Below are 50,729 nucleotides of genomic sequence, written 5' to 3'. Positions count from 1 at the left end.
GGGGGGGATTCCGAAAAAAGCGAATATCAAAAAAAAGACAAAAACCATCAGCGGGACAGAAATAAATCTCTCTGTCCGCGTCATCGCGCGCGGCTTCAGCCACGCGCCGGCGGCTGCCGCCGCCCTGGCTGCTACTGCTCCCATTTCGACACCTCCTCAATATATTTTCAATAATTGCCGCTCAAAAGAGACTGAATGCCCCTCTTGAGTCAATTAAATTCTGCTACAGAAAACACATTTTGTCAAGTAAATAAAAACGCGATCATAACCCCATCATTGTCAACACCCTTTAATAAGCTCGGAAGCTCCGGAAGCAAGAAATTATTTCTTTTACTTTTGCTCTCGAATCCAAAGTATCGTTCACTATACTCCGAAAGCCTTTATTCTCCTCAAACCCAAAACCTCCTCAATATGAATCAAGGATAATGCGGAAAGTGAAAGCATTCGTGGAGGGATTGATATACGATCGAGACTGTTGTGGCTGCGGTCGACAAGTAGTTTTTACTCCCACAGGTGAAGTAGGTGTATGCCATGGGTATACAGGATCAGGCCGATATTTTGTACCTTTCACAGAGACACTGGATCCGGTTCAGCATCCTTACTGGAGAGAGTGGGCTCGGCGCTCACCATTCCTTATGCCTCAGTGCCAAGAATGTGAAGCTCTTGGTTTTTGCGGAGGTGGATGCCCCTACAATGCGGACATAAAACATGGTAGCATCTGGGCTCTCGATGAAGACTTCTGTATCCACGTCATCACCACCCTCCACTGGCTGTTGGAAGACCTCTATCGACAGACCCAAGAAGAGTCTGTGTGAACACGCTCTTCTCTATCCTTGGGCTCACTCAAGAGCCCAAGGTTTTTTGTTTCAGGGTTTTCTTTCTTTAAGAATTTTATGGTTTTTTCCACCACTTTCTTAAAGTCGTTCTTCTTCCGAAATTCTCTCCAAATAAAATCGCGAAGGGGTTGGTGTTGAGGATAACCTTGGTCCTCAACCAGAAGAAGGGAGGAAAACTGGTCAGTATTAAGCAGAACTGTCATTGCCTCTTTAAGATCCTGAAACTGGGTTTCCGACAAGCCTTTTTGCAAACAGCAATCATGGTAGTGGTCATAGAACAAAAAATGAAAAAGCTCGTGAGCGATTACCGAAAAGTTCAAAGCATCTGAGTGATGTAAGCTCAGGAAAAAGTAGCCTTTCTCGTAGTTATAATCACAAATAAAAAGGTGGGTGATATAGGCGGTGAGCTCTTTTTGCTTAAATTGTTTACCCACGAGCCGAGTCAATTTTTTTATCAACTCTTCACCTAATTTTTCCCAAATAGCCCCAAGGCTTTTGATTTTCTGCCGAATAAATAGTTCTTTCAACGGTCTTCGTGGATCCTGACGCAAAAATTGACTCACGTGGGCTATCGACTCCTTGCGATTATGCGATTCGATAAAACGCAAAATTTTCTCCGGCATCGGGGCTACTATCTCTTCATAAGGTATTCCGTAAGTGTCGTTTTTATCCTTGGCGAGATTGACCCAGTTTTCTGCTTCTTTGACAATACTGTACCGAAAGCGCAATTTTGGATTAAGCATTTGCTGTTAGTATACTTTTTTACCAAAAGAGGAGCAAGAAATTCAGATCAAAAACTTCAGAGGCGAGTTTCGCTCACAAAAAAGTGCGCGTGATAACTTTTAACCTCAATTTTGAATTTTCTTTTAAAGCTCCCGCCTACTTTGTTCCCGACTTTGCCTTTAAGCTTGATGCTGGGTATTTCTATTTTGGAATTGTTTAAAAGCCTTTGTGAAAAGTTATGAAATGTAAAAACGGGCAAAGGTTAATTAAAATAAACTTATTTTTAGCTTCAAATGGATATTGGTCCATTTTTCACAAACTTGCCCCCTCAAAGTCTCAACAACCTTAGTCGTCGGGACAAACAAAAGAAAGCAAAATATATCTTAATTACTACTTGTAGATTTAGTAGCCTTCTATAACCTTCTCTACCCCCTGAATCCACTCTTCTGTAGTTTGCGGCAAAGACAACCCTTTCCTTCTCCTTTCTAACACAACTCGAGCAAATAAATTTCTGGCTTTTATAATTATGGTTATAGCAGATTCTATTGAGATCTGAGTTTAAATATCTTAGTATTTACTCAGAGCAAGTTCTTTAAAACTCAGTAAGAGGTGACTGAGAATGATAGAAAAAATAAAAGACGTGGTGCTCCCTTTGCTTGTGGTGCTTATAATCATCGGATGGGGTCTTTTTTTAACATTCAAAGAGATAGACAAAGAAGATCTGATGATTTTCAACAAAGAAAGCGACTGCCGCAGCAATGTGGCCTCCCTAACAGCAGTTATGTCAATGTATGTAGCCGATTATAACGGTTATTGGCCTAATGAGCCCAATGATTATGTTTCTTCGATCTTCCCCTATGTTAAAAATGAGGATATCTTTCGCTGTCCCAGGGACCGTTCTAAATATAAAATAAATTACCTCAACCCTGAAGGCGGCACAGACAACCTTTACTTGAGCTATGCTTTCAATGTTTTCTTAGCAGGCAAACACGAAACAGAAATTTATACTAATCCAGCTATACCTGTGCTGGTAGAAGCTGAAAGAACTCCAGTTGTTTTCCTCAAGCCGACTAACTTCTGGATAAGAAAACTTGAGTTTGAAAATGATTTTTCTCGGCGTGTTATACAAGAGGCCACCTCTCGCCATAAAGACGGAGTCACTGTGGGATGGGCCGATGGGAATGTCACAAAAGAAGAAGAATAAACTTTCGCCCCCCTCTTTTTTTTGGGGGGCTTTTCTACCCCAATATTTTTTCTTAAGATATTAAAATAAAAACTATGAAAACAAAAATTCTTCTCCTACAGTTTTATAAACATCGCCTGCTCCTAAAGTAATGACAATGTCTTTGGGCTTGGTGTTCTTTTTTAGAAATTCAACTACTTTTTGGGTTGAGCCAATATATTTAACACAAGGATGGTGTTTTTGAGCCAGTTTAGCCAGATGGGTAGCGCTGACTTCTCCCGTATCTTTTTCCCGAGCAGAAGCAAAGATATCACAAATAACAACGGAATCCGCATCTCTAAAGGCTTTGGCGAACTCACTAAGCAAGGCTTTGGTGCGGGAAAAGGTATGGGGCTGAAACACCGCCCAGATCTTTCTTTGGGGATAAAACTTTCTGGCAGCCTTAAGGGTAGCTTTAATTTCTGCAGGATGGTGAGCATAGTCGTCAATAACTAAGACACCATTTTTTTCTTCTTTTATTTCAAATCTTCTCTTAGCGCCTTTAAACTCTTTTAGCGGCTTGGCAATTTTATCAGCACTTAAACCTAACTCTTGACAGATAATTATTGCGGCAGTTGAGTTCAAAACATTGTGTTCACCGGGAATGCTGATTTCAAAATTCCCCAAAGAGCAGTTTTGGGTGGAAATCGAAAATCTGGTTTGGTTTTCTTTTTCAGCGACTTTTAAGATTACATAATCATTAGTTTTATTAAACCCGTAAGTTCTAATTTTTAAATCTTTGCGTTTAATTTGTTTAAGTAGGCGTTTAATGTTTTTATCTTCTCCATAAACTAAAAGAAGAGATTTTTTAGGAAGAGAAGTAACAAATTCAGCATAAACTTCAATCATTCTTTTTAGCGAAGGATAACAATCAGGGTGGTCCCAATCTATATTTGTGATTACTGTATATTTAAGTGAGCGGGCATAGTTTAGAAAGGCATAACGGTAGTCGTCAGCTTCAACTACAAAGAGTTTGCTTTTTCCATAACGGCTGTTTGAGCCCAGTTGGGGAATTGGGGCACCGACAATAAAGTTTGGATCCATTCTCGCGCGCACTAAAATATAAGAAATTAAAGCAGAAGTAGTGGTCTTGCCATGAGCTCCAGTAACACCAATCCCGGTATAGTTTTGCATAAACAATCCCAGAGCCTGCGGATAAGTAAAAAGAGGGATTTTTTTCTTTTTTGCGGCCGCGATTTCAGGATTAGTCTCATTGTAAGCAACTGAATGGATTATTAGATCAACCCCTTTTATGTTTTGGGCAGAGAATTTTTCAACTGGTATTTTTGCTTTTTTTAAAGCTTCGTCAGATATAAACGACTCTTCTACATCAGATCCAGTAACCTTAAAACCTCTGTGTTTAGCAATTAGAGCTAAGCCAGAGACACCTACACCTTTAATGCCAACAAAATGGATATGTTTGGCTTTTTTTAGATTAAAATCAGACATTTCTATTATGAGTTTATAATTTAAAAAGGATTTATTCAATAGAGACCAGAAAATACAAAAAGGGACATTGTTTGTCCCTTTTATGGTGAAATACTTATTCCTGCTTGTAAAATACTACATCTGGCCTTCCCGGTGTCCTTATGATAAGGGTATCGTTTTTCAAAACATAATCTCCTTGGATAATTCTATCTGGAAATTTTAGAATTAAAGTGTTACCTTTTGTTTCCCAAGTGAAGCATTCCCGTTCCCCCATTATCTCCAGTGTGCCGCTGTGATCCGGCTTAAGAGTGAGGGTGATGCTCCCACAACCTCCTGCAGTACTTGCCCAGGTTCCTGTCAACTTTTTTTCCTTGAGATACGAACAACCTACAGACATTTTGAAAAACACCAAGGCCAGCAGAAGATACTTAGCTATTTTCATCTTTTTGCCTCCTACTAAAGTATTTTCAAGGTCCTGTCTTTAAAATACACAAAAATAAAGTTTTGTCTAATTCCGACAATTCGTTTTTATTCAGCTTTACTGAGTTTTAGAGAAAAGGATTCAAGATTTGTATGCTTTTCTTTTTAGATGATTTATTTGCTAATTATTATTGTTCTGATAAAATTTAGTTAATGAATACAGAAAAGAGTAAGGTGGCTCAAGGCAGGCACTATGAGATAAAACCCAAAGGACCCTTAAAAGGTGAAATAGAGCTGAGTGGAGCCAAAAACGCTGCCACCAAACAAATTATTGCCTCTTTGTTGACTGACGAGGAGTGTGTTTTGGAGAATATTCCTGATATCTTGGATACAAGATTAACAATGGGAATGTGCCATGATGTTGGCAGCGAGTTCTCTTTTAAAAATGGGGTCTTAAAAATTACTACCAAAAAAATCAAAAAACCAGAGATATCTGCTTCTTATACTGGTCGCAACCGTGTCCCTATTCTTTTCTTTGGTCCTTTGCTGCATCGTTACGGAAAAGCAATCGTTCCTGTAGTAGGAGGAGACAAAATAGGCAAAAGACCAATAGACTTTCATCTTAATGCTCTTAAAAAAATGGGGGCAGATATTAAAAAGAGGGGCAGCAAGTACATTGTTCGAGCAAAAAAACTACATGGTGCTGATATCTTTTTGCCCTTCCCTAGTGTTGGAGCAACTGAAAATGTACTTTTGTGTGCTTCTTTGGCTGAAGGACGGACAATAATTAGAAATGCCGCTATTGAACCTGAAATTATTGATTTAATGTTAGTACTTCAAAAAATGGGAACGATTATAGAAATTAGGAGCGATCGCACTTTTGTTATTAAAGGAGTAAAAAAGCTAAAAGGTTTTAAGCACAGAGTTATCTTAGATAGAACTGAAGCTGTTTCTTTTGCCTGCGCTGTAGTTGCTTCAGGGGGTGACGCCTTCATTAAAGGAGCTTCCCAACTTAACCTTCTCACTTTTCTGAATAAAATCCGTTTAGTGGGCGCGGAATTTGAAGTAAAAGAAGATGGAATTAGATTTTGGTCTAATCCGCGGAAACTAAAAGCTATTAGTATTGAAACCAATGTTCATCCCGGTTTTATGACCGATTGGCAAGCTCCTTTTGTTATTCTTTTGACTCAAGCTAAAGGCGAGTCAGTTGTCCATGAAACAGTGTTTGAAAATCGTTTTGGTTATACGAATGAATTAGTAAAAATGGGGGCGAATATAAAACTTTCTACCCGTTGCTTGAATTTTGACCCTTGCCGTTTTTATCAAAAAAACTTTTTTCATAGCTGTATAATTTTTGGCAAAACCCCGCTTAAAGGCGGCACTATTGTTGTTCCAGATATTAGAGCTGGTTTTTCTTATTTAATTGCTGCTGCTATTGCCAAAGGGACTTCAAAGGTTTATGGAATTGAGCACATTGAACGAGGATATGAAAATATTATTAACAAATTTAAGAGTTTGGGGTTAGAGATAAAAGTTAGGGGAAAGGTATAAAAATAGCAAAAAGAAAGTGGTTTTTATTCTGACATTCTTAAGAACATTGGAATATAATTTTTAGGTAATAAAGTGAGAAGGGTGGTGGTTTAGAGAAGAAGTAGTAAAAAATGGTAAAGAATAAAAGTGGCAAAAAGGAAAAAATGTAATTTGTATATTTAACTAATTTTTGTTGCTTTTTGCAGTTGAATATTTTAATATCTACGTAGCTTACAGATCCTTGATCTTCAGGAGGTTGCGAAATGAAAAAGGAGAAAATAATCAATTTTTTCTCTGCTGTTCTGCTATTTGGAATAGTCGCACTTATGCTCTGGCTGGCACGTTATCTGGAACTGTCCCAATAAAAACTAAACTCCCCTCCTTTGGGGAGCTTTTTTATATATGTAAATTATGTCTTAGTTTAATACTAAAAATCATTAAACAACTCACTACTCAAAAACTCTATTTAGAGACCACATTAATTGCTCTGCCTTTTAAAAAGGCGCGGATATTCTTTATTGTGGTTTTTAAAATCCTCTCCAAAGCTTCACTGCTGTTAAAAGCATTATGAGGGGTAACAATAACTTTAGGATGGCGTAAAAGAATTTGGTCTGCCAAAATATCTCTCATTGCTGAAAGCTCTAAGTTTTTGTGCAAAAGTTCCCTTTCCTCCTTAATAAGAGGCTCTTCTTCTAAAACATCTAAACCAGCGCCAGCTAAAATATTCTCCTCCAAAGCCCAAACCAAAGCTTCTGAATCAATTAAACCTCCTCGTGCAGTGTTAATTAAGTAAGCACCTTTCTTTGTTTCTGCCAAAATCTCTTTATCCACCAAATGATAGGTGTGCTTGTTAAGAGGCAAATGAAGAGTGATAATATCAGAACGGCGGAAAAGCTCTTTTAAAGAGGATGTATAAGAAACCCCGTATTTTTTAACAAGCTCTGAGTTTGGCTGAAGATCATAAGCCAAAATTTTCATTTCAAACCCATAAGCAATCCGCACTATATGGGCGCCAATATTACCTGTACCTAAAACACCAATAGTTTTATCTTTAAGATCAAAACCCCTAAGACCAGAGAGGTTAAAATCTCCCATTCTAGCCCTCTCTACTGAGGGCACAATTTTGCGGGACAAAGCCAGAATCAAAGCAAAAGCGTGTTCAGCCACTGTATTTTCCCCATAAGTGGGGACATTGCTTACTTTAACACCCTTTTTTTGACAAGCCTCAATATCAATATGGTCAAAGCCTGTGGAACGAGTAGCAATAAGTTTTAATTTTGGCAACTTTTCTAATTTTTGAGCATTAACCTTGGAGTAAATAAAAGTGGAAATAACCTCTGCGTTTTGACAATCTTTTAACTTACGGGAGGTCAATTTAGAAGAATAAAATTTTGCTCTAGGAAACTCTTTTTTTAGATAACGTTCTTCCCACGGCTCAACCTCAAAAAAATATACAGCCATTACAAAACTATTTTAGCACAAATTATAACTGTTCCAAAACTTAAAAGATAGAACTATAATCAGCGCTTGCCCTCGATTATCTCCTGAGCAATACTTTTAGGCACTTCAGCATAGTGATCAAACTGCATAACAAAGGCTCCCCGACCAGAAGTAAGAGATCTTAAAGTAGTAGCATAACCAAACATCTCTGCCAAAGGCACTTTGCTTTTAATAACCTGAAGATTACCCCTTGGAGAAATACTCTCAATTTGAGCCCGCCGGCTGTTTAAATCACCGTTAACCTGACCTAAATATTCTTCTGGTACCACTACCTCAAGATCCATTATTGGTTCAAGTAAATAAGGATCAGCCTGTTTTGCCGCTTCTTGAAAGGCTTTGGTGGCAGCAATCTTAAAAGCCAATTCAGAAGAATCAACTTCATGAAAACTTCCATCGTATAAAGCTACAGAAACATCAGCCACCGGATAGCCAGCAACAACTCCTTTTTGCATTGCCTCTTTAACGCCTTTTTCTACTGCCGGGATAAATTCGCTTGGGATTATACCGCCTTTAATTTCATTAAGAAATTTAAACCCTGCTCCTCTTTCTAAAGGCTCGAGACGCAACCAGACATGGCCGTACTGACCTCGCCCACCAGTTTGACGAATAAATTTGCCCTCAGCTTTAGTAGTCTTACGGATAGTTTCTTTATAGGCAACTCTGGGCTTGGAAACATTAGCTTCTACGCCAAACTCCCGCTTCATCCTGTCAACCAAAATCTCTAAATGCAGCTCACCCATTCCAGAAACCAAAGTTTGCCCTGTCTCCTCATCATAAGAAACCTTTAAAGTGGGGTCTTCATCCAAAAACTCTTTTAAAGCCAAACCTAATTTTTCCTGATCCGCTTTAGTTTTGGGCTCAATAGCTACAGAAATAACCGGCTCAGGAAAAGCAATTGTCTCTAAACGCACAGGAAACTTTTCTTCAGAAAGAGTATCTCCAGTTTTGGTATCTTTAAGACCAACCATAGCGGCAATATCACCGGCAAAAACCTTTTTTACTTCTTCTCTGTGATTAGCGTGCATTCTTACAATCCGTCCCACTCGCTCTTTCCTTCCTGTGGTATTATTTAAAACATAAGAACCAGCTTCCAAGGCCCCGGAATATACACGGAAGAAATATAACTTACCCACATAAGGATCGTGTGCCACCTTAAAAACTAAACCCACAAAAGCGTGATCATCTTTAGGAGGACACTCCACTTCTTCTTTAGTTTTATAGTTAGTGCCTTTGGCAGGGGGTAAATCAACTGGTGAAGGCAGATATCTTACTACAGCGTCAAGTAAAGGCTGCACACCTTTATTTTTAAGAGCAGAACCACAAAGTACAGGGTAAATTTTATTTTGAACTGTTGCTTCTCTGATAGCTCTGTATAACTCATTTAAACTTATCTCTTTTCCCTCTAAATACTTCTCTAAAAGCTCGTCATTAGTTTCAGCGATTTTTTCCACCATATCTTTACGCCACTTTTCTGCCTCTTCTTTATAATCCTCAGGTATATCTGATTCCACCACCTCCTTGCCTAACTCATCATCGTGAGTCAAGGCCTTCATCTTTAATAAATCAATAATCCCCTCAAACTTATCTTCCTGACCAATAGGAATCTGTAAAGCCACTGCATTAGCCCCTAACTTCTCCTTAATAGAATTAAAGGACATATAAAAGTCAGCGCCAGCACGATCCATTTTATTTATAAAACAAATACGGGGCACTTTGTATTCATCTGCCTGACGCCACACTGTTTCTGACTGCGCCTGCACTCCGGAAACAGCTTCAAAAACAACTACGGCTCCATCTAAAATCCTTAGGGAGCGTTGAACTTCTACAGTAAAATCTATATGGCCAGGAGTATCAATAATATTAATTCTCGCCTCCTGCTCTTTACCTTCTCCTATTGGTGTCCAAAAGCAAGTGGTAGCAGCTGCAGTGATAGTAATCCCCCTTTCTTTTTCCTGCTCCATCCAATCCATTTCTGCTTCACCTTCATGAACTTCACCAATTTTGTGTTTTTTGCCGGTGTAATATAAAATCCGCTCGGTTACTGTAGTTTTACCGGCATCAATGTGAGCAATAATGCCAATGTTGCGTGTTTTCTCAATGGGATACTCTCTATCCATAGTTTCAAATTAGTATTAGCGTTGAGCGTAGTGAGCAAAAGCTTTATTTGCCTCTGCCATACGGTGCATCTCCTCTTTCTTGCGTACGGCCTCTCCCTTGCCTTGAGCAGCAAAAATCAGCTCTTCTGCCAACTTCTGCTTTGTTGGTTTACCCTGGCGAGAGCGAACAACCTGCAAAATCCAACGCATCGCTAAGGCAGTTCTTCTCTTTTTTGGAACCTCCATAGGCACTTGATAATTAGCCCCTCCCACCCGGCGGGATTTAACCTCTAAATAAGGGCCTACATTTTTTAATGCCTGCTCAAAAACATCTAGCGGCTTCTTCTTTGTTTTCTTTTGGATAATGTCAAAAGCACTATAAACTATACTCTGGGCTTTAGCTTTCTTGCCTTTGCGCATTACATAATTAATAAACTTAGCCACTAATTCTGAGTGATATTTAGGATCAGGCTGAATTGTCTGGGTTTTGAATTTGGCTCGTCCCCGCATAAATAAGTATTATTTTTCCTTTTTAGCACCATAAAAACTGCGACTTTGGCGTCGTCCTTCAACTCCAGTGGTGTCGTATTTGCCACGAACTATGTGGTATCTTACGCCGGGTAAATCTTTTACTCTTCCCCCGCGAATCAAAACAATAGAGTGTTCCTGTAAATTATGGCCCTCGCCGGGGATATAGGCAGTCACCTCCATGCCATTAGTCAAACGAACTCTAGCGATCTTTCTTAAGGCTGAATTTGGTTTCTTGGGCGTCATTGTTGTCACCTTAACGCAAATCCCCCGCTTTAAAGGCGCTCCCTTAGGCAACATCTTGGCTTTATTTTGCAAAGCATTAACAACCCGTTTGAGAGCCGGGGTTCTCTGGCGTCGTTTTTTCTTTTTGCGCCCCTTTTTGACTAATTGAGCGAATGTAGACATAATCTGTATTTTATCAGTTTAATCCACAGAGTCAATAACCACTTTAGCTTTTCCCCTTAGATTTACCTCTACCTGCTGGCTGCAGATACTGACGAGGCTTAAAACCTGTACCTGAAGGTATAAGCTTGCCGATGATAACATTTTCCTTAATTCCTCTCAAGAGGTCGACTTTGCCCACTAAAGCAGCATCTCTAAGAACCGCGCTAGTTTCCTGAAATGAAGCTGCAGATAAAAAGCTATCAGTACTTAAAGAAACTCTGGTAATACCTAACACGAGAGGCAAGGCTCTAATTTCTTTTTTCTTCTTCTTTTTGAGCTCTCCATTAATAAAATCTACTTTGGCACGATCTACAATTTGCCCCTCCACAAAAGTAGAATCACCCGGATTGACAATTTGGCACTTAGAGAACATACGCCTGACTGTTACCTCAAAATGCTTAGGATGAATATCCTGACCTTGAGAAGCATAAACATCACTAATCTCATTAATAATATGCTTTTGAGCCGCTTTTTCGCCCTTGAGACGCGCCAGCATCTTAATATCAACATTACCCTCAGTCAGCTGTTGCCCTTTTTCCACTTCTTCACCATCCTCAACCAAAATCTCAAAATAAGGAGAAACTTCCCACTCATAACGAGCCGGCTCTGAAGCCTCAATAACAATTTTTGTTTTATCTATCTTCACAATACGACCAGAAAAAGGCGCTTTTATGCGCACCTTGCCTTCTGTTAAGACTTCTTTCTCTTTAACCAACTCTCCCTCTTTCACTTTTAGAGTAGTGTTTTTGGGCAAATGCAGAGTACGCTTCTTTTTACGAGCAGCCTCTAAAACTATTTCTGTCTTGTCTTCCTTTTCTATAATTCTTACTTTACCCGCTTCCTCAGCCAAAAGAGCGGGATTCTTGGGAGTGCGAGCCTCAAAAAGCTGTTCCACCCGGGGCAAACCTTGAGTAATATCTTCTCCGGCTACGCCACCAACATGGAACGTTCTCATAGTCAGCTGGGTACCGGGCTCACCAATTGCCTGAGCTGCCATAATACCCACAGCAGTTCCTAATTCTGCCATCTCTCCTCGAGCCAAATCCTCACCATAACACTTCTGGCAGATACCATATGGAGAAGCACAGGTTAAAGGCGAACGAACCTCTACCTCTTCCACTTCTTCAGCTATTTTTTGTGCTAATTCCTGAGTAATTAACTCTCCTTTTTTAATTAATATCTTTCCTTTTTTGTTCTTCACATCTTTAAGAACTACGCGACCACGTAAAGAGAGGACAAAATCAGCTTCCTCTTCCCGCCGCAAAGTAATCCCCTCTTTTGTCCCACAATCTTCCTCTTCTACAATAATATCTTGGGCAACATCAACCAAACGCCGAGTCAGATAACCTGCTTCTGAAGTTCTTAAAGCAGTATCGGTCCGTCCTTTTCTAGCACCATGAGAAGAAATAAAGTATTCAAGCACACCAAGCCCTTCTTTATAGTTGGCCTTAACAGGAAGATCAATAATTCTCCCTGAAGGACTGACCACCAACCCTTTCATACCAGAGAGCTGGCTAAGCTGAGCTACACTACCCCGACTTCCAGAAAGAACCATAGAGTAAACAGGGTTCAAAGGAGAGTAAGCAGTAAGCATCTTTTTCTCCAGTTCTCCCCGAGCTTTAGACCAAACATCTACAATCATCAAATGACGTTCCTCATTGGTAATCATACCTTGTTCAAACTGCTTCCGTATATTTTTAACTTCTTTTTCCGCTTTCGCTAAAATCTGCTTTTTCTCCTTGGGAATAACAATATCCGCCATTGAAATAGTAGTACCAAAAACAGTGGCAAAGTATACACCTAAAGTCTTTAAGTCGTCTATTAACTCAACAGTTTTTTCTTTACCCAAAAATTCAAAACTCTTAGCAATTAAACGAGACATTGCTTTTTTGTCTACCAAGTCATTAAAGAAACGTAGATTAGGAGGTAAAACTTGATTAAGAATCACTCTGCCGCAAGAAGTTTCAATAACATCTCCTTCCTTGATTTTTATCTTTACCTTTTCTTGCAGATCCAAATGTCCTGTCCAATAAGCAACTAAAATTTCCTCTTCAGAACCAAAATATTTTTTGGCTTTTTGCTTGTCATCCAAATAAGTAAGGTAGTACAAACCCCATACCATATCCTGCTTGGGTGTCACAATTGGTCTGCCTGAAGCAGGTTTAAGCAAATTAACACTAGAAGCCATTAACGCTTTTGCTTCTTCCTGTGCTTTCTTACTAAGAGGCAAAAATACAGCCATTTGATCTCCATCAAAATCAGCGTTATAAGCCTCACAAATCAAAGGATGAATCCTGATAGCTTTGCCCTCTACCAAAACGGGTTCAAATGCTTGAATACCTAAACGGTGAAGAGTAGGCGCTCGGTTTAAAAGCACTACATAATTTTTGATAATCTCACCTAAAACTTCCCAAACTTCAGGTATCTCTTGTTCTACCAACTGATTAGCATGCTTGATATTGTTAGCAGTTTCTTTTTCTAAAAGTTTGGCAATAACAAAAGGCCGAAAAATTTCCAATGCCATATGTTTAGGAATACCGCATTGGTGAAACTTTAATTCAGGCCCAACCACAATAACGCTGCGACCAGAATAATCAACCCGCTTACCTAAAAGATTTTGACGAAATCTCCCTTGCTTGCCGCGTAACATATCTGAAAGAGACTTAAGTGCTCTTCTACCCGAAGTAGTCATCGCTGCTTTTTGCCCACGAGCGCTGTTGTCAATTAAAGCATCAACTGCTTCCTGGAGCATTCTTTTTTCATTACGCAAAATAACTTCTGGAGCCCCTTCTTGCATTAATCTTTTCAGGCGATTATTTCGGCTAATAACCCGGCGATAAAGATCATTTAAATCTGAAGCAGCAAAACGACCGCCATCAAGCTGGACCATTGGCCTTAAGTCAGGAGGGATAACAGGTAGGACTTTTATAATCATCCATTCGGGCCTGATATTGGCCTTCTTCATTTGGTAGAACAACTTGAGTCTGTAAACTATTCTTTTAGGCCTTTGCTTCTCAGTATATTTGCTAAGTTTTTTCTCCATCTCTTTAATTTCCTTTTCCAAATCCATAGCTTCTAAAAGCTCGGCAATGGCTTCAGCACCAATACCAACTTTAACAATTTGACCATACTTAGTAATTAAATCATAGTATTCGTCTTCAGAAATAACTTTTTTAACGCGCAAATTCTGCAACTCTTCTTTACCTTTGACAAAAGCTCTTTCAACCTGAGATTTTTTCTCCAAAAGTTTTGTTTTCTCTTTCTTATCAGCCTGTTTAATTTTTTGGGTAATCTCTTTTTGATACTCCCCATATTCTTTTTTCAGCTGTTCCGATGTCTTCTTCTTAAGTTCTTCATCTACTTCTTTAATAATAAAACCACCAAAATAAATAACTTTTTCAAGATCATTAGAACTAATATCCAAGACTAAAGCCAAACGGGAAGGAACTCCATGAACATACCATATATGAGCACAAGGAACAGCTAATTCAATATGTCCCATACGTCTTCGTCTAACTGAAGCGTGGGTGACTTCAACACCACAACGATCACAAATCATTCCTTTGTAACGAGCGGATTTATACTTGCCACAACTACACTCATAGTTTTTTACTGGCCCAAAAATTTTCTCACAAAACAAACCATCGCGTTCAGGACGCTGAGTGCGGTAATTAATTGTTTCCGGCTTTGTCACTTCACCATTAGACCAACTAAGAATTTCCTCCGGTGAAGCAATACCTAAACGGAGAAAGTCAAAAGACTCAATGCTTTCAGGTAGAATCTCTATACCTTGAGCTTTTCCTTTAGTTGCCTTAGCCATACCTTAAAATTAGTTTAATTATTTCTTTTGGGGCAAATCTTTATTTTTAAGAAAATCCAACTTCAAGCCTAAACCCTGCAATTCTTTTACCAAGACATTAAAAGACTCAGGAACAGCTGGCTCTACAATATTTTCGCCCTTGATAATGGCTTCATAGGTTTTTGAACGACCAGCCACGTCATCTGATTTAATAGTAAGCATTTCCTGTAAAGTATGAGCGGCCCCATAAGCTTCCAAAGCCCAAACCTCCATTTCTCCAAATCTCTGACCTCCGAATTGAGCTTTACCACCAAGAGGCTGTTGAGTAATCATTGAATAAGGACCAATAGAGCGAGCATGAATCTTGTCCTCAACCATATGAATGAGCTTCATAATATACAGATAACCCACAGTTGTTCTTTCTTTAAAAGGTTCACCAGTACGCCCGTCTATAAGCTGCACTTTCCCATCCTCAGGCAAACCAGCTTTTTTAAGCTCCTTCTGAATCATTTCTAAAGTAGGACCTCTAAATACTGGGGCAGCAACCATTTTATTCAGTTTTTTGGCTGCCCAGCTCAAATGAATTTCCATTAACTGACCTAAATTCATTCTGGAGACAACTCCCAAAGGATTCAAAATCACATCTACAGGAGTTCCATCAGCAAGCACCGGCATATCCTCAACAGGCAGAATTTTGGCAATCACCCCCTTATTACCATACCTTCCTGCTAATTTATCCCCTTCTGTTATCTTTCTCAGCTGAGCCACTACCACATGAATTTTCATTAAAACACCGGGTGGAAGTTCGTCTCCTTTTTCGCGGGAGAAAATTTTAACTCCAATCACTTTACCTCTTACGCCATGGGGAAGACGCAAAGAGCTATCTTTTACATCTTTAGCTTCTTCGCCAAAAATAGCACGCAAAAGCCTCTCTTCACCTGATAATTCAGTTTCACCTTTAGGAGTAATCTTACCTACCAAAATATCCCTTGAGTTTACTTCAGCACCAATCCTGACAATTCCATTTTCATCTAAATTTCTTAATGCCTCTTCACTTACGTTGGGAATATCACGGGTTACCAACTCTGGACCCAACTTGGTCTCTCTTACTTCTGTTTCGTATTCGTCAATATAGATTGAACTATAAACATCATCAGAGACTAAACGTTCAGAAACAATAATCGCGTCCTCATAATTAAGACCCTGCCAACTCATAAAAGCGACTAAAACATTTTTCCCTAAAGCAATCTCGCCTTTATCCGTAGAAAGACAATCAGTCAAAACTTGACCTTTTCTTACCCGATCACCTTCATTAACAATTGGCCGCTGGTGCAAAGAAGTAGACTGGTTGGAACGAATAAAGTTAAATAATTTATAAGTCTTCCGCTGTTTTTTAGCATTTTCAACCACAATCTTTCTTGCATCTACCTCTACAACCTTGCCTGCCTTTTCAGCTAAAATAACCATACCTGAAGCCTTACCTACTGCTTCTTCTATCCCTGTACCAACAATAGGCGCTTCAGGCTTGACTAAAGGTAAAGCCTGCCTCTGCATATTTGAACCCATTAAAGCTCGAGCTGCGTCTGTATTCTCTAAAAAAGGAATTAGGGAAGTGCTAATGGAAACAATCTGGTTGGGAGCGGCATCAATATAATCCAACTTTTTCACTGGGAAGAAGTCAGGATGACCCTGATGGCGAGCCATTACCTGATCAACTAAAATTCTTCCTTTTTCGTTTAAAGGTATATCAGCAGGAGCAATCACATAGTTCTCTTCCTCTGAAGCAGAAAGATATTCTATTTCGTTGGTAATATAAGAACCTCTTTTTGTATGCTTAATTTTTCGGTAAGGAGTCTCTAAGAAACCATACTCATTAATTCGGGCATAAGAAGCTAAATAGGTTACCAAACCGATATTAGGCCCTTCTGGAGTTTCCACAGGACAAATACGACCATAGTGGGAAACATGAACATCTCTTACCTCAAAACCAGCCCTTTCTCTGGAAAGACCCCCCGGACCTGTAGCCGCAACAGTACGTTTATGCTCTAACTCTGCCAAAGGATTGGTTTGGTTCATAAACTGAGAAAGCTGAGAAGAGGCAAAAAACTCTTGCAAAACAGCCGTAATAGGGCGAGCATTGATCAAGCTTGCCGGCGTAACAACTAAAGGATCAGCCACACTCATGCGGTCTTTAATAATTCTCTCCATTCTCAGAAGACCAATCCGAACTCTGTCTTGTACCAACTCCCCCACACTCCGTACTCTTCTGCTGGCAAGATGATCAATATCATCAGGATTAGCGTGAAGATCAGAGTTTAATCTGATAATTTCTCGTACTGTTTCTACCACATCTTCTTTTTGCAAAATCCTATATTTAAGCTTAATAGGAAAATCAAGTTTCAACCTCTCGTTGATCTTATAACGACCAACTGAACCAAAATCATAACGACGTAGATTAAAAAAGGTGGCTTCCAAAAAGCTGCGAGCATTTTTAGCTGTAGTCAAATCACCAGGACGCATCTGCCGATAGATAAAGACACAAGCATCATCAGAGTTTTTGGAAATATCTTTCTTTAAAGTATTCTCAATGTAGTCAACTGGAGCATCTTTTAATTCTTTCTTAAAAAGAGATTTTATTTCAGCATCACTCTCGTATCCTAAAAACCGCAAGAAAGCAGTAATAGGAATGCGTCTGCGTCTATCAATTTTGACATAGATTTCTCCTCGCGGAGAGGTCTCAAACTCCAACCAAGCTCCCCGAGCAGGAATCAATTTAGCACCAAACAACTTCTCTCCTCCTGATAAATCAGCCACAAAAAGCACCCCATAAGAGCGAAGAATCTGATTAACAATCACCCTCTCTATACCATTAATAATAAAAGTCCCTCTATCAGTCATCATTGGAAAATCGCCAAGATATATTTCCTGCTCTTTTATCTCTTTGGTCTTTTTGTTTTCCAAAATAACCCGACAGCGAAGAGAGGCTTTGTAGGTCAAATTATTTTCTCTGCATTCCAAAGGATCTGATTTTGGTTTTTCAAAAAAATAATCCCCAAAACGCAAAGAAAATAGCTCGCCTCCAAAGTCTTCAATGGGAGAAACCTCATCAAACAATTCTCTTAACCCCTTCTCAAGAAAATGACGGTAAGAATCAATTTGGATTTGGATAAGGTTGTCTAAAGGATGAGCTGGGGCTTCAAAAAAGAATTTTCTTTTAGGCATCTTTAAATTTTAATTAGAAAAAAGCAGAGACAAAAAATAACTTCCCGCCCTGAGCGGGGTAATTTTTTAAAAAATTTCTAATACTACTTCTCTAGGAAAAATTTATCCACAACGAAAATTACAACCTCACTTATGTTAAAGCAATAAACAAAATCTGTCAAGAATAAAATAAAATTATGGCTTTTTTGTTTCCTGACAAATAGCTAAAATTAACTTTTTTAAACCCTGATGAGTAGCTGCAGAAATAGGGATAATTAAATCTTTTACCTCCCTCTGCAAAACCTTCATTTTTTCCCGCCAATCAGAAGCAATATCAATTTTCGTTAACACCAAAATCTTTTGTTTTCCTAAAAGACCCGGTTTATAAGAAGAAAGCTCTTTTTTTAAAATCCGATAATCCTCTACTGGAGAACTGCTACTAGAATCAATAAGCCAAACTAAAATTTTTGTCCTTTCAATATGCTTCAAAAACCTATCCCCCAAACCTCTACCTTTATGAGCACCTTGAATTAGCCCCGGGATATCAGCAATAACTACCTTGCCAGTAGGACATTTTAAAACACCCAAATGAGGAATCAGGGTAGTAAAAGGATAGGCAGCAATCTTGGGACGGGCTGAAGAAAGAACACTCAAAAGAGTAGATTTACCGGCGTTAGGCAAACCAATCAAGCCGACCTCAGCAATAAGTTTGAGAACAAGTTTTATCTTTTTTCTCTCCCCCTTTTCTCCTGGCAAAGCTACTCGTGGAGAACGACGCACAGCGCTAACAAAATGAGCATTGCCCCACCCTCCTTTTCCTCCTTTAGCTACCCTAAACTCCAAATTGGGTTTATTAAAATCAAAAACCCTTTGCCAAGCAAATTTCTCATTCCATTCATAAACCACAGTTCCCACAGGAACACCAACTCTTAAATCCGCTCCCCTTTTGCCTTGCCGCCTGTTTTTACCTCCATTTTTACCATTCTGCGCCCGTAAAAATCTTTGGTGAGAAAAATAAGAAAGATCGCTTAAGCTAGGATCAGAAAAAATAACAACATCTCCTCCATCTCCTCCATCACCACCATCTGGACCTCCTCTGGCATTTATGCGTTCGCGAAAAAAACTTACTAAACCATCCCCTCCTTTACCAGCCACAACCTTAACAACCACTTCATCCCAAAACTTCATTTTTAAAAATTAATAAATAAAACCTATAATTGCCGAATAATTATTAGGAATAACCCTACGACCTACCCTACCCCACCCAGCAACTCCGTTCATTTCTGAGATCAAGAAACTTGAACCATAGACTGCTTCCACAATAGCCACATGCCCCCACCAACTTTCTCGCATCACCACAATTGCTCCCGGCCGCGGGGTCGAACCAACAGCATAACCATATGATTTTGCTTGCCAATACCAAGTTCGTGCATGCCCGCTCCAAGGTATATAACGGCGGCTGGCAACATACCAAGTGCACCAACCATAAGGAAAACGATTGGGGTAGCTCCCTCTGGGCACATACCTCGCAGTAGTGTTAGAACTTCTTGATGTAGATGTAGTGGAACGTGAGTTAGAAGCAGTATAAGAGCGGCTAACAGTGATTTTACCACCAGCAATTAAAATTTTCTGCCCTTCATAAATCTTGGAAGCATCTTCAAGTCCATTTACAGCAAGAGTCTTTTGTAAATCCCCTTTATACTTTTGCACAATTGCCAATAAAGTATCCCCCCGCCTAACTGTGTAAAGTACTCCATCTGTAGGTGGAATCTTTAAAACTTGCCCTGGCTTAATCTGATCAACATTAGAAATATTATTAGCCCATTTAAGCGTGTCAATTTTTAAACCGAACTTCTGGGCTATTGCAGAAAGAGTATCTCCTGACTGAACCCTATACTCAATTACCTCTTTTCTTTCTTCCTTCTCAGCAGGCGTTTCTACTTTAATAGAGGTTGTTTGAGGACCAATATAGATTCCTCCTTCAGTAAGAGCCAACTGAGGTTTCTCTACCTCTTTTTTTAAAGTAGCTAAAAACACAGTCTTTTTTTCTTCAACTAAAGGAGTATAAGGATCTATGCCCTCAATAGCTGACGCCACTACTGCTTCATCCCAAACTACAAAATCAGTGGTCGCTAAACTTAATGATCCTCCACTTATAAGATAGCCAATTACTACAAACCCTACTATAGAAACTACAGGAGTATAAGGAATAAAAGAGGAGACATCAAACTTCCTTTTGAAAACAATAATATATTTGCCTTCACGCCTAAAAGAAATAAAAAAGAGTCTTATAGCATTAAGCCAAAAACTAAAAGAAAAAACTTTCTTTAGTGTAGAGAGAAGAGAATGTTTTATTTTAAGAATTGTATCTAAGGACAATAAAGGGGGCAATTAAGCCTCCTTTTTATTTTTACCAGAAGGAAAAAGAATCTCGTCCACCACTCCATACTGCTTTGCTTCCTTAGCTCCCATAAAAAAGTCCCTGTCTGTGTCTTTCTCTATTTTTTCTAAAGTTTTCCCTGTTCTTTCAGCCAGAATTTTGTTAATCAAGCGTTTTAATCTTAAAATTTCTTGAGCGCGTATTTTAATATCAGTAGCTTGACCTTCGGTCCCACCAGCCACTTGATGAAGCATTACGCGGGCATTAGGCAAGATATAACGCTTTCCTTTAGCTCCTCCAGCAAGTAAAAATGCTCCCATTGAAGCCGCTATACCTACACACACAGTAGCCACATCTGGCTTAATATACTGCATAGTATCATAAATAGCTAAACCGGCATTTACCTCCCCTCCGGGGCTATTTATATATAGATAGATATCTTTGGACTCATCTTCAGCTTCTAAAAATAAAAGCTGGGCAATAACAAGATTAGCCACTTCATCATTAATAGGACCACCAATAAAAACTATTCGTTCCTTAAGCAAGCGGCTGAATATATCATAAGCCCTTTCGCCAAAAGGCCCTTTTTCTACCACCATAGGAACTACGCCTTGGAGTTTAGTCTTAACCCTTTTCTTCATAAGACACAATTATTAACCTCTGACAATGTAGCACATTTAGCCCTTTTTGTGAAGAGATTTCAAAAAATTAAGAGTTTTGGCTAATTTTAGCTGGGTTTTTACTTGAGCCTTTATTTCGGGATTTTTAAGCTGACTTTCAGTCTCACTTTCAGGATAACCTTGTAAACGCAAACGAGTTCTCTCTTGCTCTAAGGACTCATCAACCTCCTTATCTTCAATCCTTATCTTTTCTTTGTCAGCAATAGCATGCAAAACAAAAGAAGATTTTAAGTTATTCTCTGCTTGCTTTTTCAATTGATCAGCCAAATCATCTTTAGAGATTTTGCCGCTTTCTAAAAAACGATCTAAAGTAGCACCCTGTAAAGCTAAATCCTGAGATAGTTGTTGTAGCAAACGATCTCTTTCCTGATCAACCAAATAAGGAGAAAGTTGAATTTTTGTTTTCTTTACAATTTCAGAAACAATTTCTGCTTCCCATTTTTTCTCTGCTTCACTTTCCTTTTGTTGTTTTATAAACCCTTTTATTTTCTGCTTCATCTCTTTCTCATCTTTGTGACCTAATTTTTTTACTAATTCTTGGCTTGAAGGTAAAACTATTTTTTCAACTTTTTTAATTAAAACATTAAAAGTTATCTTTTGACCAGCTAAACCTTTTTGGACAAAATCCTTAGGCAAATTAAGAGTAAATTTGACTGTCTCTCCCTTCTTTTTGCCAACTATCTTTTCCCCAAAACCCGGCAAAATAACTGTTTCTCCCACAATTAACCACACATCTTTTTTGTTAAGTTCAGGGAGACTTTTCCCTTTTATTGATCCCTGATAATCCACTAAAACTCTATCTCCTTTTTTAATAACGCCTTTTTTCGGACGAACAGAAGCCAATCTCTTGCGCAAAAGTTTGATCTCTCTCTCAACCTCTTTATCTTCAACCTCTACTTTGGGTTTTTTAACTTTAATTTTTCGGTAATCAGGCAAATTAAACTTTGGCCAAAGAGCACACTCAGCAGTGTAAATAAAATCTTTGCCCTTCTCAAATTGAGTAATTTTTATTTTAGGCGGGCCAACAGGTCTTATTTTTGTCTTTTTTACTGCTTCAGCATAGCTCAAAGGTAAAATCTCCTCTAAAACTTCCTGGGCGATTTTCTCTTCTTCCAACTGGTTTTTGACTAAATTCAACGGCGCTTTACCGGGCCTGAAACCGGGGATTTTTAAACCCTGCGCCAAACGCGAAGTAATCCTTAATTCAAATCTCCGCCACTCATCAAAAGGAACTTTGATTTCCAGCTGAACAGTAGAAGCAGGTAAATCTTTTTTGTTGACTTCAATTTTGATTAAAGACATAGCCCTGAGCTTAACACAGCAAACAAAAAGAGGCAAGCTATTAAGCTTGCCTCTAATCTATTAATGGGAGTTTTTTATCATAAGCCCCCTAAAATCAAGTTCAAAAGGCAGAACTTGGTAGGGGTTCTGGATAGATTTCTCTGCCTCTTCTTTTGAGGCAGGATTAGCGAATACAACTACTACAACAGCACCCTCGCCTCCAGCACCACAAGCCTTGGCACCACAAGCTTTTTTTGTAGTCTCAATTAAGCTATCTATTTGAGGAGTTGTTGCCCCCCATTAGTAAAGTTTTTAATAGCTTCCCACGTCTCTCCTACTGCCTTTCCCAAAGCAGTATAATCCATCTCCTCAACAGCCCTATAAGCCCTAAGAGCATGCTGAACCATATCCTTAAGGAGAGAAATGTCATCACGACTTTGGTGTTGAATTTCAGAAGAGCTACGGAAATTATCTTGCTTGGGGGTTTGGACCAGCAGAAGGCGACGCTGGAGAGCCTTAGCTTTAGGGAAAAAATTAATATGCTTCTCCCTTTCTGGTTTTTGAGGATTAGATCTGGCTGTCCAGAGACCAACTCCTTCTGTTTTATTTTCCAAACTATTTTACTAAATCTTAATATCCCATTTTTTTACTGCCTCTTCATAACGCTCAACCGTTCCTGTATCAAACCAAGCACCAGGAAAAGGATAACCAGCTAATTTCTTTGCTTTAACTAAACGCGGATAAACCTCTTTTTCAATGGAAATTGGCTTCGGCTTTTTGGGAAGATAGTTAAAAATCTGCGCCTCAAACAAAGCCACACCAGCATTAATTAGTCTAGATGAGCTCTCCCCTTTTTTAGGTTTTTCCAAAAATCTTCTAACCCAACCTCCTTCAAGCTCCACTACACCCAAATCTTTTACATTTTCTACTGTGGCCAGAGCCATTGTGGCTACTGATTTCATTTGACGGTGAAATTGAGCCATATCTTCAAGATCTATATCAGCCAAAATATCAGCCCAAAAAAGAAAAAAAGGACCTTTAATATATTTTTTAGCTAAAACCAAAGGCCCAGCAGTGTTAAGAGGCTTTTTTTCCTCAATATATTTCAACTCAAGACCGAATCTTTCCCCATTGCCTAAAACTGCTTTTATTTTTTCACCTAAATAACCTACTGAAATTATTATTTCTTCCACCCCATAGCGCCTTAAGAGTAAAATAGAATGTTCTATAATAGGTTTACCCTTAATAGGCAAAAGAGGTTTTGGTACTTCGTAAGTAAAAGGTCTAAGTCTTGTACCTTTACCCCCAGCTAAAATAATGGCCTGTTTAATCCGACCTATACCCAAAGCTTTTTTAAAAAGGTATTCTGCTGTCCGTGATAAAGAGGAAAAATTTTTTTCTTTGGCAAAATTTTCTACTTCTTTTAAAATCCCTTTATCTAAAGAAAAACTGATACGTCTGTAAAGTCGGCTACTTTTCTTTTTCATAATAATTCATAAATGTTCTTTTTATTCATAACAATTCACAAAAGAAAAAGCAAACAAAAAACTGTGGAAAATAAAGAAAATTAAAAATTGCCGAAAAAGAAAGGCATCCAGCAAAAGAAAAAACTTCAAGCTAAATTTATTGGGAAACTTTTTCTTTTTTGACTTTTATTTCAGCGTTCGCAATCTTTTTACTTATTTCTTTATCTGTAAGTTGCCCGGCAACTGTTCCTCTTTCAGAAACCACTGAAGCAGAATTAATAGTACCAGCCAAAACAGCTTGTTCTATTTTACCTGTTTTAATAAACCAAGCTAAAAAAGCACTAGTAAAAGCATCACCACAACCTAAAGAATCAACTACTGCAGCTGGATAAACTGGCGTACGATAAAAGTAGCCGCCGTCATAGACAATAGAGCCCTGTCTACCTAAGGTAGCAACCACAATTTTGGGTCCCCACCCTACAGCTTTAACCAATGTTTCTGACAAAGATTTTCCCCTGCCTACTAAAGAAAAAAGCTCTTGTTTATTAACAATCAAAATATCAGTAACAGCCAATAGGGATTTAAGTTTCTCGGGATACTGCAGCTGGATTTTGCCGGGATTGAAAACCAAATGTTTACCTAATTTTTCTTTTTTATTAACTATTTCTTTAATTATCTCCTCATTAACATTTCCCCAAGAAAGAATAAGCCACCAGCGCGCTTCTTTGAGAACAGCAGTATCAATATCATCAGCTTCTAACTCTTTATTGGCTCCGGGATAAATCAGGGCGGTATGCAAACCTTTTTTGCCCAAGACAATTACTGAAGTGCCAGTATGTTTATGGGTAGAACCTATAAATTTAGTTGTTATTCCCTCTTCTTTTAATCTTTCCCTGATTTCCTCTCCCAAAAAATCCTTGCCAACAACAGCAAGAGGTATTGGTTCAAAACCTAATTTTTTAAAAGCTAAACTGGTATTTAATGCTCCTCCTCCCGGCTCTTGAACAAGACTCTTAGCTAAGGTTTTTTCTTTAAAAGGAAAACAAAAAAAATTCTCCTTGAGCTCTACTTCGGTTTCCAAAATTACATCCCACAAAGCTTTGCCTAAAACAAAAATTTTCTCCATTATTTAAGTTAAAAATACAAGGCTTCAATTTTATCTTTAACTATTTTTTCAGTAGCAAGCCGCGCCTCTTCTAAATAGACCCTTAAATCATCTTCTTGGGGTTTAGCTTTTAAAAACTTGCCTAAAGCGTAGGTAAAAATCTTACGCAAAGCAGTATCAAAATTAACCTTAGCCACCCCATATCTTCTTGCCTGTCTTAATTCCTGCTTGCCTACCCCAGAAGCACCATGAAGAACCAAGGGAACTTTTATGCTTTTTGAAATCTTTTTTAAATAATTAATATTAATATGCTCTTTCCCTCCCGGTGCCGGCATTCCGTGTTTTGTGCCTAAAGGCAAAGCCAAAAAATCTACTCTTGTTTTTTTTATAAACCTCTCTATTGTATCTAAACCCAAAAGATTACTTTTTTGGAAACGATCACCAGTCTTTGGCATCTCTCCTATTTCTGCTTCAACTGCTACTCTAAAGCGCTGAGCCATAGTTTTTACTTGGCAGGTAAGCTTGATATTTTTTTCCATAGAGAGCCGGCTGCCGTCAAACATAACTGAACTAAAACCTAACTCCAACGCTTCCTGCACTATTTCTAAACTATCACCATGATCCAAATGCAGAGCAAAATCCACTTCTGGATAAAGCTTATCTGCTGCCTCAGCCATCTTTTTGAAATAACGCAAAGGAAGATGTTTAGCTGTCTTGGGGGTTATCTGGATTATAACCGGCGCCTTTTTGCTTTTAGCAGCTGAAATTACAGCCTCAAACACCTCTAAATTATGAGCATTAAAAGCTCCTATAGCCTTTTTTGTTTTGTAAGCCTTTAAAACTAAATCTTTAGAATTAGTTATATACATCTATCTTAGTGTAGCATTTTTAAGCCCTCTCTCCAAGTTGACCTGTTTATCAAATCAAGTTAAAACATCACCAAATTCTAAAGATTTTCGGCTTAGAAAAGAAAGAGAAGCGCCACCACCTACAGAAACATAGGAAAATTTTTCTCTCAGACAAAATTTTAAAGCCGCATAAGAAGAATCACCACCTAAAAGAAAAGTAAATTTTTTTGTGCCTAAAGCCCTTTGATACAGAATTTTAGTTCCTAAAGAAAAGCTCTTTTTTTCAAATTGTCCTACTGGTCCAGCAAAAATAATGTTTTTCCCTTTTTTGTCCAAAAACTCACTAAAAAGTTTAATTGTTTTGGGTCCTAGATCACGAACAGAAAGAACTTCTTTTTTAGACATATCAACGTAATCCTTAACTTTCCCGGAAGGCAATACGCCATCAATTGGTAAAACCACATTTTTAGGTAAACTTTCCTTATTTAGGTAAAGTTCATTAGCGGTTTTGCCTCCTAAAAGAATGTTTTGGGCCGCAAACTTATGAACCAAATCTGCCTTATCCTTAGCCTTCCCGCCGCCAATAACAGCCAAAGTTTGTGAAGATTCCCTCTTCAAACGTGAAAGTATCTCTATTTCCTTTTCTGCCCGAAAACCTAAATATGAAGGTAAAATCTTTGGCAACCAATAAACTGAAGCATGCTTTCTATGGGAAACAGCAAAGGCTTCAAAAACAAAAACATCAGCCAAGCCAGCATATTTCTGAGCAAACTTTTTTTCATTATGCTCCTCGCCAATAAAAAAACGTAGATTCTCTAAAATCTCAATTTTGTCCCCCAAAAGATATCGTCGGTAAAAAAAGGGGGAAGCAGCTTCTCTAAGAGATAAACCTAATTTTTGAGCTAAATAATCTGCCTGAGGTCTTAAAGATAAATCTTCTGTAACCTTCCCCTCTGGTCTGCCCGAATGACCAACCAAAAAAATTTTTTCTGCGGGCTGAAGATATTTGAGAGTAGGCAACGAAGCATCTAGACGAAAAGTGTCTATAATTTTTCCTTTTTCTATTGGCACATCGAAATCTAAACGGACTAAAACCTTTTTATTATCAGGTTCAAGTTTGCCTAATGATTTCATATTAACACCCAGTTTTTATATTCCAATGTTCTTGAGAACATTGGAATGTGTAAAACACTTTTAAAGAATTTTATCACCTATATACTGCACTAATTTAGCTAAACGAGCGGCATAACCCATTTCATTATCATAATAAGCAACAACGCGAACAAGATTGCCTTCAATCACTTGAATCAATTCCAAATCAACAATCGAAGCAGCCTCATCGCCACGAAAATCAACTGACACTACAGGCTCTTCTACCACTTTCAAAGCCCCCAAAAAGCTATCTTCTTGAACATATTTCTTAAAAAGCTTGCGCAACTCTTTTTCCGATGTTTCTTTTTTCACCAGAGCAACAAAATCAATAATAGAAACTGTTGGCGTGGGCACTCGAAAAGCATAACCATTCATCTTCCCTTCTAAGCTAGGAAGAACTTTGGCTGTAGCCTCAGTAGCTCCAGTAGTAGTAGGAACGATTGATTGAAGTGCGCTGCGGCCGCGACGAAAATCTTTATGAGGCGCATCTTGAAGCTTTTGATCCATAGTAAAAGAATGGATCGTGTTTAGGGTAGCTTTCTCAAGTCCCAACTCATCATCCAGAATTTTAGCTACTGGCACTAAACAGTTAGTAGTGCAGGAAGCCATTGAAAATACTTTATCCTCTGAAAAAAGATCTAAGTGATTTATACCAAAAATAATCGTTTTCATTGGTTTGTCGCCTTTAAAAGGAGCAGAAATAACCACTTGTTTAGCTCCAGCCTGAATATGCTGGTAAGCTTGAGCGTATTCTCTAAATACACCTGTAGATTCAATTACCAAATCAACCCCCAAATTCTTCCAAGGCAAGCGGGAAGGATCTTTTTCAGATAAAATTTTTATTTTCTTGCCATCCACTACTAAGCTATCTCCTTCTACTTTTATCTTGCCTTCAAATTTCCCATAAGTGGAATCATATTTCAAAAGATAAGCCAAACTGTCTATCTGACCTAAATCATTAATGGCTGCAGGTAATAAACCTAATTTATAAGCTGAGCGGAAAAAAGTGCGGCCAATCCGCCCAAAACCATTAATAGCAAACTTCATAAAGCCTCCTCATTTATTTTTAGTTTTATAAAGCTCTTTAGCCTGTTGACAGATCGCTGAAAACTCTCCTGGATCCAAGCTGGCTCCACCTACCAAAAAACCATTAATCCCTTGGCGACTGATAAAATCTTTGACATTTTGAGCTTTGACACTTCCTCCATAAAGAACCGGGACTTTAGCTCCGGTTTCCCGCGTATAAAGACTAGAAATAAACTGCCTGATTAAAAACACATTCTTTTCCACATAAGAGGCATCAGCCGGAATGCCTGTGCCAATAGCCCACACTGGCTCATAAGCAATAATTAAATCTTCGGAAACTTTTTTTAAGTTTACCCCTTCAAGTCCTGATCTTAGTTGCTCAATAATCTTTTCGCTATCTTTCTTAAGATAATCTTCTTTTGACTCTCCTATACAAAGAATAGCCCTTAACCCTGCATCTAAAACTCGGTGCAATTTACGATTAACTATTTTATTAGTTTCCCCCATTGCTCTTCGCTCAGAATGACCAATAATAACAAAATCAACCCACTCTTCAATCATTGGCAAAGAGACTTCTCCAGTAAAAGCACCTTCATTTTCAAAATGAATATTTTGAGCTCCAAGCTTTATGGAAGTAAGCCGAACTAAAGGGTAAAGAGACTTAACAAAGGGAAAAGGAGGGGCCACATAAGCTTCAAATCCTACAATCGGTACTAAAAGGTCTCTAATTTGCTTGAGGATTTTTTTTGCTTCACGCAAAGAACGGGGATTCATTTTCCAGTTTGCTGCAATAATGGGCCGCATACAATCTTATTTTAACACCCTAGTCAATAAAAACAACTAAAGATTATTGGATCAACTCTATAATTTTTCGCGCTAATTTCTTTGGCTGATGATAAAGAGGATTTTGAAGATCTATTAAATCAGCACGACAGATATCTATGTTTTTATATTTTTTCTTTGTAGTCGAAATATTCCGCACTCCGCCCAAACGAACAATATCTTCATCCTTTTTTAAAATTCGGGAATTAACTAAAGCCAAATCAATCTCTATCCCCATCTCCAAAAGCCAATCCAAATGGTCCTCCACAGAAAAACCCATTGTTTCTCCGCGCTCTTGAGAGACATTAACCACATAAATTTTCTTTACCTTAGCTTTATTGAACGCTTCTTTTAGGCCAGCAACCAAAAAATTAGGCAAAATACTGGTAAACAAACTTCCGGGACCAATAACTATTAAATCACTCTCTTTAATTGCTCTGACAGCTTTGGGATTTATTTTTTGCGGAGGCTCAAGCCAAATTTTTTTAATTGGGCTTTTAAACCTTACTACTGCCTTAGGAATCTCTGCTTCTCCTTTTACTTTTTCTCCATTCTTTAACTCTGCCCAAAGATGAGCATTACCTAAGGAAGAAGGTATTACTTTGCCTTTTACTTTTAAAAGAGCTGAAGCAATTTGAGTAGCCTGATCTAAATCCCGAGCCATCTCCAAAAGCATTGCTAAAAAAAGATTGCCAAATGAATACCCATTGAGATACCTGCCCCTTTGGAAACGAAAATCAAAAAACTCCCGCATCAAATCTTCTTCTTCAGAAAGAGCTACTAAGCAATTACGCAAATCCCCAACAGCAGGCACCTTAAGATCTTTACGCAATTTACCTGTATGCCCACCAGAATCAAAAACAGTTACAATCGCCGAAAGGTTATAGGTGTACTGCTTCAAGCCTTGTAAAAGTCTGGCTAGACCACTGCCTCCTCCGATAAGCGTTATTTTGGGAGCGTGATACAACATCTCCTCCGGAGAGTAAGCCAACCATTTAAACCAACTTTGCCAAAAATCACCCCACCTCATCAACAAAATTATATCTTAAACCCAATAAAAAGTATAAAAAATTCTATTTTCCTCTTTTCTTTTTTATCTTTTGTGAGCGAAGCAGGTGAAAATAACTTTGGCTGAAACGATGAGCCTTATCATCAATCTCTATTAAAACAAACCAGTTTTTGCGCACAAAGTCAGCCAAATAAGGCCACTTAAATCTATCAAAAGGTAAAACAGGCCTTTTTACCTTATGGCGTCTGTCTTTTGTTAAAGCAACAACAGGAATATTTAGGTCAAACTCCCTTAAAATTCTCCTGGCGAGACGAAGATGATTCTCACCTCCATCTACCAAAACCAAATCAGGGAACTCCCATTCTTGATGTTTAAAACGACGTCTGAGCATCTCTCCAAGAAGGTTCAAATCATCTTTTTTTTGCGAAAGTTTAAAACGGCGGAACTCAGATTTTAAAAATTGCCCCTTTAAAATATTTTCTTTATCTAAACTGCCTTTATACACCACCTCTCCCCCCACTTTAGATTCACCAAAAATCTGAGCAATATCAAAAGCCTCTATCCTAAAACTCTTTTTTCTTTCTGGCAAATCTTCAGCAATAAACTTCAGCCTTGACAATCTTTCCAAAGCCCTTAATCTATCTCTTAAAATTTTGGCTTTCTCAAACTGCTGCCTTAAAGCTGCTCCTTTCATTTCTCTCTGCCATTTTTTTACTAATAGATCTTTTTTAATTTTTAAAAAAGATATCAACTCCTGAATCATATTCTGATAGCGCCTTTTGCTTACTTTGCCTAAACAGGGCGCCAAACACTTATCTAAATGGTAATAAAGACAGGGGTGCTTGTTTTTTCGAGCCTTTAGAAACTGAGAAGGTTTACAATCCCGAAAAGGAAAAATCTGGCGTAAAGCCTTAAGAGCTTCTTTAAGAGAAACGCTATCAACAAAAGGACCAAAAACCTTATCCTTATTTTTTAAGTTTAGGTTTTTTTCTCTAACTACCTCAAGATAAGGAAAATCATCATAACGGATTACTAAGTACAAAAAACTGCGATCGTCTTTTTGGCGAACATTAAATTTTGGTTGAAAGACTTTTATTAGGTCGGCCTCCAAAAGAAGAGCTTCTATTTCCGAATCAGTAGGGTTAATTTTTAAAAAATGAGAACTCTTTAAAATCTGATTAGCTTTTCCCCCAGCTTTTAAGTAGTGGGCTATACGCCGACGCAAATTTTTAGCTTTGCCAATATAAAGGGGTTGTTTTTGCTGATTATAAAAAACATAAACCCCGGGTTTTTCACTAATCTCACCTATTCTTGCCGCTAATTTTGAGGTCAGAATCATTTATCTTGAAAATAATCTTTTAGAGTCTTTAAATCAACTAACTCTTTTTTTGTGGCTGACCTTTCTTTTACTTCCACTTTACCCTGAGATAAAGTTTTAGAACTAATAATAACTCTATAGGGAATACCTATTAAATCTGCGTCCGCAAATTTTTCTCCCGGTGAATTTTCACGATCGTCTAAAAGAACATCTTTACCCAAAGAAGAAAGTTCACTATAAATCACTTTTGCTGTTTTTTTCTCCTTGTCTCCTCCCAAATAAATTAAATAAATATCAAAGGGAGCCGTCTCTTTTGGCCAAATAATCCCCTGCTTATCGTGATACTTTTCTACAATAGTAGCCATTAAACGTTCCAACCCAATCCCATAACAGCCTTCTAAAGGAAAGTGCTGTTTTCCTTTTTCATCTGTAAACTGAACCATAAAAGAACGACAATACTTATCCCCTAACTGAAAAATGTTGCCTACCTCAATACCACGCTTAACTTTCAAAGAACCGCCACATTGACATCTATCACCTTCCTTAACCTCAGCAATATCAGCTATTTTTACTTTTTTGTGTTTTATATCCCGTGCAGGATTAAAATTTAGTAAATGGAAATCCCTTTCATTATCTCCGGTAACCAAATTATTGCTCTTCCAAACTTCTGTATCTATCACTATTACTGCTTTTGTATGAGGTATAGGAGAAGCAAAACCAGGCTCATAACCAAATTCTCTGATTTTATTTTCATCCGCAGAAAGAAGCGATTCAGAGTCAGTAACCAAACCTAATTTTCTCTCATTAATCTCTCTATCACCCAAAACGCAGGCGACAATCAAATCGCCTCTTTCGTTTTTAAAAAAGACAATTTTTGCCAAACGATGAGGATCTACCTTTAAAAACCCGCTCAACTCTTCGATAGTAGAAGCTTTGGGGGTAGAAACTCTCTTTAATTTTTTGGGTTTTTCTTTTATTAGCCTGTCTTTAAAACGAGCTACTTCTAAATTAGCTGCGTATTTACATTTTTTACAAACAGCAATCCTGTCCTCTCCCACTTCACTCTCAACAATAAACTCTTCTGCTTTAGTGCCGCCCATAGCTCCACTAGCTGAAGAGACAACTCTTACTTTTAAACCTACACGCTCAAAAATCCTTAAATAAGCTTTTTTCACTTCTTCATAAAAAGTATCCAAGTCTTTTTTATCTCGGTGAAAACTATAACCGTCTTGCATTGTGAACTCACGCAGCCGAATCAAGCCGCCTCTTGCTCGAGGTTCATCTCTAAATTTGGGCTGGATTTGATTAAGCGCTAAAGGCAGATCTCTAAAAGATTTGATCAGCTGCCTGGCAACTAAGCTAACGTTTTCTTCGTGAGTAGGAGCCAAAACAAACTCTTCCTGAGAACGATTCTTAAAACGTAAAAGCTCTGCCCCAAAATCTTCCCAGCGTCCACTCTTTTTCCATATAGAGGAAGGTTGCACCATGGGAGCCAAAAACGGCAAAAAACCTATTTTACTTAACTCCTCTTCAATAATGCGATAAATTTTCTTATATACTAAAAAACCCAAAGGCAAAAACTGGTAAATCCCTGCTCCTAATTTTTGTACAAATCCCCCTTGGAGCAACAAAGTTTCGTGAACAGTAGAAGCCTTGGGCGATGTTTTTGAAGTTTTAATGATTTTTGAAGCCAACATAAATTAAAATAATTTTACGATATCCCTGATAGTTAAAGCAACCATTAAAACCAAGATAACAATAAAACCAACTAAATGCACCCAACTCTCTACTTCTGGTTTTAATCTTTTGCCTTTGATTTTTTCCAAACCTAAAAGTATAGCCCTGCCTCCATCAAGCGCTGGCAAAGGAAGAAAGTTTACTAAAGCCAAATTTACTGTCAAAAAAGTAGCTAAACGCAAAACATAGCTAAAACCCAACTCAACCGCTTTTTTAGTTAAGATATAAATACCAACCGGCCCTACCACAGTGCCAATTGGTTGAGCTCGACCAAAAAGAGAAAGCACAAGATTCCCAAAAAAGTAAAAAATTGTAACTATCAAATTAAAAAGATCTATTCCCGCCATTAAAGGCACTGCCCACCATTTAAACCTTACTTTGTCAAAATAATCAGCTACCGTCACCCCTATCTCCCCTCTTGACTCATTTGAATCAATTTTGCCTTTTAAAGTAAGGATCTCTCTGTCACGCTGAACACTCATCTCGATCTCTTGATTCGGATTTTGGGCAGTAAAACGAGAAAAAGACTCTGCTCTTTCAAACTCTCTACCATTAACCTGTAAAATGATATCCCCTACCTTAAGTCCCATTTTTTCTGCCGCACTATCAGAATCAATTTGCAGAATAATTGGGTAAATACGGTAACTATTAACCCAAGAAGAGTAATCAGAAGGGTTGCTAGCTAAAGGACCATTACCTAAACCAAGATAAATGAGCAAAAACAAATAACCTAAAAGCAGATTCATTATCACTCCGGCAGAGATAATTTTGAAACGACTCCAAACAGACTTTGAAACAAAACTTCCTTTTCCCCGAGGCTCATCTTCACCATAAAGACGAACATAACCACCAAGAGGAATTAAATTCAAAGAGTAAACCGTTCCTTTTATTTTTTTAGACCAAAGCCGAGGAGGAAAACCAAAAGCAAACTCCTCAACCTTAACCCCCTCTTTTTTAGCCATTAAAAAATGCCCTAACTCATGCACTAAAATTAAAACCGCTAAAAGAGCAATAAAAACTAAAATCGCCATCTACTCATTTATTTCTTTCTCCTTGCCCTCTGCTAACTCCTCTAACTGCTGGTTAAACTCACTGATCAAATCATTAAGCTCCTTTTCAGCCCGAAATTTATCATCTTCAGGAAGCTCTTTATCTTTGACCTTATTTTGAATCTCCTCCCAAACTCCTTCCCGCAAACGGCGTAAAACCACTTTTGCCTCCTCTTTCTTCTGTCCCAAAAGCTTAATCAACTCCTTTTTTCTCTCCTCTGAAATAGGAGGAAATGAAAGACGAATACGATCCCCCTCCTCAATAATATTGGCTCCTAAATCTACTTTTTTAAAACCTTGGATAATATCAGCTTTGGTGCCGGGATCATAAGGCTCAACCGATAGGTTCAAAACATCAATCACCGAAACATTAGCTAAAGAATTAAGAGGAATTTCTTGGCCATAATAAGGGATCTTAAGATTCTCCACTAAAGCAGCAGAAGCCTTGCCTAAACGAAAACCTTTTATCTCCTCTTTAAAATTTTCTAAGACCTCTTCCATTTTTTTACGCAAAGCACTAACTTCTACCTGTACAAAATCCATAACTTTTTTATTTTTTTAATTATAGCACTAATTTGACCCTATCTGAAGACGAACAAAATTCTTAATCTGGATATTCTCACCTGTCTTATGAATAAGCTCCTTGAGCATGTTCTCCACAGATGATCCTGATTCAAAAATCCAATCTTGGCTCAATAATTCCTTAATATCTTTAGGATCCATAGAGGCAATCTGCATCGCCAATTTATGGGCAAAATCTTGAAAATCTTTGTTGCGAGCAACAAAATCAGTTTCGCAGGCTAATTCAACCAAAACACCAATTTTTTTGTTGGAATGGACATAAGCTCCAATAATTCCCTCCTTTGCTGCCCTATCTTTGCGTTTATCGGCTGCTAAAAGACCTTTCTTTTTAAGTATTTTTTTGGCTTTAGATAAGTCTCCCTCACTTTCCTCCAACGCCTCTTTGCATTCAGAAAGAGGAGCTTGGGTTTCACGCCGAAGACGAACTAAATCTTTGATGTTCATCTTATTTTTTAGTTTCTGTCTTTAAAGAAAAATTGGGGTCAAAACAACGCCCTAAACTTTCCAGCACTATCCTAAGCGCTGAACGTGATTCATCATTTAGGGGTATAGGAAAATCAACTTGGTCGAGATTAGCACTTACATCACAGATAGCTACCACCTTAAGACCCTTTTTGCGCGCCTCCTTAACAGCGATCTCTTCGTGCGCAGGATCCACCACTACTATTATCTCAGGCATTTCTTTTAAGTTAACCAATCCGGATAAAACTCTCTCCATTCGCTCTCTTTTTTGCTGAAGCAACTGACGCTCTTTTTTTGTCATCGCCTTAAACTTTTGGCCTTCTTCCTTATTTTTTAACTCCTCAAGACGCTGTAAATTCTTTTTCAAAGTCTCAAAGTTAGTAAGCATTCCTCCTAACCACTTTTCAGCCACATAGGGGTGGCCCAAACCTTTGCCAATCTCTTTAATAAACTCTTTGGCTGTAACCTTGCTTCCCACCCATAAAACTTTTTCTTTCTTGTGTTTTTTGAGAAAATCTAAAGCCTCTTTAAGCTTGACTACTGTTTTTTTAGTATCAATAAAAACAACCCTGTTTTTGATATCAGCCACATAAGGCTTAAAAGAGGGATGCAAAATACTGCGCAGATGACCTAAGTGGCCTCCTAGTTCTTCAATTTTTTTAGCACTGACCAAATCAGCCATTTAAACTAATTAATTTTACTTAAATAAAAATATTTCTTTTATTGACAGAAAGAATGCTAACATATAGAATCAACTATTGCAAGAGCCAAAAACTATGGACAAAAGCAAAAAACAAAAAACAAAACTCAACTGGATAAAAATCCGCTGTGACTGCGGAGCTGTTTTTGAAACCTTATCTACTAGAGATAAAGATCTAAAAGTTGAAATTTGTTCTCACTGCCATCCTCTTTACACTGGCAACCAAAAACTGGTTGATACAACCGGCCAAGTAGAAAAATTCAAAGAACGACTCAAAAAAGCCAAACTCTTAAAAAAGAAAAAAGCTTAAGCTAAACTAAAACTATGAATTTAAAAAGCTTACTTAAAAAGCTAAATCTTCGTATTGAAAAACTTGAAAAGCTTCTTTTGGATAACAACAATCCCAAAACAGCCAAAGAGTTGTCAGTAGTGCAAAACCAAAGGGATTACTTGAAAAAATACCTCTCCTTAAAAAAGAAGTTAGCCGAAACAAAAGCTATCAAAGATCCAGAGCTCAAAGAGTTGGCCAGCGAAGAAGTAAAAAAGCTAAAACAAGAACTCAAAACAGTTAAAAAAGAACTTTTTCGCCTTTTGGTCGAGGATCCAACTGACAGGCGAAACGCTATTTTAGAAATACACGCTGGCACAGGAGGAGATGAGGCTGAGCTTTTTGCCAGCGACCTTTTGAGAATGTATTTGCGCTTTGCGGAAAGAAAAGGCTTCAAAAGCCAAATTCTGGACTGGCAAAAAACACCTCTGGGAGGCATAAAAGAAGCAAAAATTTTAATCAAAGGTGAAAAAGCTTACGGCCTTTTAAAATTTGAAGGCGGTGTGCACCGAGTACAGAGAGTTCCTCAGACAGAAAAAAAAGGCAGAGTTCATACTTCAGCAGCAGCGGTCGTTGTCCTTCCCGAGGCAGAAACAATAGATATAGAAATCAAGCCAGAAGAGCTGCGTATTGACACCTTCCGCTCCTCAGGACCCGGCGGCCAGTCTGTAAACACTACTGATTCTGCTGTCCGCATCACCCATCTGCCCACAAGCACAGTTGTTTCCTGCCAAGACGAAAAAAGCCAACACAAAAACAAAGAAAAAGCTCTTAAAATTCTACGTTCCAAACTTTTGGCTCTACGTTTAGAAAAAGAACAAAACAAGGAAAAAGAAAAAAGAAAAACAATGGTCGGCAAACTTGACAGAAGCGACAAAATTAGAACTTACAACTTCCCCCAAAACCGCATAACTGACCATCGCATCAACCTTACTATTTACGCTCTGGAAAAAGTGCTGGAAGGCGACCTAGACCCTATTATTAAAAAACTGCAAGATGCTGAAGTTAGAGAAAAAATCAAAAGCCTCTAAATTAAAAAAGTGGCTTTTTTGGGGTGAAAAAAAACTTAAAAACAAATCTAAAACCCCAAGCTTAGACACTCTCCTGCTTTTAGCTTTTGTGCTCAAAAAACCCAAAGAATTCATTTTAGCCCATTCAGATTTATCTCTTAAACCACATTTTGAAATCAAGTTTAAAAACTTAATCCGCAAACGCCAAAAACACATACCTTTAGCTTATCTTATCAAGAGAAAAGAGTTTTTTGGCTATAGTTTTTATGTTGACAAAAAAGTGCTAATTCCTAGGCCAGAAACTGAAAAAATAGTAGAAAAAACTCTTAATTTTATTATCCAGCGATCGCGAAAACAATGGAAAATTTTAGATTTAGGCACTGGCTCAGGGTGTATTGCCATTGCTTTGGCTAAGGAACTGGAAAAAAGAAGAATAAAATTTCAAATTATTGCTTCTGATATCTCTACAAAAGCTATTAAAGTAGCAAAAATTAATGCTCAAAAAAATCAAACTGAAATAAGATTTATTAAAAGCAATCTTTTTGAAGCCATAAACGACAAATTTGATCTAATTCTTGCCAATCTTCCTTATTTAAAAAAAGTAGAAATAAAAAACGAGCTTAAATTTGAACCAAAACTGGCTCTTCAAGACAAAGGGCAAATTGAAAAACTTCTAAAAGACGCTAAAAAATACCTAAACCCAAAAGGAGCGGTTTTTTACGAAACAGTTCAGGGAATAATAAAAATTTACAGGCCTTGAAATCACCCTGAACAAATACCCGCACCTTAAAAACAAGGAAGGAGTGAAAAAGATGACAAAAAGAGAACTGAAGAAAAGAGTGCAAAAAGCCCTTGAAAGAAAATTTTTTTACCTTCCAGCCTATTGCCCGGTTTGCGGGCAGTATCAACTCGACCCAATGATCAAAATGGAAGGACCAAACATCTTTTCAACCAGATGCCTCAATCCTTTGTGTCGTTGTAAAATGACTATTGACTACAACCAGGGAAAAATAATACGCATCACCTCTCCACTCCTTAAAAAACAAAAAAACTCTTCTCGAACCTCACCAAAGCAAAAATGCTGAAGTCAATGCCCGCAAAGAAGGGAGGGGAAAATATGAACTCTACCAACCCAAACCCGCTCTTAACATAGCAAAAGAGCGGGTTTATGTTTATTGTTTCATTTCATCCAAAACAAGCTTTGCTTTATGCTCTTTTCCTTCTCTGATATAGGTAATCTCTACTTCTTGGCCGGGATCATATTTTTGCAATAAGCGCCTTAATGAATGTGAAGCATCTATCTTTTCTCCTCCCAAAGCAATAATAATATCTCCTTCTTTTAAACCAGCTTTAGCTGCCGGCGAATTGGGCATCACTGCAAACAACCTTGGATCACGGCTATAAATCAAAGCTCCATAATCCGCTGAAAGATTATTGGCCTTTGCCAACTGAGGCGTAATAGGCACATAACGAATACCAATCATTGGTCTTTTGATGTAGCCGTATTTTTTTACACTCTCAATTGCTTTTTTGGCTACATTAATCGGAATAGCAAAACCAATATTTTCTGCCTGTGAAGCCACAGCAGTATTAATACCCACAACCTGACCAGCCAAATTAACCAAAGGACCGCCGGAATTGCCGGGATTAATAGCAGCATCTGTCTGCAACATCCCTTCTAACTTCTCCCCCCCACCTGAAGATCCATAAGCCTCAACCGTTCTCTCTTTTCCAGAAATAATTCCCAAAGTAACTGAATTTTCAAACTCAGCCAAAGCATAACCCACAGCTATTACTCTTTGACCTATTTCTAAATCATCTGAATCGCCAAGCTCTACTGCCTTTAATCCTGAAGCATTAATTTTCAAAATAGCCAAATCATTAAAAGGATCTATGCTTTTCACCTTAGCCGTATAGCTTTTACCTGAAGAAAGAAATACTGTATAGCGCGCATTAAGGTTAGAAACAACGTGCTTGTTAGTAAGAATCAAACCATCACTAGTGACAATAAACCCTGTCCCCCCTCCCCGGGAAACTATTTCCTCGCCAAAAAAATTAGTAACCTCCTGCAAAGCAACTATACTTACTACTGAAGGAGCAATTTTTTTATAAGCCTCTATAACCGCTGACTCCTCCTCAAGTTTAATCTTTCTGGTTTCTTGAACCAAGGGAGAAGAAACATTTTGGGAGAGATACCTAGCTAAAGGAGAATTAGGAACAAACAAAAGCAAAACAGCAACCACCCCTCCTAGCAAACCAGATAAAAAAGCAAGAACTAAAAAGTGAAAAACTCGCTTTTTTTTGGCTCGAGTAAAGAAATCTATTTTTGGCATAGTCTTTATTATATCATCTTTTTCAACAACGCCTCAATCTCAACCGGATCAGCCTGTCCCCGTGTCTCACGCATAACTTGACCAATCAAAAACTGAAGAGCTTGAGTTTTACCTTTTTTATAGTTCGCCACCGCATCCTGATTAGAAGCTATTATCTTTTTCACTAAGGCCTTTGAGTCAAAAGAACTGGGCGCCTCTTTGAGAATCTTGTTTAACTTTTTTCCTTTGCGCAGAGCCGGTATTACTGTCTGTTTAACAAAAGGACGGCTGATTTTGCCTTTTTGAAGCTGACTGATAAGCAAGATAAAATCGTTAACTTCTAAAGTTGTACCTAAATTTTCATTAACCATCCAGTCAGCAGCTAAACGACCATCTACTTTGGCGGCAACTGACATAAAGTAGTCAAACCACCTTTGTTTATTAACCAAAACTTCTACCTCTTTATCAGCCAAACTGTACTTTTCCTTTAATACTTTCCGCCTCTGTTCAGGCAAAAGAGGTAGAGCAGTCTTTAATTCTTGCAAATCAAAAACTTTAGCTGGACGCATTAAGGGTATGTCAGGCTCAGGAAAATAACGGTAGTCTGAAGCCTCTTCTTTTAATCTCATTTCCTCTGTACGTTGAAACTCCTCCAACCAAGTCAAGGTGCGTTTCCCTTTTATTTTGCTTAAATCATTAAAGTTATCTTTGAGACGTTTTTCTTCGTACTTAAGAGCGCTTTCCACCGCACGGAAAGAATTCATATTTTTTATCTCAAAAATAGGCGTCATTTTTGTGCCAGAATTAACTGATATATTGGCATCACAGCGCAACTGCCCTTTTTCCATATCAGCTTCAGAAATTTGTAAATACCTAACAAGCAACTGCAAATCTTTAAGAAAGATTTTGGCTTCCTCTGGTGAAGAAATATCAGGAGCAGTTACCACCTCTACCAAAGGTACCCCTGAACGATTAAAATCAACCAAAGAATAATCTGCTCCTGTAGGATGGATAAGTTTGCCAGCGTCCTCCTCTAAATGCACTCTGTCAATTCTTATCTTTTTACTCTTAATTTTTAGGTAGCCGTTTTTAGCTAAAGGCATATCATATTGAGATATCTGATAATTTTTAGGTAAATCAGGATAAAAATAGTGCTTGCGGTCAAACTTTGATTCTTTTGGAATTGTACAGCCAAGAGCCAAGCCAAGTTTTAATGTATAAAGAACAGCTTTCTGGTTTGGTACTGGCAAAACCCCCGGGTATCCTAAACATATAGGGCAGGTAAATTGATTCGGGTTGCCGCCGCTTTTATTGGGGCAACGACAAAACATCTTAGTCTTTGTGTTTAGTTCAATGTGGATCTCTAAACCAATTTTTGTTTGTAATTTTTGTGGCATAGCCATAATAGATACTTAAACTAGTGTAGAAATTTTAATTTCTCTAAAGCCTTTTTGAAAACTTTAACTGCTTTTTCTATCTGAAAAGAGAGAATCTCATCGTCCTCATGAACCAAACGATTTCTTAACTTGTGCGCCTCCCATAACTCTTGGTAAAAATTTGGCTCAAATAATGCTTTAGCCTCTTTAAGACGCTCTCCCAGTGTCTCTCCCTTTAATCTCTTTTCTCTTAAGGCCAACCCTAAAAGTTTATCTGCTTCCATAAGCGCTTGTTTTAAGGCAGAATCCCTTTTAACCTTTAACAGTTCTTCTACTTTCTGCCAACGCGACTGAAAATCCAAACTTTTTTTATTGCGGCGAAGAACAAAAAACATAACTATATTTTAGGTTTCTTAAAATCATCAGGCGAAATACGCTCATAGGCTCCTGCTACCTGAAAGATTAAATCTTCTCTAAACCAAGGAGCAATAAGCTGAAAAGATACAGGCAGTTCTTTATTATCCTCTTTAACAAAACCGCAAGGAACAGAAGCAGCTGGTAAGCCAGCCGGGTTAATGGGCACTGTATAGATATCAGCTAAATACATCTGTAGCGGATCGGTCATCTTCTCCCCCACTTTGAAAGCAGGGGTAGGGGAGACCGGACCCAAAAGTAAATCTGCCTTTTTAAAGGCCTTTTTAAACTCATCTTTTAGAGCTGTTCTGGCTTTTTGCGCCAAAATATAATAAGCCTCTCTGTAGCCGGCAGAAAGGACAAAAGTCCCCAGCATAATCCTCCTTTTTACTTCATCACCAAAACCTTTCCCTCTTGTCAATTCATAAGTTTGACGCAGAGATCTTGCTTTTTTACTTAAACCATAACGCAAACCATCGTATCGAGCCAAATTAGAACTTACTTCTGCCGGCATCAAAATATAATAAATAGGCAAAGCAAACTTGGCTTTAGGAACAGATACAGAAACAAATTTTACTCCTTCTTTCTGCAGTTTTATCTTCGCCTCTTCAATTTTTTCTCTCACTTTCTGATCCAATCCTTTCTGGAAAAACTCTTTGACAATACCAATCCTCAATCCTTTCAGCGGTTTGCCAATACTTTTTTCAAAATCAGGCACTTCCTTACGGGAAGAAGTAGCATCTTTTTTATCAAAACCAGAAATAATTTTTAGAACCAAAGCTGAATCTTTAACCGAAAAACTAAACGGACCTGCCTGATCCAAAGAAGAAGCCATAGCAATAATGCCATAACGGGAAACGCGACCATAAGTAGGTTTGAGACCAAAAACTCCACACAAAGAAGCCGGCTGCCTGATGCTGCCTCCGGTATCTGTACCAATACTAAAAGGATGCATCCGGGCCGCTACCGCTGCTGCCGGTCCGCCGCTTGATCCGCCTGGAACCCTATCTAAATCCCAAGGGTTGCGAGTAACTTGGAAAGCTGAACGCTCTGTAGAAGAACCCATAGCAAACTCGTCTAGGTTTGTTTTACCTAAAAGTAAAGCCCCAGCCTTAGCTAAACGCTCTGTTACCGTTGATTCATAAGGAGCTATAAAGTTTTCCAATATCTTTGAAGCCGCAGTAGTCGGCAGCCCCTTAGTTAGAAAAAGATCTTTAGCAGAATAAGGGATACCACCAAGAGGCAAATCTTTAATCTCTGAGGGTTTTATTTTTTTGACTTCCTCAAGCACTCTTTCATTAAGAGAAATAAAAGCTTTAATTTTCTTATCTAAGGTTTCTATTCTGCGCAAATAAGATTTAATTACTTCAAAAGGAGTAAAGCGCTTCTTTAAATACCCATCTTTTAGTTCAGAAATCGATAAAGAGGTTATATTCATAACTTTACCTTAAAATACGAGGCACTTTAAAAAACCGTCTTTTTCTTTGAGGAGCATTAGTTAAATAGCTTTCAGTGTCGCTTCTTTTTGGTTTTTCATCTTTACGAAAAACATTAATTTGATCCTCAAACAAAAACGGCTCTTTGTCCTCTGATTTTAATTTTCTCAATTCACTGACAAAATCAATAATCTCCGATAAATCCCGAGCCATCTTTGCTTTTTCTTTTTCTTTAAGAGAGAATCGCGCCAAAAAGGCAAGGTGGTCAACTTCTTTGCGAGTGAATTTTTTTCCCATTATGAGTTAATCAATTGCAAAAACTTTTTTTCAGATATAATCTTTATGCCATATTTTTTTGCTCGTTGCAACTTGGAACCTGGATTTTCCCCCTTCACCAAATAATCTAAATCATGCGTGACATCACTGTGGGACATACCTCCTAATTCTCTCACTTTTTCCTTGGCTTCATCACGAGACAAAGAGTTAAGAGCCCCGGTAAAACAAAAGGATTTGCCAAAAATTTTACTTTTTTTGCTACCTTTTTCCTTAAGCTCCACACGTTTTAAAAGCTCCTTAAGAAGGGATTGATTTTTTTTGTTATGGAAAAAAGTATAAATGCTTTTAGCTACTACCGTGCCTATATTAGGCACTTTTTCAATCTCTTCCAAAGAAGCTTTTTTTATTTTTTCTAAAGTTTTAAAATAACGAGCTAGATCATAAGCGGTTTGTTCTCCCACATGTCTGATACCTAAAGCATAGATAAATCGCCCCAAACCCATCTTTCTTCTGGCGCGAATACTCTTAACTAAATTTTGGGCTGATTTTTCAGCAAACCGCTCTAAAGGCTCCAGATCTCCCTCTGTTAAATCAAACAAATCTGCCGGTGTCTTAATTAATCCCTGCTCTATTAACTGACTGAGAATCTTCGGGCCCAAACCTTCAATATCAAAAGCCCCTTTAGAAACAAAATGTTGAAGCCTGCGTCTTTGCACAGAAAAACACTCTGGATTAGGACAGCGCCAAAAAGCTCCTTCTTTAACCAATTTAGTGCCGCAGCGGGGGCAATATTTAGGCATCTTAAACTTTTTGGCACCTTTGGGACGGAGCTCTTTAATAACCCGTAAAACTTCGGGAATAATATCACCAGCCTTGTAAACAACCACTGTATCGCCAATACGAACATCTTTTTCTTTTATATAATCCTCATTGTGCAAAGTGGCACGAGTCACTGTAGTACCTCTCACCTGTACTGGTTCAAGCACTGCTACCGGCGTTAAAGCTCCTGTCCGCCCCACCTGAAGAATGATGTCTTTTATTTTAGTAGTTGATTCCTCCGGCGAAAATTTATAAGCAATCATTCCTCTTGGTGCTTTACCAACCACCCCTAATTGCTCAAAAATTCGGTTATTATTAACAATAACCACCACGCCGTCAATCCAGTAAGGCAGTTTTGCTTTTGCTTTCTCCCAATGTTTCTTAAACTTCTCGACTTCCTCCAAGTTTCGACAAAGACGATTATGGGGAATTATTTTAAAACCTAAATCTTTGGCGATCTCGTGTTCTTGAGAGTGTTCTTTTTGCCCTATTTCCGTGACAATATCATAAACTACAAAATCTAAATCTCTTTCAGCTGTAATTTTAGAATCCAGTTGTCGCACACTTCCAGCAGCAGCATTTCGGGGATTAGCAAAAAGAGGAAGCCCCTTTTTCTTTCTTTGTTTGTTAAGCTTAAGAAACGATCGGGCAGACATAAACACTTCACCCCGAACCTCAAATCTACCTTTAGCCGCTCTTTGGTAGTACTTTGATTTTTTGCGTAAATGAAGGGGGATTGATTCAATTGTCTTCAAGTTTTGAGTAACATCTTCTCCAGTATGCCCGTCTCCACGTGTAGCTCCTAAAACCAAAGTTCCATTTTCATAAACCAAGCTAACAGCCAAACCATCCATTTTAAGCTCTGCAAAGTATTCAAAACGCTTCTTGTTTTTTAAAAGACGCTGATTTCTCTGCTCCCACTCTTTTAGCTCTTCTAAGCTAAAAGCATCCTCCAAAGAAAGCATCGGTACCTGGTGGGGAACTTTTTTAAACTTATCCAAAGGCTTGCCACCTACTCTTTGGGTAGGAGAATCAGCAGTTATAAGCTGGGGATACTTTTGTTCTATTTGATAAAGTTTGTGCTTTAAAGAGTCTAAAACATCATCTTCCATTATTGGCTTATCAAGAACATGGTAAGCATAACGAGCTTTTTCAATTAGACGACGCAACTTTTTTACCTCTCTTTTAGCTTCCTCAAAAGTAATATTAAGACTGGCCATATCTTAATAATTCTACTCCAACATCTGATAGTTGACAATAAGGAAATATAGTGGGTACAAACTTAAAAACCAAAACTCTTAAGAGCTTCTATTCTTTCTTCTATTGGCGGATGGGTTAAAAACAAACTCTCAAACCAATTGCTTTTGTTTTTATTTTCACGAAAAGGAGAAGCAAAATAAAGATGAGCAGTAGCTAAAGAAGCAGAACGAACACCTTGGGGATAGGAAGATATTTTTTCCAAAGCGCTAATTAATCCTTGAGGATAACGAGTCAGCTCTGCCGCTGAAGCATCAGCCAAAAACTCTCTTTTACGGGAAATAGCCAGCTGGATTAAACGGGCTGCTAATGGCGCCACCACCAGAAGAAACAACATCACTAATAACCCAATAAATCCCTCCTCACGTCTCTCCCTGTTAGAAAACCAAAACCACCTCCTTAAATAATCAGCTAAAATAACTATTGCCCCCACTAGAACTGCAATTATAGTCTGCAAACGGATATCGTAATTTTTGATATGGCTCATTTCATGAGCTAAAACAGCTCTCAGTTCTTCACGATCCAATAAATTTATCAATCCTCTTGTTACTGCCACAGCTGAATGCTGCGGATCTCTTCCGGTAGCAAAAGCATTAGGTGAATTATCCTCAATCACATAAATTTTGGGCATTGGCAAGCCGCTCCGGATAGAAAGATTTTCTACTAAACGATAGAGCTCCGCTTCCTCCTTCTTGTCCACTAAATGAGCCTTTGCCAGAGAAAGAACTATTTTGTCAGAGTAAAAATAAGCTATTAGATTATAAATCAAAGCAAAAACTACTGCCTGAACCAAAAGACTATAATCTCCGTAATACCAGGCAAAAGCATAGCCTATACCAACAACCAAAACAAAAACTAAAAAAATATAAAAGTAAGTCTTTCTGATATTAGAAGATATAAAACGATACATCTATTTTAGAAAAATACCTTATAGACGGAAATACTTAGCCAACCCACCAACTAATGGCAACTCTTTTTTTTGACCGCTTAAAACATTAACAATACCAATAATCCAAATTACAAAAAGCACAATACCGCCCAATACATCCAAAGTTAAACCAATCACAGGGATAAAGGCTAAAACCCACCAAACAAAAGTCCAGACAATACCCACTACTAAAAGAGCCAAGCCTTGTTGAATGTGGAATTTGACAAACTCAGAATCTTTTTTGAGCAAGATGGGAACCAAAACTAAAATACCTAAATAACAAAGCAGTCCCATCACCTTGTCTTCATTCACCTCAGCTGAAGAAGTTTGGGGAGTGATTTTGTTTTTCTCCATAGTTTTTCTTTAATTTATTTTTTATCTTTTGTATCTTCAAAATCTACCTCAGGAACTTTTCTGGCCTCTTCTGCTTCTGATCCTTCCAATTCAAAAAGTTTTGCCGGTTTAAAACCAAACATATTAGCTATAATGCTTGCAGGAAAAGTCTGGCAGCGAATATTATAATCCCTCACATTGGCATTATAAAATCTTCGCGCTGCTTGTATTTTGTCCTCAGTGTCCCTTAATTCTTCTTGCAACTTCTGAAAATTACCCGAAGCTTTTAGTTGGGGGTAGTTTTCTGCTACTGCAAATAAAGTCTTAAGAGTTTTATTTAATTGTCCTTCGGCCTCTGCCACCTCTTCAGGACTACCTGCTCCTAAAGCTTTAGTTCTAGCCTCTGTTACTTGCCGAAAAACATCTTTTTCGTGAGTAGCATATCCTTTTACAGTTTTAACTAAATTAGGGATGAGATTATAACGACGTTTAAGCTGCACCTCAATATCGCTCCACGCCTCTTTCATCCGTGTTTTCAAAACTACTAAACCATTGTAAGTGGCTACTAACCAAAATAAGGATAAAAGAAATAATCCAATTAATACCCAAATAAAAATCATTTTTAAGTTTTATTTTTCCTGCTCTAAACCTAACATAGAAAAATCAAAAAGACAAATTAAAAACCTGCCAAAGAAGGATTATATGATTCATTAGAAACAATAAAATAGAGAACTATATCTCCTATAGCTATCCCCTCTTTATCTTCTTTATTTTCCAACCTGGCGCTAAGCTCATAGTTTTCGCCGTCTGAAATGTATCCGTAGTAAAAATCAGGGTATTTAGGATCAGCAAAACTCCACTCTTCTCCTTCGGGCAAATATGGTTCTAAAACACTCCACAAGTTATCTGCTTCTTCAATTTTGATTTTTTCTTCAGCAACAGGATAACTGCTTTTTTCTTGGTAGTAGTTTCGCAAAGCCTGGCTAATTAATTGAAGATCGTCTTTGCGCTGCTTATCCCGTAGAGTAACAAATGAGCCATTATCTGAAGCGGTATTCTCTTTTTTCTGCTTTTGCCAAAGATTAGTAAAAGAAACAACTTTAGCAAACTCTTCATTGCCATCTTTGGCTTTATCTATATCTTCAGCTTTAAAGTTCAAGGAAAAATCAGAGGGCCGAAAAAGAAAATCAGCTTGCAAACCATAGGTACTTTCTGTCAGAAGTTTTAAACGAGACAAAGTGAAATCTTGATCTGACAAAGCTACTTCTACTTCGGGATAAATACTCCATCCAGAAAGCAAAGCATAACTAAAAACACCTTTATACCAATAAAAACCCTCATCTGCTTTAAGACGCTGGAAATTGGAATAGTTATTCAAAAACTCCAAAAAAGGATCTATACCTTGAAAACTAAAACCCAAATCAACTTTAGACCAACTTTCCTCTTTATTTCTTTTAAGATAAAGGGACTGGTCTTTTAAATAAAAAACAAAAGGAGACTCATCCAACCATTGCCAAACACCAGAAACTTCTTTGTTGTCAACAATAATCTGTCCAGAAAAAGATATCTCTTGTTGATTCAGTCCTTGATCTTTTAACCACTTTTTCAAATCATCACTGGGATTGTTAAAAACAACCTTACCTGTAAAAGAAAGGGGGGACCTGAAAACTACAGCCTTAGACCATATCATTTGAGCTGGAGGAGGACCAACTACCCTTGAGGCACCTATAGAAATAAGACCTTGCCACTCAGCCCAAACCAAACCAGTTGCTGACAAAATCAGCAAAAAGAAAACAAGAATAGCAACCAAACCCGCCTTTTTCCACCCTGAAAGTTTTGGCTTTACAGGCTTAACAGACTTAATAGGAGGCTTAGCAACTGGGGGAGAAGATGGCTTTGGTGGTAAAGGTTTAGACTGTGTCCTCCCCCAAAAAGCTTTTTTAGGCTTTGGCGAGGAGAAAAAAGGTTTAGAAAAAGCCTTTTTAGGGTAAACATTGGGAGAGATTCCTGACTGCAAAGAGCCAGCCGAAGATTGAGCCAAAGGCGGGCTAACAGGAACTTGCGCATCAGGTTTCTTGCTTGCCGCTTCTTTGCTAACAACTTTTTTTTGCTCAAAACCTTTCCCTCTACTGGACTGCTGAGGAGTTTGACTTATCTTTTCCAACATCTCTTTTGGAGGAACACGAAAAACATCTAAATCAATATCGTTGTTATTTTTTCTTTGTTCTTCAGCCATTTGCCCCTCTTTTTAACCTATTATAACAAAATAAAATTAAAACTACGATTTTGAACCTTCTACCTTTATAGTTATTTTACCTTTTTTATTGTCAATAAACAAAACCCGAGCTTTAAATTCCCCTTTTTTGTCAATTTTTGGCAAAAGAATCTTTTTGATTAAGCCCTCTGCTTTTAATCTCTCAACTACTTCTTCAGGTTTAATTGACTGGTATAATTTCCCTTTTTCATTAAGACGACGCCTAAAAGTTAAAGACGCGGGAAAACGCTCTTGAAGTTTTTTGAGCTGAGATAACTTTTTCTTTTCTGCCTCTTTTTTAGCAGTTTTCTTAGCTGCCATATCTTGCCTGATTTTCTCACTCAATCTACAAGCTAAGTCCTGCGGCAAAAGAAAATTAAAGAAATAGCCTGCTTTAACTTTTTTAATCTCACCTTTTTCGCCTAACCCCAACACTTTTTGCTTAAGCAAAACTTTAATTGTCTTAGCAGTTCTTTTGGCACTCATAACTATTATTTAGTTAATAACTCTATAGCTTTCTGGCAAACCTTATCTTTGTCAGAACAACTTTTATCTTCTGATTTAATTATTACATCAGGAGTTATACCCTTGCCGTCAATTTGATGTTTCTTGGGAGTCAACCAATAGGCTGTAGTTAAAACCAAAGAAGAACCATCATTAAATCTCTCCCAGCTCTGCATCACTCCTTTACCAAACGTCTTCTCTCCAATAACTATAGCTTTATTATAATCTTTTAGCGCACCAGCTAAAATCTCTGAGGCTGAAGCTGACCCACTATCTACCAAAATCACAACTGAATAATCTTTAAAAATAGGCTTTTTGGTAGCTTGATAATCCTTTAAATTGCCTGCTTTATCTTTTTCAAAAACAATTGGTCCTTTTTCAATAAACAAAGAGGCAATATCTACCGCTGCCTGAAAATAACCTCCCGGATTCTGTCTTAAATCAATAATAACACCTGAAAGATCTTTATTTGCTGACTGAGAAAGTGCCTGATAAAATAACGGGTATGTTTTTTCTGAAAACTGGACAACTTTTATGTAAAGAATATCACCCAAAAGACGAGTTTTTACACTTTCGTTTTCGATTTTTGCTCTTTTAATTTTAAAATCCTTCGGCTCTTTCCAGCCTTTGCGCTTAATACTCAAAATTACTTCTGTTCCCTTCTTGCCCCTGATCCAAGATACTACTTCCATCAGCGACTGGTTCTTAGTGAGCTTCCCATCTACAGCTACTATTTCGTCCCCGGAAAGCAAACCAACTTTTTCTGCCGGGGTATTAGCTAAAGGCGAAATAATAATAATTTTTCCCTCCCGTACCCCAATTTCTATTCCCACTCCATAAAACTCTTCTTCCATATTTTCAGTAAACATCTCTGTCTCTTTAGGAGTCAAAAAAGCTGAATAAGGATCATTAGTTCCGGCTATCAACCCCTTGATTGAGCTATAAAAAAGATTTTTATCATCAGCCGCATGTAAAAAGTTATAGTGAATTTTATCCCACGCCTCCCAAAAAAGAGAAAAATCAATCTTTTTAACTTTAGGTTCTTTATTAATCAACTCATAACGTAAAGGAATATTTCTCTGTACCCCCACAAAAAAGCCAAGCACAAAAGAGAACAAAAATAAAACAACACCTGAAAGAGAAAGAACTCTCTTGGGATACTTTTTAAAACCTTTTAAAAATGTTTTTATTTTTCTTGATTTCATAATAGAAACATTCCTAATTTTAACAGAATTTTAACACAAGTATACCAAAAACAGAGTTTTTTAATAGTTTTTATTTACTAAATTCAATCACCAAAAACCATCAAATAAAAATTTTGCCAGCAAAACGATTATTTATATTTTGCGCGGCCGCTAAAAATATAAAACAATATCTTTTATAAAAATAGGGATTTTCAGAGTATTTGTTGCCTATTTTATATTTTTAAGCAAAAAAGCTTTCCGATCTGAACCCATATCGACAAAAAGATCTGCTTTTTTTATTAATTTGGCAGAAGCTGTTTCAGAAAAAGCAAAGATAACCACATATATACCCCTATTTTGCAAAAACTCAACTAAATCAAGGTAGTCGCCATCACCAGAAGCTAAAACTACTACATCCAACTTGTCTACTAAGCGGATAATATCCACCACAATCCCTACATCCCAATCACCTTTTTTCATCCCACCCGGAAATACTTGAAGGTTTTTAAGTTTAACTTCAAAACCTGCCTCTTTTAAAGCTCCAAAAAATCTTTCTTCTTTGGGGATATATGCTTTTACTCCATAAGCAATAGCTCTCACCAATTGCCCTTTTCCGGCTCCAGATCTAATTATTTGTTGAAAATTTACATAAGCATTAAATAGATGTTTAGCAGAATAATACAGATTTTGTATGTCTACAAAAACTCCTATCCGTTGTCCTCTATACTCCATAAAAAAACATTATTTTCCCAACATCAACAGCTTAACACAAAATAAAAAATTTTACACTTTTAAAAACTTCGCTACTTCCTAAACCTCCCCAGCATCCACCCAAAGTATTTATTCAGGACTTTAAGGATAAGGTCATAGACTGATTCTTTGGGTTTAGCAGTAATAAAGACTAGGCTGTCAGAAAGGGATCTGTTGTTAGCTTTGTCTTTGGAGATAACT

The 50,729-nt window shown here is 37.9% G+C and carries 47 protein-coding genes; 7 read left to right on the top strand and 40 right to left on the bottom strand.

The features are described 5' to 3' along the window. Positions 1–208 (top strand): hypothetical protein (locus J7K05_01455; protein MCD6194854.1); only part of this gene is annotated, 208 nt, incomplete at its 5' end. 217 nt (positions 209–425) lie between these two features. Further along, positions 426–815, top strand: coding sequence for an SPASM domain-containing protein (locus J7K05_01450; protein ID MCD6194853.1), 390 nt, complete (start codon positions 426–428; stop codon positions 813–815). Here the strand turns inward: J7K05_01450 and J7K05_01445 are convergent. Beyond that, positions 785–1,579: a hypothetical protein gene (locus tag J7K05_01445; protein ID MCD6194852.1), complete on the bottom strand. Its 795-nt coding sequence runs from the start codon at positions 1,577–1,579 to the stop codon at positions 785–787. The two genes, J7K05_01450 and J7K05_01445, sit on opposite strands and share 31 nt — an antisense overlap. Before the next feature lie 599 nt (positions 1,580–2,178). Between J7K05_01445 and J7K05_01440 the strand changes: the two genes are divergently transcribed. Further along, positions 2,179–2,763: a hypothetical protein gene (locus J7K05_01440; protein ID MCD6194851.1), complete on the top strand. Its 585-nt coding sequence runs from the start codon at positions 2,179–2,181 to the stop codon at positions 2,761–2,763. A gap of 72 nt (positions 2,764–2,835) precedes the next feature. Here the strand turns inward: J7K05_01440 and murC are convergent, their stop codons facing one another. Both murC and J7K05_01430 read right to left on the bottom strand, forming a co-directional pair. Continuing rightward, positions 2,836–4,230, bottom strand: a complete 1,395-nt coding sequence (murC, locus tag J7K05_01435) for a UDP-N-acetylmuramate--L-alanine ligase (protein MCD6194850.1) — start codon at positions 4,228–4,230, stop codon at positions 2,836–2,838. Between the two features lie 94 nt (positions 4,231–4,324). Then, on the bottom strand, positions 4,325–4,651 hold the full coding sequence (locus J7K05_01430) for a hypothetical protein (protein MCD6194849.1): 327 nt from the start codon (positions 4,649–4,651) through the stop codon (positions 4,325–4,327). Between the two features lie 191 nt (positions 4,652–4,842). Between J7K05_01430 and murA the strand changes: the two genes are divergently transcribed. Then, complete coding sequence (gene murA, locus J7K05_01425; protein MCD6194848.1) at positions 4,843–6,180, top strand: UDP-N-acetylglucosamine 1-carboxyvinyltransferase; 1,338 nt, start codon at positions 4,843–4,845, stop codon at positions 6,178–6,180. Positions 6,181–6,621: 441 nt separating this feature from the next. On the opposite strand, the gene J7K05_01420 is transcribed toward murA, so the two are convergent. The 24 genes from J7K05_01420 to rpsB all read right to left on the bottom strand — a co-directional run bounded on the left by J7K05_01420 (position 6,622) and on the right by rpsB (position 35,329). Then, a complete protein-coding gene (locus J7K05_01420; protein ID MCD6194847.1) occupies positions 6,622–7,620 on the bottom strand; it encodes a hydroxyacid dehydrogenase in 999 nt (332 codons plus the stop codon). A 59-nt stretch (positions 7,621–7,679) separates the two neighbouring features. Continuing rightward, complete coding sequence (gene fusA / locus J7K05_01415; GenBank protein MCD6194846.1) at positions 7,680–9,776, bottom strand: elongation factor G; 2,097 nt, start codon at positions 9,774–9,776, stop codon at positions 7,680–7,682. Positions 9,777–9,791: 15 nt separating this feature from the next. Then, positions 9,792–10,265, bottom strand: coding sequence for a 30S ribosomal protein S7 (rpsG, locus tag J7K05_01410; protein ID MCD6194845.1), 474 nt, complete (start codon positions 10,263–10,265; stop codon positions 9,792–9,794). 9 nt (positions 10,266–10,274) lie between these two features. Beyond that, positions 10,275–10,691: a 30S ribosomal protein S12 gene (rpsL, locus tag J7K05_01405; protein ID MCD6194844.1), complete on the bottom strand. Its 417-nt coding sequence runs from the start codon at positions 10,689–10,691 to the stop codon at positions 10,275–10,277. A 43-nt stretch (positions 10,692–10,734) separates the two neighbouring features. Beyond that, positions 10,735–14,550 (bottom strand): DNA-directed RNA polymerase subunit beta', encoded by a 3,816-nt coding sequence (rpoC, locus tag J7K05_01400; protein ID MCD6194843.1) that lies wholly within the window; start codon positions 14,548–14,550, stop codon positions 10,735–10,737. Between the two features lie 18 nt (positions 14,551–14,568). Beyond that, positions 14,569–17,751 carry a DNA-directed RNA polymerase subunit beta gene (gene rpoB / locus J7K05_01395; protein MCD6194842.1) on the bottom strand — a complete coding sequence of 1,061 codons (3,183 nt, stop codon included), beginning with the start codon at positions 17,749–17,751 and terminating at the stop codon, positions 14,569–14,571. A gap of 174 nt (positions 17,752–17,925) precedes the next feature. Then, positions 17,926–18,918, bottom strand: coding sequence for a GTPase ObgE (gene obgE / locus J7K05_01390; GenBank protein MCD6194841.1), 993 nt, complete (start codon positions 18,916–18,918; stop codon positions 17,926–17,928). 9 nt (positions 18,919–18,927) lie between these two features. Then, positions 18,928–20,121: a LysM peptidoglycan-binding domain-containing protein gene (locus J7K05_01385; GenBank protein ID MCD6194840.1), complete on the bottom strand. Its 1,194-nt coding sequence runs from the start codon at positions 20,119–20,121 to the stop codon at positions 18,928–18,930. Next, positions 20,122–20,751 carry an ATP-dependent Clp endopeptidase proteolytic subunit ClpP gene (clpP, locus tag J7K05_01380; protein MCD6194839.1) on the bottom strand — a complete coding sequence of 210 codons (630 nt, stop codon included), beginning with the start codon at positions 20,749–20,751 and terminating at the stop codon, positions 20,122–20,124. 36 nt (positions 20,752–20,787) lie between these two features. Continuing rightward, complete coding sequence (gene tig / locus J7K05_01375; protein MCD6194838.1) at positions 20,788–22,092, bottom strand: trigger factor; 1,305 nt, start codon at positions 22,090–22,092, stop codon at positions 20,788–20,790. Positions 22,093–22,346: 254 nt separating this feature from the next. Continuing rightward, on the bottom strand, positions 22,347–22,685 hold the full coding sequence (locus tag J7K05_01370) for a hypothetical protein (GenBank protein ID MCD6194837.1): 339 nt from the start codon (positions 22,683–22,685) through the stop codon (positions 22,347–22,349). Between the two features lie 9 nt (positions 22,686–22,694). Beyond that, positions 22,695–23,558: a nucleotidyltransferase family protein gene (locus J7K05_01365; GenBank protein ID MCD6194836.1), complete on the bottom strand. Its 864-nt coding sequence runs from the start codon at positions 23,556–23,558 to the stop codon at positions 22,695–22,697. Between the two features lie 136 nt (positions 23,559–23,694). Further along, positions 23,695–24,663: a carbohydrate kinase family protein gene (locus tag J7K05_01360; GenBank protein MCD6194835.1), complete on the bottom strand. Its 969-nt coding sequence runs from the start codon at positions 24,661–24,663 to the stop codon at positions 23,695–23,697. Between the two features lie 8 nt (positions 24,664–24,671). Beyond that, the gene (locus J7K05_01355; GenBank protein ID MCD6194834.1) at positions 24,672–25,511 is read right to left on the bottom strand and encodes a class II fructose-bisphosphate aldolase family protein; all 840 of its coding nucleotides are present in this window, start codon (positions 25,509–25,511) and stop codon (positions 24,672–24,674) included. 54 nt (positions 25,512–25,565) lie between these two features. After that, the gene (locus J7K05_01350) at positions 25,566–26,624 is read right to left on the bottom strand and encodes a phosphoglycerate kinase (GenBank protein ID MCD6194833.1); all 1,059 of its coding nucleotides are present in this window, start codon (positions 26,622–26,624) and stop codon (positions 25,566–25,568) included. 60 nt (positions 26,625–26,684) lie between these two features. Then, entirely contained in the window at positions 26,685–27,689 is a 1,005-nt protein-coding gene (locus tag J7K05_01345) for an aldehyde dehydrogenase (protein MCD6194832.1), read from the bottom strand. A 9-nt stretch (positions 27,690–27,698) separates the two neighbouring features. Next, positions 27,699–28,472: a triose-phosphate isomerase gene (locus J7K05_01340; protein ID MCD6194831.1), complete on the bottom strand. Its 774-nt coding sequence runs from the start codon at positions 28,470–28,472 to the stop codon at positions 27,699–27,701. A 43-nt stretch (positions 28,473–28,515) separates the two neighbouring features. After that, positions 28,516–29,520 (bottom strand): YvcK family protein, encoded by a 1,005-nt coding sequence (locus J7K05_01335; protein ID MCD6194830.1) that lies wholly within the window; start codon positions 29,518–29,520, stop codon positions 28,516–28,518. A gap of 43 nt (positions 29,521–29,563) precedes the next feature. Then, positions 29,564–30,838, bottom strand: coding sequence for a GIY-YIG nuclease family protein (locus tag J7K05_01330; GenBank protein ID MCD6194829.1), 1,275 nt, complete (start codon positions 30,836–30,838; stop codon positions 29,564–29,566). Then, entirely contained in the window at positions 30,835–32,514 is a 1,680-nt protein-coding gene (locus J7K05_01325) for a proline--tRNA ligase (protein MCD6194828.1), read from the bottom strand. The genes J7K05_01330 and J7K05_01325 overlap by 4 nt, the downstream gene beginning before the upstream one ends. A 3-nt stretch (positions 32,515–32,517) precedes the next feature. Next, positions 32,518–33,585: a site-2 protease family protein gene (locus J7K05_01320; protein ID MCD6194827.1), complete on the bottom strand. Its 1,068-nt coding sequence runs from the start codon at positions 33,583–33,585 to the stop codon at positions 32,518–32,520. Further along, positions 33,586–34,146, bottom strand: coding sequence for a ribosome recycling factor (frr, locus tag J7K05_01315; protein MCD6194826.1), 561 nt, complete (start codon positions 34,144–34,146; stop codon positions 33,586–33,588). A gap of 27 nt (positions 34,147–34,173) precedes the next feature. Then, positions 34,174–34,629 carry a translation elongation factor Ts gene (gene tsf, locus J7K05_01310; protein MCD6194825.1) on the bottom strand — a complete coding sequence of 152 codons (456 nt, stop codon included), beginning with the start codon at positions 34,627–34,629 and terminating at the stop codon, positions 34,174–34,176. A 1-nt stretch (position 34,630) separates the two neighbouring features. Further along, positions 34,631–35,329: a 30S ribosomal protein S2 gene (gene rpsB / locus J7K05_01305; GenBank protein ID MCD6194824.1), complete on the bottom strand. Its 699-nt coding sequence runs from the start codon at positions 35,327–35,329 to the stop codon at positions 34,631–34,633. Positions 35,330–35,423: 94 nt separating this feature from the next. On the opposite strand from rpsB, the gene rpmE reads away from it, so the two are divergent. Genes rpmE through prmC form a run of 3 tightly spaced genes read left to right on the top strand, consistent with a single transcriptional unit; the run spans position 35,424 to position 37,445 of the window. After that, positions 35,424–35,657 carry a 50S ribosomal protein L31 gene (gene rpmE / locus J7K05_01300; GenBank protein ID MCD6194823.1) on the top strand — a complete coding sequence of 78 codons (234 nt, stop codon included), beginning with the start codon at positions 35,424–35,426 and terminating at the stop codon, positions 35,655–35,657. Positions 35,658–35,671: 14 nt separating this feature from the next. Next, the gene (gene prfA / locus J7K05_01295) at positions 35,672–36,706 is read left to right on the top strand and encodes a peptide chain release factor 1 (GenBank protein MCD6194822.1); all 1,035 of its coding nucleotides are present in this window, start codon (positions 35,672–35,674) and stop codon (positions 36,704–36,706) included. Further along, positions 36,672–37,445 carry a peptide chain release factor N(5)-glutamine methyltransferase gene (gene prmC, locus J7K05_01290; GenBank protein MCD6194821.1) on the top strand — a complete coding sequence of 258 codons (774 nt, stop codon included), beginning with the start codon at positions 36,672–36,674 and terminating at the stop codon, positions 37,443–37,445. The genes prfA and prmC overlap by 35 nt, the downstream gene beginning before the upstream one ends. Positions 37,446–37,857: 412 nt before the next feature. Here the strand turns inward: prmC and J7K05_01285 are convergent, their stop codons facing one another. The 13 genes from J7K05_01285 to J7K05_01225 all read right to left on the bottom strand — a co-directional run bounded on the left by J7K05_01285 (position 37,858) and on the right by J7K05_01225 (position 50,510). Beyond that, positions 37,858–39,018: a trypsin-like peptidase domain-containing protein gene (locus J7K05_01285; protein ID MCD6194820.1), complete on the bottom strand. Its 1,161-nt coding sequence runs from the start codon at positions 39,016–39,018 to the stop codon at positions 37,858–37,860. A gap of 8 nt (positions 39,019–39,026) precedes the next feature. Continuing rightward, positions 39,027–40,400 (bottom strand): Asp-tRNA(Asn)/Glu-tRNA(Gln) amidotransferase subunit GatB, encoded by a 1,374-nt coding sequence (gene gatB / locus J7K05_01280; protein ID MCD6194819.1) that lies wholly within the window; start codon positions 40,398–40,400, stop codon positions 39,027–39,029. A gap of 14 nt (positions 40,401–40,414) precedes the next feature. Then, complete coding sequence (locus J7K05_01275; GenBank protein ID MCD6194818.1) at positions 40,415–40,768, bottom strand: hypothetical protein; 354 nt, start codon at positions 40,766–40,768, stop codon at positions 40,415–40,417. A 2-nt stretch (positions 40,769–40,770) separates the two neighbouring features. Continuing rightward, positions 40,771–42,225: an Asp-tRNA(Asn)/Glu-tRNA(Gln) amidotransferase subunit GatA gene (gatA, locus tag J7K05_01270; protein MCD6194817.1), complete on the bottom strand. Its 1,455-nt coding sequence runs from the start codon at positions 42,223–42,225 to the stop codon at positions 40,771–40,773. A 4-nt stretch (positions 42,226–42,229) separates the two neighbouring features. After that, the gene (gatC, locus tag J7K05_01265; protein MCD6194816.1) at positions 42,230–42,520 is read right to left on the bottom strand and encodes an Asp-tRNA(Asn)/Glu-tRNA(Gln) amidotransferase subunit GatC; all 291 of its coding nucleotides are present in this window, start codon (positions 42,518–42,520) and stop codon (positions 42,230–42,232) included. Then, the gene (ligA, locus tag J7K05_01260) at positions 42,520–44,538 is read right to left on the bottom strand and encodes an NAD-dependent DNA ligase LigA (GenBank protein ID MCD6194815.1); all 2,019 of its coding nucleotides are present in this window, start codon (positions 44,536–44,538) and stop codon (positions 42,520–42,522) included. Before ligA ends, gatC begins: the two co-directional genes overlap by 1 nt. Positions 44,539–44,600: 62 nt before the next feature. Then, the gene (locus J7K05_01255) at positions 44,601–45,485 is read right to left on the bottom strand and encodes a M48 family metalloprotease (protein MCD6194814.1); all 885 of its coding nucleotides are present in this window, start codon (positions 45,483–45,485) and stop codon (positions 44,601–44,603) included. A gap of 18 nt (positions 45,486–45,503) precedes the next feature. Then, positions 45,504–45,857: a DUF4870 domain-containing protein gene (locus tag J7K05_01250; GenBank protein ID MCD6194813.1), complete on the bottom strand. Its 354-nt coding sequence runs from the start codon at positions 45,855–45,857 to the stop codon at positions 45,504–45,506. Positions 45,858–45,871: 14 nt separating this feature from the next. Further along, entirely contained in the window at positions 45,872–46,456 is a 585-nt protein-coding gene (locus J7K05_01245; protein ID MCD6194812.1) for a LemA family protein, read from the bottom strand. Positions 46,457–46,512: 56 nt separating this feature from the next. Next, on the bottom strand, positions 46,513–48,072 hold the full coding sequence (locus J7K05_01240; protein ID MCD6194811.1) for a hypothetical protein: 1,560 nt from the start codon (positions 48,070–48,072) through the stop codon (positions 46,513–46,515). Between the two features lie 42 nt (positions 48,073–48,114). Continuing rightward, on the bottom strand, positions 48,115–48,576 hold the full coding sequence (gene rplI / locus J7K05_01235; protein MCD6194810.1) for a 50S ribosomal protein L9: 462 nt from the start codon (positions 48,574–48,576) through the stop codon (positions 48,115–48,117). 5 nt (positions 48,577–48,581) lie between these two features. Then, complete coding sequence (locus J7K05_01230; GenBank protein MCD6194809.1) at positions 48,582–49,799, bottom strand: S41 family peptidase; 1,218 nt, start codon at positions 49,797–49,799, stop codon at positions 48,582–48,584. A gap of 207 nt (positions 49,800–50,006) precedes the next feature. Further along, entirely contained in the window at positions 50,007–50,510 is a 504-nt protein-coding gene (locus J7K05_01225; protein MCD6194808.1) for an NYN domain-containing protein, read from the bottom strand. Between the last annotated feature and the right edge of the window lie 219 nt (positions 50,511–50,729).

The sequence above is a fragment of the bacterium genome (assembly GCA_021157605.1).
In the GTDB taxonomy this organism is placed as follows: Bacteria; Patescibacteriota; UBA1384; order JAGGWG01; family JAGGWG01; genus JAGGWG01.
Note: the sequence above shows the minus strand (reverse complement) of the source record. Positions and strands in the feature narration are given on the sequence as shown.

Bases quoted from the DNA above. Each gene is read 5' to 3' on its own strand.
- J7K05_01255 (MCD6194814.1), bottom strand. From the start codon at position 45,485: ATGTATCGTTTTATATCTTCTAATATCAGAAAGACTTACTTTTATATT.
- J7K05_01225 (MCD6194808.1), bottom strand. From the start codon at position 50,510: ATGGAGTATAGAGGACAACGGATAGGAGTTTTTGTAGACATACAAAAT.
- J7K05_01450 (MCD6194853.1), top strand. From the start codon at position 426: ATGCGGAAAGTGAAAGCATTCGTGGAGGGATTGATATACGATCGAGAC.
- J7K05_01335 (MCD6194830.1), bottom strand. From the start codon at position 29,520: ATGAGGTGGGGTGATTTTTGGCAAAGTTGGTTTAAATGGTTGGCTTAC.
- tsf (MCD6194825.1), bottom strand. From the start codon at position 34,629: ATGAACATCAAAGATTTAGTTCGTCTTCGGCGTGAAACCCAAGCTCCT.
- clpP (MCD6194839.1), bottom strand. From the start codon at position 20,751: ATGAAGAAAAGGGTTAAGACTAAACTCCAAGGCGTAGTTCCTATGGTG.
- obgE (MCD6194841.1), bottom strand. From the start codon at position 18,918: ATGAAGTTTTGGGATGAAGTGGTTGTTAAGGTTGTGGCTGGTAAAGGA.
- gatC (MCD6194816.1), bottom strand. From the start codon at position 42,520: ATGGGAAAAAAATTCACTCGCAAAGAAGTTGACCACCTTGCCTTTTTG.
- J7K05_01245 (MCD6194812.1), bottom strand. From the start codon at position 46,456: ATGATTTTTATTTGGGTATTAATTGGATTATTTCTTTTATCCTTATTT.
- murC (MCD6194850.1), bottom strand. From the start codon at position 4,230: ATGTCTGATTTTAATCTAAAAAAAGCCAAACATATCCATTTTGTTGGC.
- J7K05_01365 (MCD6194836.1), bottom strand. From the start codon at position 23,558: ATGAAAAAGAAAAGTAGCCGACTTTACAGACGTATCAGTTTTTCTTTA.
- J7K05_01325 (MCD6194828.1), bottom strand. From the start codon at position 32,514: ATGTTGGCTTCAAAAATCATTAAAACTTCAAAAACATCGCCCAAGGCT.
- prmC (MCD6194821.1), top strand. From the start codon at position 36,672: ATGCTGAAGTTAGAGAAAAAATCAAAAGCCTCTAAATTAAAAAAGTGG.
- J7K05_01420 (MCD6194847.1), bottom strand. From the start codon at position 7,620: ATGGCTGTATATTTTTTTGAGGTTGAGCCGTGGGAAGAACGTTATCTA.
- J7K05_01345 (MCD6194832.1), bottom strand. From the start codon at position 27,689: ATGAAGTTTGCTATTAATGGTTTTGGGCGGATTGGCCGCACTTTTTTC.
- gatA (MCD6194817.1), bottom strand. From the start codon at position 42,225: ATGAATATAACCTCTTTATCGATTTCTGAACTAAAAGATGGGTATTTA.
- J7K05_01330 (MCD6194829.1), bottom strand. From the start codon at position 30,838: ATGATTCTGACCTCAAAATTAGCGGCAAGAATAGGTGAGATTAGTGAA.
- J7K05_01360 (MCD6194835.1), bottom strand. From the start codon at position 24,663: ATGGAGAAAATTTTTGTTTTAGGCAAAGCTTTGTGGGATGTAATTTTG.
- J7K05_01445 (MCD6194852.1), bottom strand. From the start codon at position 1,579: ATGCTTAATCCAAAATTGCGCTTTCGGTACAGTATTGTCAAAGAAGCA.
- gatB (MCD6194819.1), bottom strand. From the start codon at position 40,400: ATGGCTATGCCACAAAAATTACAAACAAAAATTGGTTTAGAGATCCAC.
- rpsB (MCD6194824.1), bottom strand. From the start codon at position 35,329: ATGGCTGATTTGGTCAGTGCTAAAAAAATTGAAGAACTAGGAGGCCAC.
- prfA (MCD6194822.1), top strand. From the start codon at position 35,672: ATGAATTTAAAAAGCTTACTTAAAAAGCTAAATCTTCGTATTGAAAAA.
- J7K05_01240 (MCD6194811.1), bottom strand. From the start codon at position 48,072: ATGGCTGAAGAACAAAGAAAAAATAACAACGATATTGATTTAGATGTT.
- J7K05_01230 (MCD6194809.1), bottom strand. From the start codon at position 49,799: ATGAAATCAAGAAAAATAAAAACATTTTTAAAAGGTTTTAAAAAGTAT.
- rpsL (MCD6194844.1), bottom strand. From the start codon at position 10,691: ATGTCTACATTCGCTCAATTAGTCAAAAAGGGGCGCAAAAAGAAAAAA.
- tig (MCD6194838.1), bottom strand. From the start codon at position 22,092: ATGTCTTTAATCAAAATTGAAGTCAACAAAAAAGATTTACCTGCTTCT.
- J7K05_01275 (MCD6194818.1), bottom strand. From the start codon at position 40,768: ATGTTTTTTGTTCTTCGCCGCAATAAAAAAAGTTTGGATTTTCAGTCG.
- J7K05_01250 (MCD6194813.1), bottom strand. From the start codon at position 45,857: ATGGAGAAAAACAAAATCACTCCCCAAACTTCTTCAGCTGAGGTGAAT.
- J7K05_01440 (MCD6194851.1), top strand. From the start codon at position 2,179: ATGATAGAAAAAATAAAAGACGTGGTGCTCCCTTTGCTTGTGGTGCTT.
- ligA (MCD6194815.1), bottom strand. From the start codon at position 44,538: ATGGCCAGTCTTAATATTACTTTTGAGGAAGCTAAAAGAGAGGTAAAA.
- J7K05_01285 (MCD6194820.1), bottom strand. From the start codon at position 39,018: ATGCCAAAAATAGATTTCTTTACTCGAGCCAAAAAAAAGCGAGTTTTT.
- rpsG (MCD6194845.1), bottom strand. From the start codon at position 10,265: ATGCGGGGACGAGCCAAATTCAAAACCCAGACAATTCAGCCTGATCCT.
- J7K05_01320 (MCD6194827.1), bottom strand. From the start codon at position 33,585: ATGGCGATTTTAGTTTTTATTGCTCTTTTAGCGGTTTTAATTTTAGTG.
- rplI (MCD6194810.1), bottom strand. From the start codon at position 48,576: ATGAGTGCCAAAAGAACTGCTAAGACAATTAAAGTTTTGCTTAAGCAA.
- frr (MCD6194826.1), bottom strand. From the start codon at position 34,146: ATGGATTTTGTACAGGTAGAAGTTAGTGCTTTGCGTAAAAAAATGGAA.
- rpmE (MCD6194823.1), top strand. From the start codon at position 35,424: ATGGACAAAAGCAAAAAACAAAAAACAAAACTCAACTGGATAAAAATC.
- J7K05_01350 (MCD6194833.1), bottom strand. From the start codon at position 26,624: ATGAAATCATTAGGCAAACTTGAACCTGATAATAAAAAGGTTTTAGTC.
- fusA (MCD6194846.1), bottom strand. From the start codon at position 9,776: ATGGATAGAGAGTATCCCATTGAGAAAACACGCAACATTGGCATTATT.
- murA (MCD6194848.1), top strand. From the start codon at position 4,843: ATGAATACAGAAAAGAGTAAGGTGGCTCAAGGCAGGCACTATGAGATA.
- J7K05_01430 (MCD6194849.1), bottom strand. From the start codon at position 4,651: ATGAAAATAGCTAAGTATCTTCTGCTGGCCTTGGTGTTTTTCAAAATG.
- J7K05_01355 (MCD6194834.1), bottom strand. From the start codon at position 25,511: ATGTATATAACTAATTCTAAAGATTTAGTTTTAAAGGCTTACAAAACA.
- J7K05_01340 (MCD6194831.1), bottom strand. From the start codon at position 28,472: ATGCGGCCCATTATTGCAGCAAACTGGAAAATGAATCCCCGTTCTTTG.
- rpoC (MCD6194843.1), bottom strand. From the start codon at position 14,550: ATGGCTAAGGCAACTAAAGGAAAAGCTCAAGGTATAGAGATTCTACCT.
- rpoB (MCD6194842.1), bottom strand. From the start codon at position 17,751: ATGCCTAAAAGAAAATTCTTTTTTGAAGCCCCAGCTCATCCTTTAGAC.